Below are 42069 nucleotides of genomic sequence, written 5' to 3' on the forward strand. Positions count from 1 at the left end.
TCATCAACCATGTCGCACTTGTTCAGGAACACGATGATGTAAGGAACGCCAACCTGACGACCCAGCAGGATGTGCTCACGGGTCTGTGGCATTGGGCCATCAGTCGCAGCAACAACCAGGATCGCGCCGTCCATCTGCGCAGCACCGGTGATCATGTTTTTCACATAGTCGGCGTGGCCTGGGCAGTCAACGTGCGCATAGTGGCGAGTTGGGGTTTCATATTCAACGTGAGAAGTGTTGATGGTGATACCACGTGCTTTCTCTTCAGGCGCTTTATCGATCTCGTCGAATTTGCTTGCCTTACCACCGTAGGTTTTAGCCAGAACGGTAGTGATCGCTGCAGTCAGAGTGGTTTTACCATGGTCAACGTGACCGATGGTGCCGACGTTTACGTGCAGTTTGTTACGCTGAAATTGCTCTTTCGCCATGGCGATAATTCCTTACGTTGTGCCTTCATGAGTCATGAAGGCATCAGTTCACAATTTTTAAACCGTAGCTTATTTGCTACGAGCTTCAATAACGGCCTGAGCGACGTTGTTCGGCGCATCATCGTACTTCAGGAACTCCATGGAGTAAGAAGCACGGCCTTTGGTCAGAGAACGCAGCTGAGTTGCGTATCCGAACATTTCAGACAGCGGAACTTCAGCATGGATCTGAACGCCAGTAGCGTTAGATTCCTGTCCTTTGAGCATACCACGACGACGGCTAAGGTCACCGATAACGTCACCGGTGTTCTCTTCCGGAGTCTCTACTTCAACCTTCATGATTGGCTCAAGCAGCACAGGTTGTGCTTTCTTGAAGCCATCTTTAAAGGCCAAAGAAGCAGCCAGTTTAAACGCCAGCTCAGAGGAGTCGACATCATGGTATGAACCGAAGTGCAGACGAACACCCAGATCTACTACCGGATAACCAGCCAGTGGACCTGATTTCAGCTGCTCCTGGAGACCTTTATCAACCGCAGGGATGTATTCAGTTGGAATCACACCGCCCTTGATATCGTTGACAAATTCGTAACCTTTCGGGTTCACACCTGGCTCCAGTGGGTACATGTCGATAACAACATGACCGTACTGACCACGACCACCAGACTGCTTGGCGTGTTTACCTTCGATATCGGTAACTTTAGAGCGGATCGCTTCACGGTAAGCAACCTGTGGTTTACCCACGTTTGCTTCCACGTTGAATTCACGCTTCATACGGTCAACGATGATATCGAGGTGCAGCTCACCCATACCGGCGATGATAGTCTGGTTAGATTCTTCATCAGTCCATACGCGGAATGATGGATCTTCTTTCGCCAGGCGCCCCAGAGCCAGACCCATTTTTTCCTGGTCAGCTTTGGTTTTTGGTTCAACGGCGATTGAGATTACTGGCTCTGGGAATTCCATGCGCTCAAGAATGATGACGTTATCTGGGTCACACAGGGTGTCACCAGTGGTCACATCTTTCAGGCCGATCGCAGCTGCGATGTCGCCCGCACGAACTTCTTTGATCTCTTCGCGTTTGTTAGCGTGCATCTGAACGATACGGCCCAGACGCTCACGGTTTGACTTAACCGGGTTGTACACGGTGTCACCGGTGTTAACCACACCAGAGTAAACGCGGAAGAAGGTCAAGTTACCTACAAACGGGTCGGTAGCGATTTTGAACGCCAGAGCAGCAAACGGCTCTTTGTCGTCTGAGTGACGCTCAGCCGGCGTGTCTTTACCGTCGTCCAGCATACCGTTAATCGCGGTAACGTCAGTCGGTGCTGGCAGGTATTCAACTACCGCATCCAGCATCGCCTGAACACCTTTGTTCTTAAATGCAGAACCACAGGTAACCAGGATAATTTCGTTGTTCAGAACGCGCTTACGCAGAGAAGTTTTGATCTCTTCTTCAGTCAGCTCTTCACCGCCGAAGAATTTATCCATCAGCTCATCAGAGCCTTCAGCTGCAGCTTCAACCAGCTTCGCACGCCATTCTTCAGCCAGTTCCTGCATATCCGCTGGAATATCTTCGTAAACGAAGGTGACGCCCTGATCGGCTTCGTTCCAGTTGATTGCTTTCATTTTCACCAGGTCAACAACACCGGTGAAGCCTTCTTCTGCGCCGATAGCCAGCTGAAGTGGAACTGGGTTTGCACCCAAGCGATCCTTCATCTGACCAACAACTTTCAGGAAGTTAGCACCCATGCGGTCCATTTTGTTAACGAACGCAATGCGTGGAACTTTATATTTGTTAGCCTGGCGCCATACGGTTTCAGACTGTGGCTGAACACCACCAACCGCACAGTAAACCATTACTGCGCCATCAAGAACACGCATAGAACGCTCAACTTCGATGGTGAAGTCAACGTGTCCCGGGGTGTCGATGATGTTTACGTGGTGTGGTTCAAACTGCTTAGCCATACCAGACCAGTAACAGGTGGTCGCAGCAGAGGTAATGGTAATACCACGTTCCTGCTCCTGCTCCATCCAGTCCATGGTTGCTGCGCCGTCATGCACTTCACCGATTTTGTGGTTTACACCGGTGTAGAACAGAACACGTTCGGTAGTAGTAGTCTTACCGGCGTCGATGTGCGCACTGATACCGATGTTACGGTAGCGCTCAATGGGTGTTTTACGAGCCATTTGATTCCTCTGATTCTGAGACGTTCTAAGTTAAAAAAGCCCAGCAGGTGAGTAACTGGGACGCCCGCTGGGTTAATAACAACTACTTTGCTGTTACCAGCGGTAGTGTGCGAACGCCTTGTTGGCTTCAGCCATACGGTGAACGTCTTCACGTTTCTTAACTGCAGTACCTTTGTTTTCTGCAGCGTCAGAAAGTTCGTTCGCCAGGCGGAGAGCCATAGATTTATCACCGCGTTTACGAGCAGCTTCTACGATCCAACGCATTGCCAAGGCATTACGACGAACCGGACGGACTTCAACTGGAACCTGATAGGTAGAACCACCAACGCGACGTGACTTAACTTCGACAGTCGGACGCACGTTTTCGAGAGCAACCTCGAACGCTTCCAGGCCATCTTTACCAGCACGTTGAGCCAGGGTATCAAGTGCGGTATAGACGATTGATTCAGCAGTAGATTTTTTACCATCTACCATCAAGATATTTACAAATTTAGCCAGCAGCTCTGATCCGAACTTAGGATCCGGCAGAATTTTACGCTGACCAATGACGCGACGACGTGGCATGGAAATACTCCGTTGTTAATTCAGGATTGTCCAAAACTCTACGAGTTTAGTTTGACATTTAAGTTAAAACGTTTGGCCTTACTTAACGGAGAACCATTAAGCCTTTGGCTTCTTCACGCCGTACTTGGAGCGTGACTGCTTACGGTCTTTAACACCTGAGCAGTCCAGCGCGCCACGAACGGTGTGGTAACGCACACCTGGCAAGTCTTTAACACGACCGCCACGGATCAGGATCACTGAGTGCTCCTGGAGGTTATGACCTTCACCGCCGATATAGGAGGTAACTTCAAAACCGTTAGTCAAACGCACACGGCAAACTTTACGCAGTGCTGAGTTTGGTTTTTTAGGGGTAGTGGTGTACACACGAGTACATACGCCACGTTTCTGCGGGCAAGCTTCCAGCGCAGGCACGTTGCTCTTTGCAACTTTGCGTACGCGTGGTTTGCGAACCAGCTGGTTAACTGTTGCCATTAAATAGCTCCTGGGATTTAGCTTTTTGCTTCGTAAACACGTAATAAATCGCCTCGTATTACTACGAGGAGGCAGAATTTTAGGGCTGTGTCAAAAGGGTGTCAAGAAATAACCAGGTTTTCGCTCTTACCAGGCCACTTGTTGTTGGTGCTTCGCTGTCAATGCAACGAAACCAGTATAGTCCAAACGTGCTACTTTGGTCGAAATTTGCTCAATGAGGCCGCGCGCCGCCACATCCTCAGTTAATACCCACAGCGTAGCAGGCGATGTGCTCAGCTTATCCAGCATTTGGCTGCCGGCTAAAGCAGCAGTTACACCATCTTGTAATAAAAGCAGATCATCACCTTCCTGTAACAGCAGCAGCAGACTATCGAGGTCGCATTGCCATGGCGATTGCATCAGCGTGTAGAGCATAATCAGTTCTCAGAATCGAATAACACGATGATACGTTGCCAGCTTTTCGCGCAGTGCAGCAGCATCCAGCACTTCAGCCTTCAATACACGTTCAGCCGTCAGGCTTTGGCCGCGCGCGCGCAGAGAGTCGGCGCAGATAAAAAATTGGTCGATGTCATACAGCTCCAGCACGCCAAAAGTCGCTATATAGTTGCGCGCCAAAATCTGATCTGGTTGCTGGTCGCGATTCAGTTGCAATACGCCGTCACCAATAAAAAACAGTCCAATCTCTTCGCTCAACGCACCTGTTGCCAGCACCGCATCCAGCCCTTCCCTGCCGGCGCTGCTGCCGTGCGGTGACTGAGTAAATAAAAACGCCACGCGATTCATTAGAATTGCACCAACCGATCGCAACTGAGCGCAGCTTCTGCCAATGCGCCCAAACCGCTGAGTTCAAAACCAGGTTGCAAGTTACTGCCCGCTAATTGCAAACGTGCCGCTTCCTGCGCATCCGTTACGCCACGACGTAACGCAGCGGCAACGCAGATATTCAGTGCGGCACCGCATTCGTCACGCAGATGTTGCCACTCACGCACCATATCCACTTCATCGCTAGCTGGTGCACTCAATTGGTTAGCGTTCAACACACCTTCACGGTAGAAAAACACGCTTTCTAACTGATGCCCGGCTTGCAGCAACGCGCGCGCAAACAGCAGCGCACTGCTAGCGTGTTGTGTGCCGTAAGCAGGTCCGGTGACCAGCAAGGTGTAGCGCATTAGCGATCTTGCCCTTGAAAATCGCCGCTTTTGAACTGGCGAATATAAAGGTAAACCGTGTGCTTCGAGATGTTAAGGCGGTCAGCAACCTGGTTGATGGCGTCTTTAATATCGAAGATGCCCTTCTCATACATATTGAGCACGATCTGACGATTTTTGGCGTTGTTAGAAACGTTGCGGTCGGCGCTGACTTCTTCAATGGCGAATTCCAGCGTCTGCATAACTAGGTCTTCAACCGAGCTGGCGAAGTTTACGTTGGAATCAACCTGCTGCATTTCCGGCGGCATAAAGGTCGACATAATTTGCGAGAACGGCACGTCGAGGTTCATGTTGATGCACAGCAAGCCAATCACACGCTGCTGGCGATTGCGAATCGCGATGGTGACGGATTTCATTAGCACGCCGCTTTTCGCGCGCGTGAAATAGGCGCGAGAGACATTGCTGTCCGCGCCATGCATGTCGTGCAACATGCGCAGCGCCAAATCGGTAATCGGCGAACCCACTTTACGTCCGGTATGTTCACCATTGGCGATGCGTACGGCAGAACATTTCAAATCTTCTAACGAGTGCAGCACGATTTCGCAGTGCGAGCCAATCAGCATTGCCAGCCCATCAACGACGGCTTCGTAAGATTTGAGGATATCGAAATCAGCTTGCTCGAACGGACGTTGCTCCAGTAAATCGAAGTCAGTCAGTTCACCGGGATTGAATGGATTAGACATCGGAGACATTACCCTAAATGGCTGGAGCCTGTCTCGACAGCATTGGGGCAGACTCATGATGTGATAATTGTGCAGGCGCTAGTCTGGCAAATGTCATGGTCTTTAGCCAGACCTTTACTCTCTTCTCACAAATAAAAACGCCGCCCGCAGGCGGCGTCATTCAGCAATTGCGAATTACTGTGCTTTCTGATCGGCAGCAGCAGGTGCCTGCGCTTTCTCATCTGCTTTTGGTGCTGGTTTGATGTCGAGCAGTTCAACATCGAATACCAGAGTGGAGTTAGCCGGAATGCCCGGAACGCCATTTTTGCCGTAAGCCAGGTTCGGTGGAATCACCAACTTGATCTTACCGCCTTTCTTCACGTGCTTCAGACCTTCGGTCCAGCCTGGAATTACACCATCCAGACGGAACGACAGCGGCTCGCCACGGGTATAAGAGTTATCGAACTCAGTACCGTCAATCAGCGTACCTTTGTAGTTCACCACTACGGTATCGCTGTCTTTTGGCACGTCGCCAGAACCTTCTTTCTCTACCTGATACAGCAGGCCAGATTCAGTTTTCTTCACGCCTTTTTCTTTAGCGAATTTGTCAGCGTAAGCAGCACCCTTATCAGAGTTCTCTTTCGCGTCTTTTTCCATCTTCGCCTGAGCTGCGCCTTTCACGCGGCCTTCAAAAGCTTGCAGAGTTTGCTCGATCTCTTGATCAGAGAGTTTGCTCTTGCCGCCAAACGCGTCCTGAACACCAGCAATCAGCTGATCTTTGTCCAGTTTGATGCCCAGTTTCTCTTGTTCCTTCAGAGAGTTGTCCATGTAGCGACCCAGAGACGCGCCCAGCGCATAGGCTGATTGCTGATCTTCATTTTTGAAGGCAGCATTTTTCGGAGCCTGTGGCGCAGCTTGAGCAGCATCAGCTGGTGCAGCGGCGGTTTCTGCTGCCATTGCCAGCGGTGCATTCAGCGCGACAGCCATGGTGGTAGCTAACAATGTGACTTTAAACAGTGATTTCATCCTTTCTCCAAAACCGAAGCCTCTCACCTCGGGAATCATTGCGGACTGAGGCCCACACTATAACTTTACGTGGCAGCGGCGAACACTCCCACAATGTAATTACCCGGTCAACCTCCGACCTTTTTTGCTTCAGGAAGTTTCATCAGAGATATAGGCGTTATGTCTGTTTTCAATGCAGCATGCCGCGGAAAGGTAAAATATCAGGTGATTCTGAAGCCAAAGACCGTAGAATCACGCCCGAATCAGTTTAACGTGCAATGCCGAAAGAGAGAGAAAGATCATGCAGCAAGCAGAATGGGAACAACGCCTTGAGGCGCTTGAGAGCAAATTGGCTTTTCAGGAATACACCATCGATCAGCTCAATCAAACGGTGGTTCAGCACGAGATGGAAATGATCAAACTGCGCGAGCAAGTGCGTTTGTTGATCGATAAAGTCAAAGAGAGCGCGCCTTCAATGATTGCATCGCAATCGGAAGAAACACCGCCTCCACATTACTAATAAAAGAAAGGCCACCCGAAGGTGGCCTCACAGAGCGTGACGCGGATTAGTGGCTGCAGCCGCAACCGCCAGTGCCACAACCGCCCTGGCCGTGATCGTGACCATGGTCGTGGTCATGATCGTGATGATGACCATCAGCACCGTGCACGTGACCGTGCGCCAGCTCTTCTTCGGTCGCTGCGCGAATCGCAACAACTTCCACGTTGAAGTTCAGGTTCTGACCGGCCAGCATGTGGTTACCATCAACCACGACGTGCTCGTCTTCAACTTCGGTGATTTCGACCGGAACTGGACCCTGATCGGTTTCTGCCAGGAAGCGCATGCCAACTTGCAGTTCGTCAACGCCCATAAACACGTCTTTAGGTACGCGCTGCACGAGGTTGTCATCGTATTGACCGTAAGCGTCATTCGCCGGGATATGCACGTCAAACTTATCGCCTACATCATGATTTTCCAGCGCTTTTTCCAGACCAGAAATCAGGGAACCATGACCGTGCAGATAGTCCAACGGTGCACTCACCGGTGACTCGTCAACCAACACACCGTCTTCGGTACGAACCTGATACGCCAGGCTCACCACCAGGTCTTTTGCTACTTTCATGATATCTCCTAACCGTTGAGAACTAAGATCCCGTCCCATTGGTCAATTTTGCGTGCAATAAACCAACCAGAAAGGTTCAAAACTGAGGATGCCAATAATGTTGCGGCATACTGCTCAGCGTTAATGGCGCCGATTGTAGCGGAATTCAATCCCGCTGTAAGTTCAAGCTTAAAAAAAGCTGCGCCATTGCGCTACTCAGGATGAAAAATACCGATCACTTGCTCATTAGTGCGAACCTGATCGCGCACTTGCTTATCGGCTTCACGCATCTGGTGACCGCATTGAACACATTCCACCACTTCAACGTTGTTTTCGCGCCACAACGCCAGGGTGTCTTTCTCTTGGCACTTTGGACAAACCGCGCCAGCAATAAAGCGTTTACGCATACTGATTCCTGTCATTCATGAACAGATCTATTAAGTGTAGCCCTACTCATCATCCCAGCCGTCAAACTGGCGTTTTTCGTGCTGCATTTCGCGCTGGAAGATATCCTCCAGCTCACGACGCGCTTCACGCACACGTGAAACCTGGGCGCTGTCATCATGGCTTGGCACCAGTTCACGCAGCATGCGCATATCCAGACGACGGAAATGCTGTTGTGCACGTTGCGCCTGATGGGGATGCATGCCGAGTGAGATCAGCGTCTTGCGCCCCAACTCCAACGCACTGGAGAAGGTTTCACGCGAGAACAGCGTCACGCCAGCCTGCAACAGTTCGTGAGCTTCAACACGGCCACGCGCGCGGGCCAGAATTTCCAGCTGCGGGAAATGTTGCTGGCACAACTGCACGATGGTCATCGAATCTTCCGGATCGTTACAGGTGATCACGATGGATTGCGCATTCTCCGCGCCCGCGGCACGCAGCAGCTCCAGCTCAGTGGCATCACCATAATAAACCTTGTAGCCATATTTACGCATCAGGCTGACGGCGGAGATGTCACGCTCCAACACGGTAATACGCTTGTTATTGGCCATCAACAAACGGCCAACCACCTGACCAAAACGACCGAAACCGACCACAATCACCTGTGGCTGATCGTCCTCAACAAAATGCTTCTCAGCATTCTCGTCGGGTTCATTAAAGCGGTGCGCCAGCAAGCGGTCGATCGCGTTCATCAACAGCGGCGTGGTCATCATAGAAAGCGTCACGGTAACCAGCAGCAGCGGCATTTGATCGCCACTGAACATTTTCGCCGATGAGGCTGCCGAGAACAGTACGAAGGCAAATTCTCCGCCCTGACTCAGCACACCCGCGAACTGCTGGCGCTCTGAACTGCGCAGGCCGTAAATGCGCCCCAGCACATACAGCACCAACGTTTTCACCGCGACCAGAATGACCACACCAACCAGGATTTCAACGATGTGGGTATAAAGCACGCCGAGGTTCAACGCCATGCCCACCGAAATAAAGAACAATCCCAGCAGCAAGCCTTTAAACGGTTCAATCGCCACTTCCAGCTCATGGCGATATTCACTTTCCGCCAACAGAATACCCGCGATGAACGTACCCAGCGCCATCGACAGGCCCAGCGCGTCCATAAACAGCGCCGATCCCAGTACCAATAACAATGAGGCGGCAGTAAACACTTCGCGCACGCCAGATGCGGCAATAAAGCGCAGGATCGGACGCAGTAAGTAGCGACCACCAATCAGCATCCCGGCAAACGCCAGCACTTTCATGCCCACTTTCAGCCAGTCAACGTGGCCGCTGTCGCCGCCCGCCAGCAACGGTACTAATGCCAACGCTGGAATCACCGCCAAATCCTGGAACAGCAAGACCGAGAACCCAAGCTGGCCCGATTCGCTGCGATTCATGCCTTTATCGCGCATCAACTGCAACGCCATCGCGGTGGAGGACATCGCCAAGCCGATGCCGCCAATCACCGCCGCCTGCCAGCTAAAGTTGGTCAGCCACAGCAGGCCACCGAGTATCGCCGCCGAAACCAAGACTTGCGCGGCACCGACGCCGAAAATCGACCGCCGCAGCGCCCACAACTTAGCTGGATTCAGTTCCAGGCCGATAATGAACATCAGGAACACCACGCCGAGTTCAGAGAAGTGCAGAATCTCCTCGACATCGCTGATGAAACCTAAACCCCATGGACCGATGGCAATCCCCGCCAGCAGATAGCCCAACACCGCGCCAATGCCGAGTCGCGCCGCAATCGGCACTATCAACACCGCCGCGACCAGATAAATCACCCCGGCTGTCAGTAACGTTTCGCCTTCCATCACACACCTCCTTGCGGCAGCGGTGAAGCCAGCCAGTCGCCGTACGCACGCGCAAAATTACGCATCACTTCCGGCGTTTGTCGCCGCGCCCAGTGAATCACCATCGGCGTCATCCAGTGCATGCGACACATCTGCGCCGTCAGCTCGAACGGACGCATAATGTCACTCATCGGATAGCGATTCAGGCCGCTGTGGTGATAAGCCGTTTCCGGTTCACCGGTGGTCACCACACTGCGCCAATATTTGCCTTCCAGCGCATTGCCATCCGGGCCGCTGGCAAACCCGCGCGACAACACGCGATCCAGCCACTCTTTCAGCAATGCCGGGCAGCTGTAGGTGTAAAGCGGGTGTTGGAATACGATGATTTGGTGCTCGCGCAGCAACTGCTGCTCATAGTGAATATCAATAAAAAAATCCGGATAGTGGGCGTATAAATCGTGCACCGTGACGTGGTCCAGTTCCATAGCCGACTGCAGCAAAACCCGATTAGCAATCGAATCCTGTGATTCCGGATGGGCGTAAAGCAGCAATACTTTAGGCGGCTGCGACATCAATCCCCTCCAAAGCGTCGTCACGGCACAGGAATTCCGCTACCATGCTCGACGCAACAAATATTCTCGAATTATGTTGCCGGTAAATTAACATATTCTGACGATACGGCGCTTATGATTGTCTTTTCAGCATTACAAATTCGCCGCGGCACTAATGTGCTGCTGGACAACGCAACAGCCACCATTAACCCAGGCCAGAAAGTCGGTTTAGTGGGCAAAAACGGCTGCGGCAAATCAACGCTGTTGTCGTTACTGAAAGGTGAAATCAGCAGCGACGCAGGCAATGCGACTTTCCCCAGTAACTGGGCGCTGGCGTGGGTCAATCAAGAAACCCCGGCACTCAGCAAACCGGCGCTGGACTATGTTATCGACGGCGACCGCGAATATCGTCAGCTTGAGTCTGAATTAGCCGATGCCAATGCGCGCAACGATGGCAACGCCATTGCCTTGCTGCACGGCAGGTTGGATGCGATTCAGGCGTGGAGCATACCGGCTCGCGCCTCAAGTTTGCTGCACGGTTTGGGCTTTAGCCAGGAACAATTAATGCGGCCGGTAAGCGATTTCTCCGGCGGCTGGCGCATGCGCCTCAACCTCGCGCAAGCTTTGGTGTGCCGTTCAGATCTGCTGCTGCTGGATGAACCGACCAACCACCTTGATTTGGATGCGGTGATTTGGCTGGAACGCTGGCTGAAAAGCTACGAAGGTACGTTGGTGCTAATCTCGCACGACCGCGATTTCCTCGATCCGGTTGTGGATAAGATCATCCACATCGAACAACAAACCCTGTTCGAATACACCGGCAACTACAGCTCGTTTGAGCGTCAGCGCGGCGCCAAGCTGGCACAACAGCAAGCGCTGTTCCAGAGCCAGCAGGAAAAAGTCGCCCACCTGCAAAAGTATATTGACCGCTTCCGCGCGCAGGCGACCAAAGCCAAGCAGGCACAAAGCCGCATCAAAATGCTGGAACGTATGGAATTGATTGCGCCAGCGCACGTCGATAACCCATTTAGCTTCAGCTTCCGCGCGCCAGAAAGCTTGCCGAATCCATTACTGAAAATGGAAAAAGTTACCGCGGGTTACGGTGAGCGCATCATTCTTGACGCCATCAAACTCAATTTGGTACCGGGTTCGCGCATTGGTTTACTGGGTCGCAACGGCGCAGGTAAATCCACGCTGATCAAACTGTTGGCCGGTGAACTGGAAGCGCTGGATGGCAAAGTCGGCTTGGCAAAAGGCATCAAGCTGGGTTACTTCGCGCAGCATCAGCTGGAATATCTGCGGGCCGATGAATCGCCATTGCAGCATTTGTCGCGCATCGCGCCGAAAGTGCTTGAGCAGCAGCTGCGTGATTATCTGGGCGGCTTCGGCTTCCAAGGCGATAAAGTCAGCGAAATAACCGAGCGTTTCTCCGGTGGCGAAAAAGCGCGTCTGGTGCTGGCGCTGATCGTCTGGCAGCGCCCGAACTTACTGCTACTTGATGAACCAACCAACCACCTTGATCTCGATATGCGTCAGGCACTCACTGAAGCGCTGATTGATTTCGAAGGCGCATTGGTGGTGGTGTCGCACGATCGTCATTTGCTTCGCGCAACCACGGATGATTTGTATCTGGTGCACGATGGCAAAGTCGATGTGTTTGAAGGCGATCTGGAAGACTACCAGCAATGGTTGAGCGATCTGCAAAAGCAGCAGGCGCAACAAGATGCCGCGCCGAAGCAGGATAACGCCAACAGCGCGCAGTCGCGTAAAGACCAGAAGCGCCGCGACGCTGAACTGCGCGCGCAAACCCAGCCGCTGCGCAAAGAGATCGAGAAGCTTGAGAAGCAGATGGCGAAGTGGCAAAGCCAGCTCAGCGAAGCCGAAGCTCAACTGGCCGACAGCGCGATTTACGATCAGAGCCGCAAAGCCGATTTGAATCTCGCCTTGCAGCGTCAGGCGGAAAGTAAAGCCGCGCTGGAAGAGGTTGAAATGGCGTGGCTGGATGCGCAAGAGCAGTTGGAGCAGATGCTGGCGAGTTGATCACTGCTTTTGGTTCGTGCTCGCTGTCCCCCATCCCAGCCTTCCCCCGCAAGCGGGAGAAGGGGCAGATCGAGCAGGAATTCAACTCAGAGCTCCACCTAAACATTCCCTCTCCCGCCTGCGGGAGAGGGTTAGGGTGAGGGAAAGATTTAAAACGGCTTATCCCCCAACACCGTTGCCCGATGCATCACCCGCCGCGCCGGATAATAATCCGCATTAGCGTAATGCTGCGTCACGCGGTTATCCCAAATCGCCACATCATTCTCCTGCCAGCGCCAGCGCACCTGAAACTCAGGTTTAGCGGTGTGAGCAAACAGGAAACCGAGCAAGGCATCGCTCTCTTTTTCACTCAATCCCAGCAAGCGCGTAGTAAATCCTTCATTAACAAACAACGCCTTACGCCCGCTGACCGGATGGGTACGAATCACCGGATGTTGCACCGGCGGATTTTTAGCTACCGCTTGCTGCCAGCGCTGATGCTCTTCTGCGGTTTTACGGTATTTGTATTCCTGGAACGACTTCTTAAAATCGTGCTCCGCTTGCAACTCGTTGAGCAGATGCTTGAACGGCTCCGACAGCGCTTCATACGCCGCAATACCGCTTGACCACAAGGTATCGCCGCCGCTTTCCGGCAACAGTTTCGACGCCAAAATGGCAATTGCTGGCGGTGTCTCGATAAAGGTGACATCGGTGTGCCAGTTATCGTTATCAGGCGGATTATCCTGATGGGTATCCAGCACAATGATCTCTTCCACGCCTTCCGCATGCGGATACACCGGATGAATGTGCAGATCGCCAAAACGAATCGCCAGCGCGCGCTGCTGTTCGGGCGTAATCACCTGATTGCGCAGGAACAACACTTGATGGCGCAGCAAGCCATGATAAAGCTGTTCAAACTGCGCATCGCTCAGCGGACGGCTAAGATCAACATCGCTGACCTGCGCACCGATATTCGGGCCCAGCGCGGTAAAATTAATGCGTTCGTTCATTGTTGTTCTCCATTCCAGGGCGTCAGTCGGCGCTGCAAGGCGCGTAGACCCAGTTCTAAACCAAAAGCAATCAGGGCGATTACCGCAATCCCGGCCAGCACCACATCGGTGGCGAGAAACTCGCCGGCCGACTGCACCATAAAGCCGAGACCGCGCGTGGCAGCGATCAATTCAGCGGCAACCAGCGTGGACCAACCCACACCGAGGCCGATACGCAAGCCAGTAAGAATTTCCGGCAATGCGCCCGGCAGAATCACGTAGCGCAGCAACTGCCAACGCGATGCACCCAGCGCTTGCGCGGCACGAATCCGCACTTGCTGGGCATTCTTCACGCCCGCCAGCGTTGATAAGGCCACAGGCGCGAAAATCGCCAGATAAATCAGTAAAATCTTCGAGGTTTCACCGATGCCAAACCAGATCACCATCAGCGGCAAATAGGCCAGCGGCGGCACCGGGCGATAGAGTTCAATCAGCGGATCAAGCAAGCCGCGAATCGCCGGGCTTAAACCCATCGCGATGCCCACCGGAATGCCAATCAGCGCGGCAAAGAACAGCGCCACCAGCATACGCGCCAGGCTAGCCCCTAAATGCTGCCACAATGTCGCGTCCATAAAGCCTTGCGGGCTGGCGATCAGCAGCAGCTTTTGCAATACCAACTGCGGCGGCGGCAAAAACAGTGGCGCAATCAAACCCAGCGCCGTTACGCCCCACCACAGCAGCAGCAGAATGCCGACGCTCAACAAACTGAGCGAAAACTGTAACGAGAATGGCCAGCGTAAGCTGCGGCGGCGCGTTTGGCGTTTCTCATCAATTAACGCGCTCATACAAATGCCTCCCGCTGTGAAAATACCTGATTCAGCACATATTCACGGCGTTCGATAAACGCCGGATCGGACTTGATGCTGCGGCACGCTTCCCCAGCGGCGAAGCGCTGACCGAAATCGAGCTTCAAACGTTCCACCACGCGACCCGGTCCCGGCGACAACAGCACCAGTTCGCTGGCAAGAAATACCGCTTCTTCTATATCGTGAGTGATCAGCAGGATCTGCTTGCCGGTATCGCGCCACAGCGTCAGCAGCAAGGTTTGCATCTGCTCGCGGGTAAAGGCATCCAGCGCGCCGAACGGCTCATCTAACAGCAGCAACTGAGGATCAGCCGCCAGCGCACGCGCAATCCCCACGCGCTGACGTTGACCCCCAGAGAGCTGCCAGATAAAACGCTGCTCTGCACCTTCAAGTCCTACTTTGCGAATTAAGCGACGGGCAATGGCATGGCGCTCCGCCTTCGCCATTCCCGCCAGTTGCAGGCCGAACGCCACGTTATCAATCACGTTACGCCACGGCAGCAATCCTTCATTTTGAAACACCACGCCGCGCTCAGCGCCCGGCCCTTCCACCGCTTTGCCATCCAGCGTGATGCTGCCGGATTCCAGCGGCAGAAAGCCGGCGATCAAATTCAACAGCGTGGTTTTGCCGCAGCCGGAGGGACCCAGCACCACCAGCAGGTCGCGTTGATCCAGTTGCAGATTGATATCCTGCAACGCGGGTTGTCCGGCGTAACGTGCATTGAGATTGGTGATGTTGAGCATATCGCCTCCGATTATTTGGCTAAGGGTGCAACGAAGCGAGTGGTGACAAAGCTGCTGTAATCGTCAGCCGCTGAAGGCACTTTGCCCTGCTCTTTCAGGAAGCTGGCGGTATCGACAATCGCCTTGTTCACCGGCTTGCCGAGCTGCTCAACTTGCTGCTGTGCGGTTAAGTAGGTGTTGCCTTTCACCAGCACCGGCACGTCTGATTCCGGCACCCCGCTTAAGCGCGCCAGCTTGCTCAAATTGTCGGGCTGCTTCAGCCACTGTTCTGGATTGGCGATATACGCTTGCTGCGCTTCAATCGCGCTGCGTGCAAAAGCAGTCACGATGTCAGGATGCTGTTGAGCAAAGTCCTTACGCACCACCCACACATCCAGCGTCGGCGCGCCCCATTTGCCCACCTGCGATGAATCCGTCAGCACGTTGCCCTCTTTTTCCAGCTCATTTACCGCCGGTGACCAAACGTAGGCACCATCAATATCGCCACGCTTCCATGCCGCGATAATCGCTGGCGGCTGCAAGTTCACCAACGTGACCTGCGAAGGTTTAATGCCCCAATGCTTGAGCGCGGCGAGGAAGCTGTAATGCGTGGTGGAGATGAAAGGCACGGCGATGCGTTTGCCAATCAGATCTTTGGGATTGGTAATGGATTTTTTCACCACCAGCGCTTCGGAATTGCCCAACTGAGAAGCCAGCAGGAAGGCTTCAATCGGCAGTTGTTGGGTGGCGGCTACCGCCAGCGGGCTGGAGCCGATATTGCCAATCTGCACATCGCCCGATGCTAAGGCGCGCAGCACGCTGGCGCCGCTATCGAACTTGCGCCAATCCACCGTCGCACCGCTGTCTTTGGCAAAGGTATTGTCAGCCTGTGCAACTTTGGCGGGTTCCGCCGAGGTTTGATACGCCACGGTGACATTGACCGCCTGCGCCTGGAAGGCCATCAAGGCGAATGCTGCCGCGACCGCTGTTATTGTTTTTTTCATTGCCATCATCTTTCACCCCAATGTGTTTTAGTGAGGGCAGTTTCTCCAGCCGCAGTAATTTCACCAAGGAATTAAAAATTATCCCTAATGACGATCCGTTCTTAGATCAACATCGGGCAAGCCTATGCAAAATGCGCAAATGCAAAGAACGCTTAAAATGACAAATATGTCATACGCTCACATTGCAGCTGTGCTATTGATAGACAACCTGTTTATCCCCCCTTATTAGCGGTCCTAAATCCATGTCGATTGAGAAAGTCGCGCATTTGGCTGGCGTGTCAAAAGCCACGGTTTCACGGGTTTTGAATCAAAATCCCGGCGTACGTCCCGACACGCGCGCCAAAGTGCTGGCAGCGATCGACATTTGCGACTATCAACCCAACTTACTGGCGCGCCAGCTGCGCACTTCGCAAAGTCACATGCTGCTGGTGCTGATCCCCGATATTACCAATCCGTTCTGCTCACGCGTGGTTCAGGGCATTGAAGCCGAGGCCGAAGCGCAGGGTTATCACATTCTGCTGTGCAATTCCGGATCGCAGTTGCGGCGCGAAGCAGCCTACATCGCGCTGCTGACTGGAAAAGTGGTCGATGGGGTGATCACCATGGATGCTGCCGCCTGTTTGCAGGAATTAAAGGAGCTGATTGGCGATGCGCCTTGGGTGCAATGTGCGGAGTACGATCCTGCTATCGCGGCATCCAGCGTGGCGATTGATAATAAAGAAGCGGCGTTTGAAACGATTCGTTATCTGGCGGAAAAAGGTCGCCGTCGCATCGCACTGGTTAACTGCGATATGCGCTATCTCTATTCCCATCAACGCGAAGATGGTTATCGCGCCGCGCTTGAACAGTTGGAATTGAATTATGGCAGCGTGGCGTACGCGGAAAATGTCACCTGCGAAGCGGGCAGCGCAGCGTTGCGCGAATTGCTGATGCAGCCAGAACGGCCAGATGCGGTGTTTGCGGTTTCGGATGTGTTGGCGGTTGGCGTGATTCACGCGGCGTTAGAAGCCGGGTTGCGTGTACCAGAAGATTTGGCGGTGGTGGGATTCGATGGCATCAACTTTACCAGCAGCCTCAATCCACCGCTCACCACCATTGAACAACCGATGAACCGCATGGGCGCGCGCAGCGTACAACTGTTGCTGCAACGCATCCGTCAGCCACTTTCACCGGTGGTGCATGAAGTGTTGCCGTGGAAGCGCGTCGAACGCGCCTCCAGCTAACTTAGTGCCAAATCAACAACACGCAAGCGGCAGTCAGCAAGCCCATCGCCAGATTGAAGATCTTCCACGCACGTGGGCTACGCAGTAATCGGCCAATCAGCGAGCCGAAGCCCATCCAGATTACGCCTGATACCACATTGACCAGCGCCATGCCGATACTGATCGCTACCACCGAATGCAGATAACGTTCGCCCGCCAGACTGAAACTGGCAACCGCACCCAGCGCCATCAACCAGGCTTTAGGGTTAATCAGTTGCAGCAATCCACCTTGCCAGAACGGCATCTGCTTGACCGTGACATCATCGGTTTCAAGCTTTTCATACTCGGCGGTGGCGATTTTCCACGCCAGCCACAGCAGATAAAGGCTACCGGCAATCTTCAGTACCAAGTGCAGTGAAGGATAAAGCAGGATCAACCCGCCGATGCCAAATGCCACCATCAGCAACATGACTTGCATGCCAATCATGATACCAATGAGCAGCGGAATGGTGCGCAGGAAGCCAAAATTAGCACCAGAGGCGGTAAGTAACATATTATTGGGACCTGGCGTGATGGCAGCGACCCAAAGAAAACCTAACATTGACAAAAAAAGACTCAGTTCCATGTATATTCGGGTGCTCCTCACCCAGTAAAGCGAACAACCCATCGAAGCTATCAGCGACTTATGCATCAGACAAGCCTTTACCCAAGCTATTTTAATCGCCCGAATGGCGAGCGCTTTAAACCACTGCGCGGATTCAGTAACGCGCACTTGCAAACGCTGCTGCCGCGTATTCTGCGGCGGCGCGTCACTTTACGTCCGCATTGGCAGCGTCTTGACCTGCCCGATGGGGATTTTGTCGACTTAGCGTGGAGTGAAGATCCGGCGCAAGCGCGTCATAAGCCGCGCATGGTGCTGTTTCATGGTCTGGAAGGCAGCTTCCGCAGTCCGTACGCGCACGGTTTGATGCAAGCGTGTCAGGCGCGTGGCTGGCTGGCGGTAATGATGCACTTTCGCGGCTGCGGCGGTGAACCGAATCGCCTCAATCGCATTTATCACTCCGGCGAAACCGAAGACGCCACCTACTTCCTCAGTTGGCTGCAACGCGAATGGGGCACGGTGCCAACCGCGGCCGTCGGCGTGTCACTCGGCGGCAATATGCTGGCGTGTTTGTTGGGGCAACAAGGCAACGATGCACTGCTGGATGCGGCGATGGTCATCTCCGCTCCACTGGCGTTAGAACCGTGTAGCGGCAAGTTGGATGTCGGCTTCTCGCGCTTCTATCAATACTATTTGCTCACGCAGTTGAAAAAGAACGCCACGCGCAAGTTGCAGGCTTGGCCCGGCACCTTACCGGTCGATCTCGATCAACTGCGCGCGTTCCGTCGTTTGCGTGAATTTGATGATGCGGTTACCGCGCGCGCGCACGGTTTCGTCGATGCCAACGACTATTATCAACGTGCCAGCGCCATGCCGTTTTTAACCGGCGTACGTAAACCGCTGCTGCTCATCCATGCGCAGGACGATCCCTTTATGACCGACGCCGTGATTCCGCAGCCGCATCAATTGTCAGCCTCAACGCAATACCAGCTGACCCAGCAAGGTGGCCACGTCGGCTTTGTTGGCGGCACGTTGTTGAAACCGCAAATGTGGCTGGAACAACGCGTGCCGGATTGGCTCTCTACCTATTTGGATGTGTAATTGTGATTATTCCCTGGCAGCAGCTTGCAGCGGAAACGCTGGAAAACCTGATTGAAACTTTCGTGCTGCGTGAAGGCACCGATTACGGCGAACAGGAACGCAGCCTGTCACAGAAAGTCGCCGATGTGCGCCGCCAACTTGAGCGCGGCGAGGTGGTGCTGGTATGGTCGGAGCTGCACGAATCCATCAATATCATGCCGAAGAGTGAATTTCGCGGCTAATGCACCGCGCGGCAATTCGTGGTAACAATGCTCATCGCCGGACTTCACAGGGAGCTCTGTTATGTCAGCCAGGCATCCAATTATTGCGGTTACCGGTTCCAGCGGTGCCGGAACCACCACCACCAGCCTTGCCTTTCGTAAGATTTTCCAGCAGTTAAATCTGCATGCCGCGGAAGTGGAAGGCGACAGTTTCCATCGCTACACGCGTCCAGAAATGGATATGGCGATCCGTAAAGCGCGCGATCTCGGGCGCCACATCAGTTATTTCGGCCCGGAAGCCAATGACTTTGGTTTGCTGGAGCAGACGTTCAAACATTACGGTCAAACTGGACTGGGCGAATCGCGTAAGTATTTGCACACCTACGATGAAGCCGTACCGTGGAATCAGGTGCCGGGCACCTTTACGCCGTGGCAACCGCTGCCGGAAAACACCGATGTGCTGTTTTATGAAGGTTTGCACGGCGGCGTGGTGACGCAGCCACACAACGTGGCAGAACATGTGGATCTGCTGGTTGGCGTGGTGCCAATTGTTAACCTGGAGTGGATTCAAAAGCTGGTGCGCGATACCAGCGAACGCGGTCATTCGCGGGAAGCGGTGATGGATTCGGTGGTACGTTCGATGGAGGATTACATCAACTTCATCACGCCGCAATTCTCGCGTACTCACATCAACTTTCAGCGTGTGCCAACGGTGGATACTTCAAACCCGTTTGCCGCACGCGAAATTCCGTCGCTCGACGAAAGCTTTGTGGTGATTCACTTCCGTGGATTGGAAGGGATCGCATTCCCTTATCTGCTGGCGATGATTCAGGGATCGTTTATCTCCCACATCAACACTTTGGTGGTGCCGGGCGGAAAAATGGGTTTGGCGATGGAGTTGATTATGTTGCCGCTGGTGCAGCGCCTGATTGAAGGCAAGCGAATTGAGTAAGCGCAGTGATTATCTAGCGGCGCAATTTATGGCGTTATGTTGACCTTTTAAAATCAACTGAACGCGATAAATCGCGCCGCTACAATCGAGCTAAAGCTCAACGACTTCGTAGCTGTGGGTGATCTCAACCCCTTTACCCAGCATGATCGCCACCGAGCAATATTTTTCCGCTGACAGATCGACCGCACGCGCCACCGCTTTATCACTCAACGCTTTGCCGCTGACAATAAAATGCAGGTTAATGTGCGTAAAAATACGTGGCGCTTCTTCACGACGTTCAGAGGTGAGTTTCACTTCGCAATCGGCGACATCGCTACGCCCTTTTTGCAGAATCGACACCACGTCAATCGCGCTACAGCCGCCGGCTGCCATCAACACCATCTCCATTGGACTTGGCGCTTTATCACCGGAATTACCGTCCATTAATACCTGATGGCCGGATGAGGATTCTCCGAGAAAGGTAAGCCCTTCCACCCATTTCACTCGTGCCTGCATTATTCTTTCTCCTGAAGCGGCGGTTTTGCCGTCAGAGTACGCTTTCACATGACAAACGGCAATCCAGAGAAATCCCCCTTCTGCTGAAGCGAGACAACACAAGACAGCTCGCAAAAGCTGTGCTACAAACAGTGCTGAAAATATTTTCGTCCTAACCGACGAAGGCGGGAAGAATCAAAAGCGTAGCTTAAGAGTCACCCCGGAATAAATTTTCCTTCATTAGGAAACGCTCGACGATTAAACCGCCTGACAGGGAAAAATGCCCCCTGTATTTTTGGGCACGATTACAACAGAGGATAATAGCGAATGGTTCTCGGCAAACCGCAAACAGACCCTACACTCGAATGGTTCCTGTCCCATTGCCATATTCACAAATATCCGTCAAAAAGCACGCTCATCCATCAGGGTGAGAAAGCGGAAACGCTGTACTACATCGTGAAAGGTTCCGTAGCGGTACTGATTAAAGATGAAGAAGGCAAAGAGATGATTCTCTCCTACCTTAATCAGGGAGATTTCATCGGCGAACTCGGTCTTTTCGAGGAAGGCCAGGAACGCAGTGCCTGGGTACGTGCGAAGTCTGCCTGCGAAGTGGCTGAAATTTCATACAAAAAATTCCGTCAGCTGATTCAGGTAAACCCGGATATTTTAATGCGACTGTCGTCGCAAATGGCGCGTCGTCTGCAAGTGACATCTGAAAAAGTGGGCAACCTTGCCTTCCTCGATGTGACCGGACGTATCGCGCAAACGCTGCTTAATCTGGCTAAACAGCCAGATGCGATGACTCACCCAGACGGAATGCAGATTAAAATCACTCGTCAGGAGATTGGTCAGATCGTGGGCTGCTCACGCGAAACCGTGGGTCGTATCCTGAAAATGCTGGAAGATCAGAATCTGATCTCCGCACACGGTAAAACCATCGTCGTTTACGGCACCCGCTAATTCCTTCTCACCCACGGCGTGATGGCAACATCGCGCCGTTTCTATTTGCGATGAGCTGATGTGGCGTCGAATCATCTATCATCCTGAAGTTAACTACGCGCTGCGACAAACGCTGGTGCTGTGCCTGCCTGTGGCTCTCGGTTGGCTGTTTGGCGATCTGCAAAAAGGGCTATTGTTCTCTTTAGTCCCGGCCTGCTGCAACATGGCGGGTTTGGATACGCCGCACAAACGCTTCTTCAAACGCTTGATTGTGGGTGGTTCGCTCTTTGCCACCGGCAGTTTCCTGATTCAGTACCTCACCGATTATCACGTGCCGTTGCCGCTGATTTTATTGGTGTTGCCGCTGCTGATTGGCGTCACCGGTGAAATCAGCCCGCTGCATGGCCGCTTACTGCCAGCCACCTTGATTGCCGCCATCTTTTCGCTAAGCCTGGTAGGACGCATGCCGATTTGGGTGCCGCCGCTGCTCTATATTGGCGGCACATTGTGGTACGGCTTGTTCAACTGGTTCTGGTTTTGGCTGTGGAAAGAGCAACCGATGCGCGAATCGCTCAGTTTGCTGTATCGCGAGCTGGCGGATTATTGCGATGCCAAATACACCTTGCTGACGCAGTTAACCGATCCGGAAAAAGCGCTGCCGCCGCTGCTGGCACGTCAACAAAAGGCGGTTGATCTGATTACCGTCTGTTATCAGCAGATGCACATGCTGTCGGCCAGTCGCGATAACAGTCATAAACGTCTGACGCGCGCCTTCCAGGTGGCGCTGGATTTGCAGGAACACATCTCAGTCAGCCTGCATCAGCCGGAAGAAGTGCAGAAGCTGGTTGAGCAGAGTCACGCCGAAGCGGTGATTCGTTGGAACGCCAAAATCATCTCGGCGCGGCTGCGGGTGCTCGCCGATGCCATTCTTTATCACCAGTTGCCGGATCGCTTTCACATGGAGAAGCAGCTGGGTGCGCTGGAGAAAATCGCCCGCCAGCATCCGGATAATCCGGTCGGCAACTTCTGTCTGTACCACTTCAGCCGCATCGCTCGCGTGCTGCGTACCCAAAAGCCGCTCTACACGCGTGACTTAATGGCCGATCGCCAACGCCGCTTGCCGCTGCTGCCAGCGCTGCGCAGCTATCTTTCCTTCAAATCATCGGCGTTACGTACCGCCGGTCGTTTTGCCGTGATGTTGATGTTTGGCAGCGCGCTGGCGCTGTTCTTCAACATCCCCAAACCATACTGGATTCTGATGACCATTATGTTCGTCAGCCAGAATGGCTACAGCGCCACGCGCGTGCGCATTCAGCACCGTGCGCTGGGCACCTTTGCCGGTTTGTTGATCGCCGCAGCTTCTTTGCGGCTGGAAGTGCCGGAATCGCTCACGCTGCTGTTTATGCTGGTGATTACGCTGGCGAGCTATTTGGTGACGCGCAAATATTACGGCTGGTCGATGATTGGCTTTACCGTCACTGCGGTGTATTCGCTGCAATTGCTGTCTCTGAATGGCGCGCAGTTCTTGTTGCCGCGCATGATGGATACCTTGATGGGATGCCTGATTGCCTTCGCCGGGATGATTTGGCTGTGGCCGCAATGGCAAAGCGGCTTGCTGCGTAACAATGCGCACGATGCGTTGGAGGCTTATCAGGACGCGCTGCGCTTGCTGCTCGGCCCGGAGCAATCGCCGGAGAAGTTAGCGTATCAACGCATGCGCGTCAATCAAGCGCACAACGCGCTGTTTAACTCGCTCAATCAAGCCTCTAGCGAACCCGGCTTCAATCTGCAATATCTGAAAGATATGCGCATGTGGGTAACGCACAGCCAATTTATCGTTGAGCATATCAATGCGATGACCATTCTGGCGCGTGAACACACTATGCTGACGTCCAAGTTGGCGGAACGTTATCTGCAATCCTGTGAAATCGCGCTGCAACGCTGTCAGCAACGGCTGGCGTATGACGGGCCGGGCAATGACAGCAATATTCTGGAAGCGCCGGAGAATTTGAATGAAGGGCCGGTGACGATTGTCGAACAGCATGTGAAGCGGATTTTGCAGCACCTCAATGTGATGCACACCATCTCTTCTTTGGCGTGGAGCCAGCGACCGCATCATGGCCGCTGGCTTAAGGTGCTGCGTCCGAAAGCGGATTAAGCGGCTAACACTTTCTCAATCGCGGTGGCGAAACGCGTCATGCCTTCGGCGATATCGGTGGGTTCAATCACCAGCGATGGCACAAAACGAATCACGTCGGTGCCCGCAGTCAAAATCATCAGCCCTTCTGCCGCTGAAGCGTTGAGAATGTCACGCGCTTTGCTGGCGAACTGCGGCTTCAGCGCGGCGCCAATCAGCAGACCTTTACCGCGGATCTCGCTGAAGATGTCGAACTTGCTGTCGATGGCTTGCAGCGCTTCAACGAACTGCTGGCGACGCGCATCCACACCTTCCAGCACTTCCGGCGTATTGATAATGTCGAGTGCGGTTTCCGCAATCGCACACGCCAGCGGGTTGCCGCCGTAAGTGGTGCCATGCACGCCCGGCGCCATCACCGAGGCAATTTCGTTGGTGGTCAACATCGCGCTCACTGGGAAACCGCCGCCCAGCGCTTTCGCGGTGGTGATGATGTCGGGTTTGATGCCGTAATGTTCATAGGCAAACAGCTTGCCGCTACGTCCCATGCCGCTCTGCACTTCATCCAACACCAGCAGCGCATTATGTTCATCACACAGCGCGCGCAAACCTTGCATAAATTCCGCCGTAGCGGGCATCACGCCGCCTTCGCCCTGAATCGGCTCGACCACGATGGCGCAGGTATGATCGTCAATCACGGCTTTTACCGCATCGAGATCGTTAAACGGCACATGCACGATATCTGCCGGTTTCGGTCCAAAGCCATCGGAATACTTTGGCTGCCCGCCAACCGACACGGTGAACAGCGTGCGGCCGTGGAAGGCGTTATGGAAAGCGATGATTTTGCTTTTGAACGGGCTGTGTTTTTTGCAGGCGTAATAACGTGCCAGCTTAAAGGCGGCTTCGTTGGCTTCTGCGCCAGAGTTACCGAAAAACACCCGGTCGGCAAACGTGGCCGCAATCAACTTGCTGGCCAGACGCAGCGCCGGTTCGTTGGTGAACACGTTGCTGGTATGCCACAAGGTTTCGCCCTGGGTTTTCAGCGTTTCCACCAGCGCCGGATGACAATGGCCCAATGCAGTCACCGCGATCCCGCCAGAGAAATCGATATACTCTTTGCCCTGCTGATCCCACACTCGGCTGCCTTTGCCTTTAACCGGCACAAACTGCGCAGGTGCATAAACAGGCAAAATAACGTTATCGAACGTTTCCCGGGTTACCGCTAGTTTTTCCGCTGCCATTGACGACCTCATCGGGTTATTTGTTGAGCTGATGTGAAATTATAATCACAAAATATGCATAAAAAATCACACGAAGGCAAACATAAGTTATGCGTTCAGGAAATTCGCCAGCAGTTGATGCCCTTGCTCGCTAAGAATGCTTTCCGGATGAAACTGCACGCCTTCCAGCGGCAACGTGCGATGGCGGAAACCCATGATCTCATCAGGCTCGCCATCGCGCAGGCTCCAGGCGGTAATTTCAAACTCAGCGGGCAGCGTATCGCGCGCCACAATCAATGAATGATAGCGCGTCACGGTGAGCGGATTATTAAGGTCACGAAACACACCTTGATTGGTGTGCTGAATCAGCGAGGTTTTGCCGTGCATCACCTGGCGCGCGCGCACCACCTGCGCGCCGTACGCCTGCGCGATGGCCTGATGGCCGAGACATACGCCGAGAATCGGTAGACGTCCGGCGAAGTGGCGAATCGCCGCGAGGGAAATACCGGATTGATCCGGCGTGCACGGACCCGGCGAAATCACCAGATGCGTCAGCGGCAACGCCTCCATCTCATCCAACGTAATCGCATCATTACGCACTACGCGCACTTCCGCGCCCAATTCGCAAAAGTATTGGTAGAGATTCCAGGTGAAAGAGTCGTAGTTATCGATTAGCAGCAGCATAGTTGTTCGTAGCGTGATTCATGACAGGTAACCCATGCAAGAAAGGTCGCAAAAGAGCCATGTTATCACCTCCCATCATCATACCCGCTGGCTGGCAAAAAAGTTTCTGATTACTCTCCCACCAGGTGCTATATTTTGGAGAGTTGCCATGTCAGCTACAACGCGAGTATTCAAAACCAAATGGTTTAGTAAGCAAGCTCGTCGGCATTTAATTGCTGATGATGAATTGTGCAGAGCAATCGCAGCCATAAAACTCGGTCATGCCGATAACCTCGGCGGCGGAGTATTTAAAAAGCGTCTGCAACATAATCGCGATCGCGCCATCATTTTAGCTAAAGGTGGTAAGAATTGGATTTATGCCTTCCTGTTCGCCAAACAAGATCAGGCCAACCTGAGTGATAGCGAACTTGAAGGATTCCGTGAACTGGCAAAACATTACTCATTAATTTCAAATGAGGCGCTGAATCGGCTTATTGCCGTTCGGGAGCTCGTGGAGATGTGTCATGACCAAAACCGGTAAGTTTAAAAGCCCGGCTTTTGAGGCTATTCACAGTGCTGCATCGGGGTTATTTGCAACTGATGCTATTAGCAAGCAGAGCATGCGTGACTTTGATGAACGCTGTTTAACCGATGTCGTAGATTTGGATGCGCAGGCGATTAAAAACCTGCGCGAAAATCTCAATGTGAGTCAGCCAGTTTTTGCGCGCTATCTCAATACCAGCGTTTCAACCATTCAAAAGTGGGAAACCGGTGCGAAACGCCCCGGCGGCATCTCACTCAAACTTTTGTCTGTGGTACAGAAGCATGGGTTGGAAGTGCTGCTATAAAACTTTAGCCACGCTCACCACTTTCGCAAACTGCGCGGTGAGCGGCGCTAAATCGCCAGCAACACCCGCTGAGATAGCGGCGCGCCATGCATCGCGCTCCAGGTTTTCCCACGTCAGCAAATATCCGGCGTGCAACGCCAGTTGCTCGAAGAAGATACGCTGTGCGCGGCCATTGCCGGCGCGGAACGGGTGCAGCACGAAGATTTCACAATAGTAATGCGCGATACGCGCCACAAACTCATCCTGAGGCAGATCCGCCAACCCGCGTTCTGCTTCCAGCGCTTGCATCAGCGTGTTGCCCTCTTTCTCAATGTATTCGCAGTGACAATACGGCGTTTCATCGCGCCAGATATCCACCGTGCGCAGTTCACCGGCCCACGCGTAGAGATCCTGAAACAACGTGCGATGAATGTGGCACAAGCGCGGCAAACCAATGCTGCGCGGGCCAAGTTCTAAGGTCGCGACACGTGCAGTACTGAAAGCCAGTTCGGCTTTACGCAGTTGTGCCTCATCATGGATATCAAGGCGATTCTTCAGCACGCTGTCGTTATGCCACAGATAAGGATCGCGCACCGCCAGGCTGTTATCCGCCATATTGCCTCCTCAACGACGCGAGTCGTTCTTCGGCCTGCTCGGCTTCAATTACGGGTTCACTGGTTAGGTAGCCAGCCAATCGACAACTGGCTTGATAACTCGCCGCACGGCGCTGCTGCCACAAAGCGGCTTTCTGTTTCTCGGTGAGTTTGCTGGTCATAGCGCCTCCGGCAAGCAATGAGCCCTAAGTATAAGCAGCAATTTTTTGCTTTGCCGGAGAGCAAATGACGCGCCACGGTTAAATGGCGCGAGAAGCGATTAAGGCAGGACTTTGGCAGAGAGGATAACAATCGGTTTTGACGGCACATTTTGGTACGGACCGACATCTTTGGTCGGTACCTGAGCAATCTTGTCGATCACATCCTGGCCTTTCACAACTTTACCAAACACCGCATACCCGAAGTCACGTTGACCGTGATCGAGGAAGGCGTTATCGGCCACGTTGAGGAAGAATTGGCTGGTCGCGCTATCTTTATCTGCGGTACGCGCCATCGAGATGGTGCCGCGCAGGTTACGCAAGCCGTTGTCAGCTTCGTTTTTAATCGGCGCCACAGTTTGCTTCTGCTGCATATCCGCCGTGAAACCACCGCCCTGAATCATAAAGCCAGGAATAACGCGATGGAAAATGGTGTTGTTGTAGAAACCATTGTTGACGTAATCAGTGAAGTTTTTCACCGAAACCGGGGCTTTCTGGTTATTCAGTTCGAGTTCAATATTGCCCGCAGAGGTGGTGAGCAGCACATGTGTATCGCCTTTTGCAGCCAGCGCGGCAGACGATACGGAAGAGAGCGCTAACAGGGCAACTGCCGCTGTCAAAGTACGTTTAAGCATGAAAGATTCCTTACCATGGAGAGCTAGCTCAAAAACGAGATTGATTGTAAAGAGCATGTAATCCAAGAGCCAGCGTTTTACCGATATTTACGTGGATGTTGCAATTGTCATACTTTTGCGGTCACGCAATCATTTGCGTGACGAAAATCACACTCTTAATGAAATATTTCCTGCTTGTTACACTCGTTGTTTATTAAGATCACATCAACACTTACAATTCATGACACTTTTTTGCCATCCTCGGCGCTTAACGGGTTCAGAACATGACAAACCGCAATCGACTTGGCCTTACCTGGATTAGCTATTTCTCCTATGCGCTCACTGGCGCACTGGTCATTGTTACCGGTATGGTGCTGGATAACATCGCGCAATATTTCCAACGCCCGATTTCAGAAATGAGTAACACCTTCACCTTCCTTAATGCGGGCATTTTGGTGTCGGTGTTCCTGAACGCCTGGTTGATGGTTATTGTACCGCTTAAGCGTCAGCTGATTTTTGGCTTCGTGCTGATGATTCTTGCCGTGGCAGGTTTGATGACCAGCCACGATCTGACCATCTTCTCACTGTGCATGTTCGTGCTCGGCGTGGTCAGCGGTATCACCATGTCGATTGGTACATTCCTGATTACCCATCTGTACGATGGTCGCCAACGCGGCGCACGTCTGCTGTTCACCGACTCATTCTTTAGCATGGCTGGCACCATCTTCCCGATCATCGCCGGTATTCTGCTGGCGCGCGCGCTGCCGTGGTACTGGGTTTACGCCTGCATCGGCGTGATTTACGTGGCGATCTTTGTACTGACGCTGTTCATCGAGTTCCCGGTACTGAAAAACGAAGCCGCTAAACCTGGCGTCGAGAAAGAGAAATGGGGCATCGGCGTGCTGTTCCTGTCGATTGCCGCGCTGTGCTACATCCTTGGCCAGTTGGGCTTTATCTCTTGGGTGCCGGAATACGCCACCAAATCAATGGGCATGGATATTGCCGCCGCCGGTCAATTGGTTGGTAACTTCTGGACCGCCTATATGGTCGGCATGTGGGTGTTCAGCTTCGTACTGCGCTTCTTCGATCTGCAACGCATCCTGATGGTACTGGCGGCGTTGGCAACCGGTTTGATGTACTGGTTCGTCACCACCCAAGACGCCAGCATGCTGCACTGGATCATCATGACATTGGGCTTCAGTTCTAGCGCCATTTACACCACCATCATCACGTTGGGTTCGCTGCAAACCAAGGTCTCTTCACCGAAGCTGGTGAACTTCATCCTGACCTGCGGCACCGTTGGCACCATGTTGACCTTTGTGGTTACCGGCCCAATTGTGGCATCCGGTGGCGCGCATGCGGCGCTCTCAACCGCGAATGGTTTGTATGCGGTGGTGTTCGTCATGTGTGTGTTGTTGGGCTTTGTCACCAAGCATCGCCAGCATGGTCACGTAACGCATTAATTTTTATGGGCGGCTCAAACGGGCCGCCCTGCTTTCACCGCTTGAACGTCACCGCTTCTTTTTCCACTAAATAAATCTCGCTGCTGGCCGGCTGTGTCGCCGCCACTAACACGCCCTTTCGGATGGAATAACGCACCGGCACCTGGCGCCGTACTGCATCAAATCCACTTTCTGCTGGCAGAATAATCAAACTGGCATCATTGCCCGGTTCAATACCGTAACTGTTCAGATGCATCGTTTTGGCGCTGTTATGAGTAATCAACTGCAAGCCATTATCAATCTGTTCGTAGCCCATTAGCTGGCAAACATGCAGTCCCATATGCAGCACCTGCAACATGCTGGCGGTGCCAAGCGGGTACCACGGATCGAACACATCATCGTGGCCGAAGCAGACATTGATATCCGCCTCCAGCAACTCTTTCACCCGCGTAATGCCACGCCGTTTCGGATAGCTATCAAAGCGCCCTTGCAGATGAATATTCACCAATGGATTGGCAACAAAGTTAATTTTCGAGAGCTTCAACAGACGGAACAACCGCGAGGTGTAGGCATTGTTGTAGGAGTGCATCGCCGTGGTATGGCTGGCGGTAACGCGTTCGCCGTTGCCATCACGATGCGCCAGCGCCGCCACAGTTTCCACGAAGCGGGATTGTTCATCGTCAATCTCATCACAGTGCACATCCACCAGCCGATCATAGCGATTCGCCAACGCGAAGGTTTTATGCAGCGATTCCACGCCATATTCGCGCGTAAACTCGAAATGCGGAATCGCACCCACCACATCTGCGCCCATGCGCATCGCCTCTTCTAGCAACGCTTCGCCATTGGGATACGAGAGAATGCCTTCCTGCGGAAACGCCACAATCTGGATGTCGATCCACGGCGCCATCTCCGCTTTCACTTCCAGCATGGCTTTCAGCGCGGTCAACGTCGGATCGGAGACATCCACATGGGTGCGCACATGCTGAATGCCATTGGCGATTTGCCATTTCAGAGTTTGTTTCGCGCGCCGCTTCACATCATCGTGACTTAGCAGCGCCTTACGTTCGGCCCAACGTTCAATACCTTCAAACAGCGTACCCGATTGATTCCACGCAGGCTCACCAGCAGTTTGCGTGGTGTCGAGGTGAATATGCGGCTCGATGAACGGCGCGCTGGCTAAACCGCCTTGTGCATCCAACGCATCCGCTTGCGCCGCCGCTTGAGAAGGCTGCGGATGAATCTGCGCAATCTTGCCGTTATCGATTTCGATCTGCCACAAACCTTGCTGGCCCGCTAAACGCAGATTGTTGATCCACTTTAGTGACGGATTTGCCATGCCCTTCTCCTGAAAATACAAAATCTAAAACTAGCACGAAATATGATTCCACCAAGCGCACGCTTCGTAGCGGCGCAATTTATTGCGCAATGCCAGGATGGGCAAATTGCCAACATTGAAACGCGCGATAAATCGCGCCGCAACGAATCGCAGATTTATTTGAACACTGAACAATTACCAACCAAATAAGCCACTTAACTAATTCGTTCAAAATCAGTTACATACCTCAAAATAGGTATATAAGGGCGCGCTTGATGTACATCAATAAGCGCCAAATGCGCCGCGTTAAGGTAAGCGCAGATACCGCAATTTTTGAGGCAAGCATGAGCAAGCACAGTGTCGTTATTATTGGCAACGGCATGGTCGGCCATCGCTTTATAGAAGAACTTATCGACAAAGCTGAAGCTGAGCAGTTCGCGATAACCGTTTTCTGTGAAGAACCCCGAGTCGCCTATGACCGCGTCCACCTTTCCGCCTATTTTTCCCATCACACCGCTGAAGAACTCTCGCTGGTACGCGTTGGTTATTATGAAAAGCATCAGGTCAATCTGCTGCTCGGCGAACGTGCTATCACCATCAACCGCGATGAAAAACTGATTCACTCGAATACCGGTCGCGCGGTGCATTACGACACGTTGATTTTCGCCACCGGTTCTTATCCGTGGATTCCGCCGATCAGCGGCGCGGAAGGCAGCGACTGTTTTGTCTATCGCACCATCGAAGATCTCAATGCGATTGAAGCCTGTTCACGCCGCACCCAACGCGGCGCGGTAATTGGTGGTGGATTGCTGGGCCTCGAAGCCGCAGGCGCATTGAAAAACCTCGGCATCGAAACCCACGTGATTGAATTCGCGCCGGTGTTGATGGCAGAACAGCTCGATCCGCAAGGCGGCGAACAGCTGCGCCGTAAGATTGAACAAATGGGCGTGCGGGTGCATACCGGCAAAAACACCCAGCAAATTGTCCATCATGCCAAAGGCGGTAAAACGCTGGAGTTCGCCGATGGCAGCGCGCTGGATGTCGATTTCATCGTGTTTTCCACCGGCATCCGGCCGCAAGACAAACTGGCCAAACAGTGCGGTTTGTCGCTGGGCGAGCGCGGCGGGATTGCCATTAATGAACGCTGCCAAACCAGCGATCCCGCGATTTTTGCTGTGGGCGAATGTGCGGCATGGCAGAACCGAATTTATGGTTTAGTCGCGCCGGGTTACAAGATGGCGCAGGTTGCCAGCGATATCTTAGTGGGTCGCGACAATGCCTTTGCCGGTGCGGATATGAGCGCCAAGCTCAAACTGCTGGGTGTGGATGTCGGCGGTATTGGCGACGCACACGGTCGCACGCCGGGCGCGCGTAGCTTCGTCTGGCTCGATGAACAGAAAAATATCTACAAACGTCTGATCGTCAGCGAAGACAACCGCACGCTATTGGGCGCGGTGCTCGTTGGCGACACCAGCGATTACGGCAACCTGCTGCAACTGGCGCTGAACAACATTACGCTGCCGGAAAATCCAGAATTGCTGATTCTGCCGGCGGGCAGCGGCGAGAAACCGGTGATGGGCGTCGATTCATTACCGGACAGCGCGCAAATCTGCTCATGCTTCGATGTCAGCAAGGGCGACATCGTCAAAGCGGTGCAAGGCGGCTGCCACACCGTTGCGGCGTTGAAAGCTGAAACCCGCGCGGGCACCGGCTGCGGCGGCTGTATTCCGTTGATTACCCAAGTGCTGAATGGTGAACTGAGCCGCCAGGGCATCGAAGTAAACAACCATCTTTGCGAGCATTTCCCCTATTCGCGTCAGGAGCTGTATCACCTGATCCGCGTTGAAGAGATCAAATCCTTCGCTGCATTGCTGGCGAAATACGGCCAAGGCTACGGTTGCGAAGTGTGTAAACCTACGGTCGGTTCGCTGCTGGCTTCTTGCTGGAACGAATATGTGCTCGAGCCAAAACTCACGCCGTTGCAGGACAGCAACGATTTGTTCCTTGGCAATATCCAGAAAGACGGTACTTACTCGGTAATTCCACGCTCGGCTGGCGGCGAAATCACGCCAGAAGGCTTAATGGCGATTGGTGCCGTAGCACGTCAGTACAATCTCTACACAAAGATCACCGGCTCGCAGCGCATTGGCCTGTTTGGCGCGCAGCGTGACGATCTACCAGCAATCTGGACGCAACTGATTGATGCAGGTTTCGAAACCGGCCAAGCGTACGCCAAAGCGCTGCGCATGGCGAAAACCTGTGTCGGCAGCGTGTGGTGCCGCTTTGGTGTGGGCGACAGCCTCGGCTTCGGCATTGAGCTGGAAAACCGCTACAAAGGCATTCGAACCCCGCACAAGATGAAGTTTGGCGTCTCTGGCTGCACCCGCGAATGTGCCGAGGCACAGGGCAAAGATGTCGGCATCATCGCCACCGAAAAAGGCTGGAATCTGTATGTATGCGGCAACGGCGGCATGAAACCACGCCATGCCGATTTGCTGGCTGCTGATCTCGATCGCGACACACTGCTGCACTACCTTGATCGCTTCATGATGTTCTATATCCGCACCGGCGATCGCTTACAGCGCACCTCGCTGTGGCTGGAAAGCATGGAAGGCGGCATCGATTACCTGCGCAGCGTGATCGTTGACGACAAGCTGGGCCTCAATGCGCAGCTCGAAAGCGAATTTACCCGTTTGCGTGGCGAAGTGGCGTGTGAATGGGCTGCTACCGTGCAAGATCCGCAGCAACAACCGCACTTCAACACCTTCATTAATAGCGATCAGCGCGATCCGCTGGTGCAGCACATCAACCAACGCGATCAGCATCGCCCGGCACGTCCCGACGAACGCATTGCCGTAACGCTGATTGAGGAGATCGACGCATGAGCCAGTGGCAATCGGTGTGTGAACTTCAACAAATCCTGCCGGCAACCGGCGTTTGTGCGCTGATTAACGGCCAGCAGATTGCCATCTTTCGTCCTTACGAAGATGAGCAACTTTACGCCTTAAGCAATATCGATCCTTTCGCCGAGGCCAGCGTGTTATCGCGCGGCCTGATTGCCGAGCACCAGAAAACGCTGTGGGTGGCGAGTCCATTGAAAAAGCAGCGCTTTCGTTTGAGCGATGGCGTGTGTCTGGAAGATCCGGCGCGCTCGGTGGCGAGCTATCCGGTGCGCGTCAGCAATGGCCACGTCGAAATTTGCGCCTGAACGAATTCCTTTACTTTATGAGACGTCACTATGTTTTCTGACACCCTGAATAAATGCGCAGCCAACGCGGCGCGCATCGTGCGAACGGCACAACACAGCCCGCTGGCCTTTTGGATCAGCTCGGCAATGGCAGGCGCGTACGTCGGCCTGGCAATCATCCTGATCTTCACGCTCGGCAATCTGGCCGATCCGGCTTATCGCCCGCTGTTAATGGGCGCCACCTTTGGCATCGCGTTAACGTTGGTGATCATCGCCGGTTCCGAGTTGTTCACTGGCCACACTATGTTCCTGACCATTGGCGTGAAAGCGGGCACCATCAAGCAAGGCCAAATGTGGTGCGTGTTGCCACAAACCTGGTTGGGTAACCTGCTCGGCTCGGTGTTGGTGGCGCTGATTTACTATTATGCCGCAGGCCCGCTGCTGCCGAATGCCGGATCGCTGATTCACAGCGCAGCGTTGGCGAAAACCACGCAACCGGCAATGGCGCTGTTCTTCAAAGGCGCACTGTGCAACTGGCTGGTTTGTCTGGCGATTTGGATGGCAGTGCGCACTGAAGGCACGGCGAAATTCATCGCCATCTGGTGGTGCTTGCTGGCATTTATCGCCTCCGGCTACGAACACTCAATTGCCAACATGACAGTCTTTGCGCTGTCGTGGTTTGGTCAGCATAATGCCGACTTCACGTTAAGCGGCATCGGCCACAACTTGCTATGGGTGACGCTGGGCAATATGTTCTCCGGCATGGTGCTGATGGGCCTCGGTTACTGGTACGCCACGCCGCAGGCGCAGCGCCCGCAGTCTGAAGCGCAACCCGCTGCGCTCAAATCGGTATAAACAAGTTTCAGCCCGCCGCGTGCGGGCTTTTTTTAGGATCAGCTATGGACTACTTTCCGCTGTTTTGCCGCCTGCAAGGCAAACGCTGTTTACTGGTTGGCGCAGGCGATGTAGCCGAACGCAAAGCGCGTTTGCTGCTGGATGCCGGTGCCGATTTGCACGTTGGCGCCTTTGATTTCTCCCCAGCGTTTCAGCAGTGGGCACAACAGGGAAAGCTGACCTTATTAACCGGCGCGTTTGATGCGCGCTGGCTGGATAAATGCTGGCTGGTGATTGCGGCGACTAATGATGATGCGGCCAATCAGCAGGTTGGCGCTGCCGCGGAACAGCGTCGCATCTTCTGTAATCTGGTCGATGCGCCGCAGGAAGCCAGCGCGATTATGCCGTCGATTGTTGATCGATCGCCGTTGATGATTGCCGTCTCTTCAGGCGGTCGTGCACCAGTATTGGCACGTTTGCTGCGCGAAAAACTGGAAGCGATGCTGCCACAACATCTTGGCGAGCTGGCGGCGCTGGCGGGATCGTTGCGCAGCCGGGTGAAGCAGACGTTTGCCAGCATGCCGCAGCGTCGCGCCTTCTGGGAACGCTTTTTTGTCAGCGATCGCCTGGCGCAAACGTTGGCCAATGGCGATCACGCGCGTGCCTCTGATTTGGTGGCTAGTTTGTTTGATGTGCCGCCTGCGCAACAAGGTGAAGTGGTGTTGGTCGGTGCTGGGCCAGGCGATGCCGGTTTGCTGACGTTGAAAGGCTTGCAGCATATTCAGCAGGCCGATGTGGTGGTTTACGACCGCTTGGTATCAGAACCGATTCTCAATCTGGTACGCCGCGATGCCGAGCGCATCTTCGTCGGCAAACAGGCGGGCAATCATTGCGTGCCGCAGTCGCAAATCAATCAAGTGTTACTCGAGCAGGCACAAAGCGGCAAACGCGTGGTGCGTCTGAAAGGCGGCGATCCGTTTATCTTTGGACGGGGCGGCGAAGAACTTGAGTTGCTGGCACAACATAACATTCCGTTTAGCGTGGTGCCGGGCATTACCGCGGCATCGGGCTGCGCCGCTTACAGCGGCATTCCCCTCACACATCGTGACCACGCGCAAAGCGTGCGCTTCGTCACCGGCCATTTGCAACAGCATGGCGAAATCGAATGGCGCAAATTGGCCGCCGAGCAGCAAACACTGGTGTTTTATATGGGGTTAGCGCAAGCACCGGAAATCCAGCAGCAACTGTTGCAGCACGGCATGGATGCAGCGATGCCAGTGGCGATAGTGCAAAACGGCACCACGCCGCAACAGCGCGTAGCAACCGCGACGCTGGCAGAACTGGCAACGCTGGCACAACAGTTTGAAAGCCCTGCACTGATTATTGTTGGCCGTGTGGTGGCGCTGCGTGAACAGCTGCGCTGGTTCTAAGCGGCAAAAAACTGTACAGCGTTGCGCTTTGTCGCCAAACTGAGCGCTATTTTTCTCATTGATATGGAGTTTCCATGCGCGTTGCTTCACTGGTTTGTGCTTTGTTATTGCCACTGAGTGCAGTGGCCTCCGCCGCACCGGTTACCTGGTCAAACGTGGTCGGTGAATGGCAAGTTGTGGCGGTGACGCCAAAGAAGGAAGTTGGGCAGCTTTACATCAAGAATGATCCGCAGTTTATGGGTGCGCGCGTGGCGTTTAAACCGAATGCCATCACCTGGACGCGGGGTACCGACGAACGCAGCATTAATCCTTCCGTCGATAATTGCCAGGGCAAACCGCGTCTCAGCGCTGCCAATGGAACGGGGCAAGATCGCGACTTCACCTTCCGCTACGGTTTTAACGTGAGTTGCGGCAATCAGGCGTGGGGACCGGCGCCGGGCGCAGTGTTAAGCGTGCTAGCCGATGGCAATGCCCGCCTGTTCTGGGATGGCGCGGAGTTGGCGCTACGTCGCATCAAATAAAAAACGGCGGGTCAAATGGCCCGCCGTTTTCACAATCTCGCACAGCGCCTGAAAATTAAGGCAGTGCGACGAAGCCGACCGCTTCGTAGGCTTTCTTCAGCGTTTCCTGCGCATGTGCACGCGCTTTGCTTGCGCCATCGCGCATCACTTGATTGAGGAAGGCTTCATCATTACGGAAACGATGATAACGCTCCTGCAACTCAGTCAGCATGCCGGAAACCGCATCAGCCACTTCGCCTTTGAGATGACCATACATTTTGCCTTCGAAATGCTGCTCCAGCTCAGGAATGCTTTTGCCAGTCACACCGGCCAGAATATCCAGCAGGTTGGAAACGCCCGCTTTCTCTTTGATGTCGTAGCGAATCACTGGCGGCTCTTCGGAGTCAGTTACCGCACGCTTGATCTTCTTCACCACCGCTTTGGTGTCTTCCAGCAGACCAATCACGTTGTTGCGATTGTCGTCGGATTTGGACATCTTTTTGGTCGGCTCAAGCAGCGACATCACGCGAGCACCCGATTTCGGGATGAACGGCTCTGGCACTTTGAACACATCGCCGTACAACGCATTGAAGCGCTGCGCGATATCGCGGCTCAGTTCCAGATGTTGCTTCTGATCTTCACCCACTGGCACCTGATTGGTTTGATACAGCAGGATATCTGCCGCCATCAGCACCGGATAATCGAACAGGCCCGCAGTGATGTTTTCTGAGTAACGCGCAGATTTATCTTTGAACTGCGTCATGCGGCTCAGTTCGCCAAATTGGGTATAGCAGTTCAGCACCCAGCTCAACTGCGCATGCTCTGGCACGTGTGACTGAACGAAGATGGTGCTTTTGGCTGGATCGATGCCGCAGGCAAGATACAGCGCTAAAGTATCCAGCGTGGCTTTGCGCAACGCAGCCGGATCCTGACGTACGGTGATGGCGTGCAGATCGACGATGCAGTAAATGCAGTGGAAATCATCCTGCATCTGCACCCACTGACGCAGCGCACCCATATAGTTGCCAATGGTCAGTTCACCGGAAGGCTGGGCGCCGCTGAAAACGATGGGTTTGCTCATGTTATATCCTGATAATTACAGCCCGATCGCGGGCAAAAGTTCGTCAAAAGAGTCGAGAGTTAAATCGGGTTGGCTGGTCGCAATCGGCTCGCCATAGTTGTAGCCGAAGGTCATGCCAATGTTCGGTACGCCCGCCGCCTGGGCCGCGAGAATATCATTGCGAGAATCGCCGACAAAGAGTAACTGGCTCGGCAAAACACCAAAATGACCAAGCACAAGGAAGATTGCCGCGGGATGTGGCTTTTTCACCACCACATCGTCGCCGCCAATAATCTGCGTGAAGTAGTCGGCAATGCCGAGTGACTTGAGCAGCGGTGCAACGAACGGCGTCGGTTTGTTCGTGACGATTGCCATCGGCAGCCCTTTGGCATGCAGCGCCGCTAACGTCTCTACCACCTGTGGAAACAGCGTGCTGCCGGCTTCCACCGTTTCGGCGTAATACTTGTCGAACAGCGCACGCGCATCGCGTTGCTCTTCGGCGTGCGGTTCGCGGCCTAGCGCCCAGGTCAGCGCGCGGGTCATCATCACGTCCGCGCCGTTGCCAATCCAGGTTGAGGCTAACGCCACGCCCGGCGGCGGCAATTGCAAATCGGCCAGCGCATGATCGATGGCTTGCGCCAAACCTGGCGCGCTATCAACCAGCGTGCCGTCGAGATCAAATGCCAGTGCGCGAATATCAGTGAAATGAGCCATTAACTTTCTCCAGTTCGCCACGCATCTCGTCGATCACTTTTTTGTAATCCGGATGACCAAAGATGGCTGAACCGGCAACAAACATATCAGCACCGGCAGCGGCGATCTGGCCGATGTTATCAATCTTGACGCCGCCATCCACTTCCAGGCGAATGTTGTAACCGCTCTCGTCAATCAAGCGGCGTGCCTGGCGCAATTTATCCAGCGTGCCGGGAATAAAGGATTGGCCGCCAAAGCCTGGATTCACCGACATCAACAGAATGATGTCCAGCTTATCCATCACATAATCGAGGTAATCAAGCGGCGTAGCTGGGTTGAACACCAAGCCGGCTTTGCAGCCGTGTTCTTTAATCAGCTGCAAAGTGCGATCAACATGCTCGCTGGCTTCGGGATGGAAGGTAATAAAGGTGGCTCCGGCTTTGGCAAACTCAGGAATCAAGGCATCAACCGGCTTTACCATCAGATGCACATCAATTGGCGCGGTGATGCCGTAATCGCGCAGCGCTTTCAGCACCATCGGACCCATAGTCAGATTGGGAACATAGTGGTTATCCATCACATCGAAATGGACCACATCACCACCTGCCGCCAGCGCTTTCGCCGTATCTTCACCTAAACGTGCAAAGTCAGCGGCAAGGATTGAAGGGGCCAGTAAAAATTGTTTCATCCGATTCTCCCAATTTTTTGCGCCAGCCGTAGCTGGCGTAATACGTCGTTGGTCGCGGACGAAACAGACTAGCGGAAAAGCGCCAGCAGTTCGTCGACCTGTGTGCGACCACTTATGCTTCGGCTGATGGAACGCCGGGCTTTGACTACGTGTAAATCCGCATTCTGATACCACTCACGCGTCAACAGCGTATCGTGGTTAGAAATCAGCACCGGTATGGAATTTTGCTGCGCCAACTTATTCGCCAATTCGGCCAGATGCTGCTGCTCGTGCAGACTGAAACTGTTGGTGTGATAGGCGGTGAAATTCGCCGTTGCCGAAAGCGGCGCGTACGGCGGATCGCAATACACCACTGAGCCTTTTGGCGCGCTGTTCAGAGTAACATCGTACGATTCACAGACAAAGGTCGCTTTTTGCGCCCGCTCAGCAAACCATAACAGCTCCGCTTCCGGGAAATAGGGCTTGCGATAACGGCCAAAAGGCACGTTGAACTCGCCGCGCAAATTGTAACGGCAAAGCCCGTTGTAACCGTGACGATTGAGATACAAGAACAACACCGCGCGCTGATATTCATCTTTACTGGCGTTAAAGGCGAGGCGCTGGGCGTAATAGGTTTCCGCCGTGTTGCCTTCAGCATTAAACAGCTGACGAGCGTCCTCAATGAACGCCGCAGTGCGCGTTTTGACGATGTTGTAGAGATTGATGAGATCACCGTTGATGTCCGCCAGGTGATAGCGATCATAATCGGTGTTGAGGAATACGGAACCGGCACCAACAAAGGGTTCAATTAGACAATCACCTTGTGGCAAGTAACGACGGATGTCGTCAAGGAGCGGGTATTTCCCTCCGGCCCATTTCAGGAAAGCGCGATTTTTTTTCATGCTGTCGTGGTTATTACATCTTAATTTTGGGCTGTGGTGGAACCGACAGCAGCTCTGCGCTTTAAACGGGGCCGCATCTGCGCAGCCCCACATCAATTACTGACTTTCTTTCTTCACCTGGCTAAGCGGTTTCACCCATGGATTCGCCGCACGCACTTCAGCAGGCAGCGAAGCCACCGCGCGTTTCGCATCCGCTGGTGTGGCATAAGCGCCGCTCACCAACACATACCAAGGCTCGCCGTTGCGCGTGGTTTTATACACGTGATAACCGCTCAGATTCTGTTTTTTCGCCCATGCATTCAGGCTCTCTTCTTTTGAAGCGCCGCTCAACTGCAAGGTGTAGTTTCCACCGGAAGGCAACGATTTGCTGGCACCGCTCGCCGAAGTCGCTGGACGAGATGCGGTGCTGTGCGTGTTGCTCTCTTTCACCGGAGCCGGTTTAGTGGCTGCAGGTGTTTTATGTGTGTTGGCAGCCGAGTGCGTTTCGCGTGCACCACTATTGCTGGTACGCGTTGGTGTTTCCGAACGCATCGCTGGCGGCGTGATCGCTTTACCATTGCCGCTCACCGTGGCTGGCGCGGTTGGCAATGAGCTGTTGCCCTGCGCACCTTGCGCGGCAGCATCAACAGAACCTTGCTGGTTGCTCAACGCACTGTTGAGATCGCCAGGCAGCGTTACGCGCTGTTGGTTCGCTGGAGTATCAACCGGAGCGGCTTGCGTTGGCGTTGAAGAAACCGATGGCATCTGGATGGACTGCGGATCGTTGCTCGCTGGTGCAGTCGTTCCCGCACTGTTTTGCGCGGTGCTGCCTTCAGCAGAAGGAGTGGCGTTTTGCTGACCGCTCATGGTGGTCGAACCCGATAGATCGATGTTCTTCTCATTACCACCCGCAGCGCCAGTATTCGCGGTATTGGTTGTCGGTTTTTTCTCGTCCGGGCCGGTCAATGCCGAACCAATGCCCAGCACCACTAACAGCAAAACCAAAATCCCGATGCCCATCATCATGTGCTGACGAGAAACCGGTACTTTTACTTTCGGCGCAGAAGACGATTTGCGTGGCCGCGTGGGACGGCGATCACTGGCGTCAGGTTTTAACTCGTCTTCCGGTTTGAACTCATCCATTTGGCCTCCTCCGTAAAACGACGCGCTTCCCACACGCCGCATCACCACTCACTCTTCTAATAATCAGGATTTCTGACAATCGTTAATTGCTGCCAGCACCATATCATGAGCCACACCAGCACGCACTTCAGAGCGTCCAATAGCGAGAGGCAGCACCAAACGCAATTCGCCTGCCAGTACTTTTTTGTCGCGCATCATATGAGGCAAATACGCTTCCGCCGCCATGCTTGCAGGACCGTGCACCGGTAAACCTGCGCGCAGCAACAGCGCGATAATGCGATCGGTATCCGCCGAGGTGAACTGCCCTAAACGTTCAGCGGTACGCGCCGCCATCACCATGCCAGCCGACACAGCTTCGCCGTGCAACCAGTTGCCGTAGCCCATGTGTGCTTCAATCGCATGACCAAAAGTATGGCCCAGATTAAGCAGCGCGCGTACGCCCGTTTCACGCTCATCCGCCGCAACCACTTCAGCTTTCAGCTCGCAGCAGCGACGGATGCAATAAGCCATGGCCTTTTCATCCAGCGCCAGCAGAGCATCAAGATTCTGCTCCAGCCACTGGAAGAATTCGCCATCAAGAATAATGCCGTATTTGATCACTTCCGCCAGGCCCGACGCAAGTTCGCGCGGCGGCAGAGTGGACAGGCAATGGGTATCAACCACAACCGAGGCCGGTTGGTAAAACGCCCCAATCATGTTTTTGCCGAGCGGATGGTTTACTGCGGTTTTTCCGCCAACGGAGGAGTCAACCTGAGACAGCAAGGTGGTCGGCACCTGAATAAAGCGCACACCACGTTGATAGCTGGCAGCGGCAAATCCGGTGAGATCACCAATCACTCCACCACCGAGTGCAATCAACGTGGTATCACGCCCGTGCGGCTTTTTCAGCAGCGCAGTGAATACCTCGTCCATCACCGCCAGCGTTTTGTACTGCTCACCATCCGGCAGAATCACCTGATCGACCTTAACACCCGCGTTGCTCAGCAACGTTGCAAGGGGTTCAAGGTAGAGAGGTGCCAGCGTCTGGTTTGTCACCAGCATGGCGTTGTCGCCTGCTTTGAGCGGCCAAAAAGAAGCCGGATCGTTAAACAGTCCGGCAGCGATGGTGATGGGGTAACTGCGATCCCCGAGTGAGACAGTGATCTTCTCCATGATGACCGATACCTATTGCT

Annotated in this window: 47 protein-coding genes; 16 read left to right on the forward strand and 31 right to left on the reverse strand. The window is 53.8% G+C overall.

The window, feature by feature from the left end; translation table 11 throughout:
- The 9 genes from ABDW13_RS17340 to fkpA form a co-directional block, all read right to left on the reverse strand.
- Positions 1–428 (reverse strand): GTP-binding protein (locus ABDW13_RS17340; protein ID WP_343553813.1); only part of this gene is annotated, 428 nt, incomplete at its 3' end.
- Between the two features lie 69 nt (positions 429–497).
- Positions 498–2612: an elongation factor G gene (gene fusA / locus ABDW13_RS17345; RefSeq protein WP_343553814.1), complete on the reverse strand. Its 2115-nt coding sequence runs from the start codon at positions 2610–2612 to the stop codon at positions 498–500.
- A 93-nt stretch (positions 2613–2705) separates the two neighbouring features.
- Positions 2706–3176, reverse strand: a complete 471-nt coding sequence (gene rpsG / locus ABDW13_RS17350; protein WP_007886246.1) for a 30S ribosomal protein S7 — start codon at positions 3174–3176, stop codon at positions 2706–2708.
- A 96-nt stretch (positions 3177–3272) separates the two neighbouring features.
- The gene (gene rpsL / locus ABDW13_RS17355; protein WP_006120575.1) at positions 3273–3647 is read right to left on the reverse strand and encodes a 30S ribosomal protein S12; all 375 of its coding nucleotides are present in this window, start codon (positions 3645–3647) and stop codon (positions 3273–3275) included.
- 126 nt (positions 3648–3773) lie between these two features.
- Positions 3774–4061 carry a sulfurtransferase complex subunit TusB gene (gene tusB, locus ABDW13_RS17360; RefSeq protein WP_343553815.1) on the reverse strand — a complete coding sequence of 96 codons (288 nt, stop codon included), beginning with the start codon at positions 4059–4061 and terminating at the stop codon, positions 3774–3776.
- A gap of 9 nt (positions 4062–4070) precedes the next feature.
- Positions 4071–4430 carry a sulfurtransferase complex subunit TusC gene (tusC, locus tag ABDW13_RS17365; protein WP_343553816.1) on the reverse strand — a complete coding sequence of 120 codons (360 nt, stop codon included), beginning with the start codon at positions 4428–4430 and terminating at the stop codon, positions 4071–4073.
- Positions 4430–4816 carry a sulfurtransferase complex subunit TusD gene (tusD, locus tag ABDW13_RS17370; protein WP_343553817.1) on the reverse strand — a complete coding sequence of 129 codons (387 nt, stop codon included), beginning with the start codon at positions 4814–4816 and terminating at the stop codon, positions 4430–4432. The genes tusC and tusD overlap by 1 nt, the downstream gene beginning before the upstream one ends.
- Positions 4816–5538: a transcriptional regulator gene (locus ABDW13_RS17375; RefSeq protein ID WP_097095823.1), complete on the reverse strand. Its 723-nt coding sequence runs from the start codon at positions 5536–5538 to the stop codon at positions 4816–4818. Before ABDW13_RS17375 ends, tusD begins: the two co-directional genes overlap by 1 nt.
- A 174-nt stretch (positions 5539–5712) precedes the next feature.
- Positions 5713–6543, reverse strand: coding sequence for an FKBP-type peptidyl-prolyl cis-trans isomerase (fkpA, locus tag ABDW13_RS17380; RefSeq protein WP_343553818.1), 831 nt, complete (start codon positions 6541–6543; stop codon positions 5713–5715).
- A gap of 280 nt (positions 6544–6823) precedes the next feature.
- Between fkpA and ABDW13_RS17385 the strand changes: the two genes are divergently transcribed.
- Positions 6824–7042 (forward strand): protein SlyX, encoded by a 219-nt coding sequence (locus tag ABDW13_RS17385; RefSeq protein ID WP_343553819.1) that lies wholly within the window; start codon positions 6824–6826, stop codon positions 7040–7042.
- Between the two features lie 46 nt (positions 7043–7088).
- Here the strand turns inward: ABDW13_RS17385 and slyD are convergent, their stop codons facing one another.
- From slyD to kefG, 4 genes are all read right to left on the reverse strand, one after another.
- Entirely contained in the window at positions 7089–7643 is a 555-nt protein-coding gene (gene slyD / locus ABDW13_RS17390; protein WP_049851962.1) for a peptidylprolyl isomerase, read from the reverse strand.
- 191 nt (positions 7644–7834) lie between these two features.
- Entirely contained in the window at positions 7835–8035 is a 201-nt protein-coding gene (locus ABDW13_RS17395; protein ID WP_343553852.1) for a YheV family putative zinc ribbon protein, read from the reverse strand.
- Positions 8036–8071: 36 nt separating this feature from the next.
- Entirely contained in the window at positions 8072–9874 is a 1803-nt protein-coding gene (gene kefB, locus ABDW13_RS17400) for a glutathione-regulated potassium-efflux system protein KefB (RefSeq protein WP_343553820.1), read from the reverse strand.
- The gene (kefG, locus tag ABDW13_RS17405) at positions 9874–10425 is read right to left on the reverse strand and encodes a glutathione-regulated potassium-efflux system ancillary protein KefG (protein WP_343553821.1); all 552 of its coding nucleotides are present in this window, start codon (positions 10423–10425) and stop codon (positions 9874–9876) included. The genes kefB and kefG overlap by 1 nt, the downstream gene beginning before the upstream one ends.
- Before the next feature lie 114 nt (positions 10426–10539).
- Here kefG and ABDW13_RS17410 point away from each other — a divergent pair, with 114 nt between their 5' ends.
- Positions 10540–12444: an ABC transporter ATP-binding protein gene (locus ABDW13_RS17410; RefSeq protein WP_343553822.1), complete on the forward strand. Its 1905-nt coding sequence runs from the start codon at positions 10540–10542 to the stop codon at positions 12442–12444.
- Positions 12445–12593: 149 nt separating this feature from the next.
- On the opposite strand, the gene tauD is transcribed toward ABDW13_RS17410, so the two are convergent.
- Genes tauD through tauA form a run of 4 tightly spaced genes read right to left on the reverse strand, consistent with a single transcriptional unit; the run spans position 12594 to position 16010 of the window.
- On the reverse strand, positions 12594–13433 hold the full coding sequence (tauD, locus tag ABDW13_RS17415; protein ID WP_343553823.1) for a taurine dioxygenase: 840 nt from the start codon (positions 13431–13433) through the stop codon (positions 12594–12596).
- Positions 13430–14257: a taurine ABC transporter permease TauC gene (gene tauC, locus ABDW13_RS17420; protein WP_343553824.1), complete on the reverse strand. Its 828-nt coding sequence runs from the start codon at positions 14255–14257 to the stop codon at positions 13430–13432. Before tauC ends, tauD begins: the two co-directional genes overlap by 4 nt.
- The gene (tauB, locus tag ABDW13_RS17425) at positions 14254–15021 is read right to left on the reverse strand and encodes a taurine ABC transporter ATP-binding subunit (RefSeq protein ID WP_343553825.1); all 768 of its coding nucleotides are present in this window, start codon (positions 15019–15021) and stop codon (positions 14254–14256) included. The genes tauC and tauB overlap by 4 nt, the downstream gene beginning before the upstream one ends.
- Before the next feature lie 11 nt (positions 15022–15032).
- Positions 15033–16010, reverse strand: a complete 978-nt coding sequence (gene tauA / locus ABDW13_RS17430) for a taurine ABC transporter substrate-binding protein (RefSeq protein WP_343553826.1) — start codon at positions 16008–16010, stop codon at positions 15033–15035.
- A 236-nt stretch (positions 16011–16246) separates the two neighbouring features.
- Between tauA and ABDW13_RS17435 the strand changes: the two genes are divergently transcribed.
- Positions 16247–17227, forward strand: a complete 981-nt coding sequence (locus tag ABDW13_RS17435) for a LacI family DNA-binding transcriptional regulator (RefSeq protein WP_343553827.1) — start codon at positions 16247–16249, stop codon at positions 17225–17227.
- A 1-nt stretch (position 17228) separates the two neighbouring features.
- Here the strand turns inward: ABDW13_RS17435 and ABDW13_RS17440 are convergent, their stop codons facing one another.
- The gene (locus ABDW13_RS17440) at positions 17229–17831 is read right to left on the reverse strand and encodes a LysE family translocator (RefSeq protein ID WP_343553828.1); all 603 of its coding nucleotides are present in this window, start codon (positions 17829–17831) and stop codon (positions 17229–17231) included.
- Between the two features lie 60 nt (positions 17832–17891).
- Here ABDW13_RS17440 and ABDW13_RS17445 point away from each other — a divergent pair, with 60 nt between their 5' ends.
- From ABDW13_RS17445 to ABDW13_RS17455, 3 genes are all read left to right on the forward strand, one after another.
- Entirely contained in the window at positions 17892–18908 is a 1017-nt protein-coding gene (locus tag ABDW13_RS17445) for a hydrolase (protein ID WP_343553829.1), read from the forward strand.
- A gap of 2 nt (positions 18909–18910) precedes the next feature.
- Entirely contained in the window at positions 18911–19129 is a 219-nt protein-coding gene (locus ABDW13_RS17450) for a YheU family protein (protein WP_343553830.1), read from the forward strand.
- A 61-nt stretch (positions 19130–19190) separates the two neighbouring features.
- A complete protein-coding gene (locus tag ABDW13_RS17455) occupies positions 19191–20060 on the forward strand; it encodes a phosphoribulokinase (protein ID WP_343553831.1) in 870 nt (289 codons plus the stop codon).
- Positions 20061–20150: 90 nt separating this feature from the next.
- Here the strand turns inward: ABDW13_RS17455 and ABDW13_RS17460 are convergent, their stop codons facing one another.
- Complete coding sequence (locus tag ABDW13_RS17460; RefSeq protein WP_176972679.1) at positions 20151–20555, reverse strand: OsmC family protein; 405 nt, start codon at positions 20553–20555, stop codon at positions 20151–20153.
- Positions 20556–20861: 306 nt separating this feature from the next.
- On the opposite strand from ABDW13_RS17460, the gene crp reads away from it, so the two are divergent.
- Positions 20862–21494 (forward strand): cAMP-activated global transcriptional regulator CRP, encoded by a 633-nt coding sequence (crp, locus tag ABDW13_RS17465; protein ID WP_003852956.1) that lies wholly within the window; start codon positions 20862–20864, stop codon positions 21492–21494.
- Between the two features lie 58 nt (positions 21495–21552).
- Positions 21553–23631, forward strand: a complete 2079-nt coding sequence (locus ABDW13_RS17470; RefSeq protein ID WP_343553832.1) for a YccS/YhfK family putative transporter — start codon at positions 21553–21555, stop codon at positions 23629–23631.
- On the opposite strand, the gene ABDW13_RS17475 is transcribed toward ABDW13_RS17470, so the two are convergent.
- Entirely contained in the window at positions 23628–24848 is a 1221-nt protein-coding gene (locus tag ABDW13_RS17475) for an aspartate aminotransferase family protein (RefSeq protein WP_343553833.1), read from the reverse strand. The two genes, ABDW13_RS17470 and ABDW13_RS17475, sit on opposite strands and share 4 nt — an antisense overlap.
- Before the next feature lie 87 nt (positions 24849–24935).
- Positions 24936–25511, reverse strand: a complete 576-nt coding sequence (locus ABDW13_RS17480; protein ID WP_343553834.1) for an aminodeoxychorismate synthase component II — start codon at positions 25509–25511, stop codon at positions 24936–24938.
- A gap of 148 nt (positions 25512–25659) precedes the next feature.
- Here ABDW13_RS17480 and ABDW13_RS17485 point away from each other — a divergent pair, with 148 nt between their 5' ends.
- Together ABDW13_RS17485 and ABDW13_RS17490 are read left to right on the forward strand one after the other, a co-directional pair.
- On the forward strand, positions 25660–26031 hold the full coding sequence (locus ABDW13_RS17485; RefSeq protein ID WP_343553835.1) for a type II toxin-antitoxin system RelE/ParE family toxin: 372 nt from the start codon (positions 25660–25662) through the stop codon (positions 26029–26031).
- Positions 26015–26338, forward strand: coding sequence for a DNA-binding transcriptional regulator (locus ABDW13_RS17490; protein ID WP_343553836.1), 324 nt, complete (start codon positions 26015–26017; stop codon positions 26336–26338). The genes ABDW13_RS17485 and ABDW13_RS17490 overlap by 17 nt, the downstream gene beginning before the upstream one ends.
- On the opposite strand, the gene ABDW13_RS17495 is transcribed toward ABDW13_RS17490, so the two are convergent.
- The 3 genes from ABDW13_RS17495 to ppiA form a co-directional block, all read right to left on the reverse strand.
- On the reverse strand, positions 26333–26932 hold the full coding sequence (locus ABDW13_RS17495; RefSeq protein WP_343553837.1) for a putative adenosine monophosphate-protein transferase Fic: 600 nt from the start codon (positions 26930–26932) through the stop codon (positions 26333–26335). The two genes, ABDW13_RS17490 and ABDW13_RS17495, sit on opposite strands and share 6 nt — an antisense overlap.
- Positions 26922–27092: a YhfG family protein gene (locus ABDW13_RS17500; RefSeq protein ID WP_343553838.1), complete on the reverse strand. Its 171-nt coding sequence runs from the start codon at positions 27090–27092 to the stop codon at positions 26922–26924. The genes ABDW13_RS17495 and ABDW13_RS17500 overlap by 11 nt, the downstream gene beginning before the upstream one ends.
- Positions 27093–27190: 98 nt before the next feature.
- Positions 27191–27763 (reverse strand): peptidylprolyl isomerase A, encoded by a 573-nt coding sequence (gene ppiA, locus ABDW13_RS17505; protein WP_343553839.1) that lies wholly within the window; start codon positions 27761–27763, stop codon positions 27191–27193.
- 263 nt (positions 27764–28026) lie between these two features.
- Between ppiA and tsgA the strand changes: the two genes are divergently transcribed.
- On the forward strand, positions 28027–29205 hold the full coding sequence (gene tsgA, locus ABDW13_RS17510) for an MFS transporter TsgA (RefSeq protein ID WP_343553840.1): 1179 nt from the start codon (positions 28027–28029) through the stop codon (positions 29203–29205).
- A gap of 34 nt (positions 29206–29239) precedes the next feature.
- Here the strand turns inward: tsgA and ABDW13_RS17515 are convergent, their stop codons facing one another.
- On the reverse strand, positions 29240–30523 hold the full coding sequence (locus ABDW13_RS17515; RefSeq protein ID WP_343553841.1) for a cytosine deaminase: 1284 nt from the start codon (positions 30521–30523) through the stop codon (positions 29240–29242).
- 323 nt (positions 30524–30846) lie between these two features.
- Between ABDW13_RS17515 and nirB the strand changes: the two genes are divergently transcribed.
- The 5 genes from nirB (at position 30847) to ABDW13_RS17540 (ending at position 36474) form a co-directional block, all read left to right on the forward strand.
- Positions 30847–33387, forward strand: coding sequence for a nitrite reductase large subunit NirB (nirB, locus tag ABDW13_RS17520; RefSeq protein WP_343553842.1), 2541 nt, complete (start codon positions 30847–30849; stop codon positions 33385–33387).
- Positions 33384–33710 (forward strand): nitrite reductase small subunit NirD, encoded by a 327-nt coding sequence (gene nirD / locus ABDW13_RS17525; protein ID WP_343553843.1) that lies wholly within the window; start codon positions 33384–33386, stop codon positions 33708–33710. The genes nirB and nirD overlap by 4 nt, the downstream gene beginning before the upstream one ends.
- A gap of 30 nt (positions 33711–33740) precedes the next feature.
- Positions 33741–34544, forward strand: coding sequence for a nitrite transporter NirC (nirC, locus tag ABDW13_RS17530; RefSeq protein WP_343553844.1), 804 nt, complete (start codon positions 33741–33743; stop codon positions 34542–34544).
- A 44-nt stretch (positions 34545–34588) separates the two neighbouring features.
- Positions 34589–35953 (forward strand): siroheme synthase CysG, encoded by a 1365-nt coding sequence (gene cysG / locus ABDW13_RS17535; RefSeq protein ID WP_343553845.1) that lies wholly within the window; start codon positions 34589–34591, stop codon positions 35951–35953.
- 74 nt (positions 35954–36027) lie between these two features.
- A complete protein-coding gene (locus ABDW13_RS17540; protein ID WP_343553846.1) occupies positions 36028–36474 on the forward strand; it encodes a hypothetical protein in 447 nt (148 codons plus the stop codon).
- A 55-nt stretch (positions 36475–36529) separates the two neighbouring features.
- On the opposite strand, the gene trpS is transcribed toward ABDW13_RS17540, so the two are convergent.
- The 6 genes from trpS to aroB form a co-directional block, all read right to left on the reverse strand.
- Entirely contained in the window at positions 36530–37534 is a 1005-nt protein-coding gene (trpS, locus tag ABDW13_RS17545; RefSeq protein ID WP_343553847.1) for a tryptophan--tRNA ligase, read from the reverse strand.
- Between the two features lie 15 nt (positions 37535–37549).
- The gene (locus ABDW13_RS17550; protein ID WP_343553848.1) at positions 37550–38227 is read right to left on the reverse strand and encodes a phosphoglycolate phosphatase; all 678 of its coding nucleotides are present in this window, start codon (positions 38225–38227) and stop codon (positions 37550–37552) included.
- The gene (gene rpe / locus ABDW13_RS17555) at positions 38211–38894 is read right to left on the reverse strand and encodes a ribulose-phosphate 3-epimerase (protein ID WP_008107883.1); all 684 of its coding nucleotides are present in this window, start codon (positions 38892–38894) and stop codon (positions 38211–38213) included. Before rpe ends, ABDW13_RS17550 begins: the two co-directional genes overlap by 17 nt.
- Before the next feature lie 68 nt (positions 38895–38962).
- Positions 38963–39775 (reverse strand): adenine-specific DNA-methyltransferase, encoded by an 813-nt coding sequence (dam, locus tag ABDW13_RS17560; protein ID WP_343553849.1) that lies wholly within the window; start codon positions 39773–39775, stop codon positions 38963–38965.
- 96 nt (positions 39776–39871) lie between these two features.
- The gene (locus ABDW13_RS17565; RefSeq protein WP_343553850.1) at positions 39872–40897 is read right to left on the reverse strand and encodes an SPOR domain-containing protein; all 1026 of its coding nucleotides are present in this window, start codon (positions 40895–40897) and stop codon (positions 39872–39874) included.
- Positions 40898–40960: 63 nt separating this feature from the next.
- Positions 40961–42049 (reverse strand): 3-dehydroquinate synthase, encoded by a 1089-nt coding sequence (aroB, locus tag ABDW13_RS17570; protein ID WP_343553851.1) that lies wholly within the window; start codon positions 42047–42049, stop codon positions 40961–40963.
- Positions 42050–42069: the final 20 nt, after the last annotated feature.

It is taken from the genome of Pantoea sp. (assembly GCF_039594315.1).
In the GTDB taxonomy this organism is placed as follows: domain Bacteria; phylum Pseudomonadota; class Gammaproteobacteria; order Enterobacterales; family Enterobacteriaceae; genus Pantoea.

What these genes read in the sequence shown, in the direction of transcription:
- fusA (WP_343553814.1), bottom strand. Translation starts at nt 2,612, where the DNA reads ATGGCTCGTAAAACACCCATTGAGCGCTACCGTAACATCGGTATCAGT.
- rpsG (WP_007886246.1), bottom strand. Translation starts at nt 3,176, where the DNA reads ATGCCACGTCGTCGCGTCATTGGTCAGCGTAAAATTCTGCCGGATCCT.
- rpsL (WP_006120575.1), bottom strand. Translation starts at nt 3,647, where the DNA reads ATGGCAACAGTTAACCAGCTGGTTCGCAAACCACGCGTACGCAAAGTT.
- tusB (WP_343553815.1), bottom strand. Translation starts at nt 4,061, where the DNA reads ATGCTCTACACGCTGATGCAATCGCCATGGCAATGCGACCTCGATAGT.
- tusC (WP_343553816.1), bottom strand. Translation starts at nt 4,430, where the DNA reads ATGAATCGCGTGGCGTTTTTATTTACTCAGTCACCGCACGGCAGCAGC.
- tusD (WP_343553817.1), bottom strand. Translation starts at nt 4,816, where the DNA reads ATGCGCTACACCTTGCTGGTCACCGGACCTGCTTACGGCACACAACAC.
- ABDW13_RS17375 (WP_097095823.1), bottom strand. Translation starts at nt 5,538, where the DNA reads ATGTCTAATCCATTCAATCCCGGTGAACTGACTGACTTCGATTTACTG.
- fkpA (WP_343553818.1), bottom strand. Translation starts at nt 6,543, where the DNA reads ATGAAATCACTGTTTAAAGTCACATTGTTAGCTACCACCATGGCTGTC.
- ABDW13_RS17385 (WP_343553819.1), top strand. Translation starts at nt 6,824, where the DNA reads ATGCAGCAAGCAGAATGGGAACAACGCCTTGAGGCGCTTGAGAGCAAA.
- slyD (WP_049851962.1), bottom strand. Translation starts at nt 7,643, where the DNA reads ATGAAAGTAGCAAAAGACCTGGTGGTGAGCCTGGCGTATCAGGTTCGT.
- kefB (WP_343553820.1), bottom strand. Translation starts at nt 9,874, where the DNA reads ATGGAAGGCGAAACGTTACTGACAGCCGGGGTGATTTATCTGGTCGCG.
- kefG (WP_343553821.1), bottom strand. Translation starts at nt 10,425, where the DNA reads ATGTCGCAGCCGCCTAAAGTATTGCTGCTTTACGCCCATCCGGAATCA.
- ABDW13_RS17410 (WP_343553822.1), top strand. Translation starts at nt 10,540, where the DNA reads ATGATTGTCTTTTCAGCATTACAAATTCGCCGCGGCACTAATGTGCTG.
- tauD (WP_343553823.1), bottom strand. Translation starts at nt 13,433, where the DNA reads ATGAACGAACGCATTAATTTTACCGCGCTGGGCCCGAATATCGGTGCG.
- tauC (WP_343553824.1), bottom strand. Translation starts at nt 14,257, where the DNA reads ATGAGCGCGTTAATTGATGAGAAACGCCAAACGCGCCGCCGCAGCTTA.
- tauB (WP_343553825.1), bottom strand. Translation starts at nt 15,021, where the DNA reads ATGCTCAACATCACCAATCTCAATGCACGTTACGCCGGACAACCCGCG.
- tauA (WP_343553826.1), bottom strand. Translation starts at nt 16,010, where the DNA reads ATGGCAATGAAAAAAACAATAACAGCGGTCGCGGCAGCATTCGCCTTG.
- ABDW13_RS17435 (WP_343553827.1), top strand. Translation starts at nt 16,247, where the DNA reads ATGTCGATTGAGAAAGTCGCGCATTTGGCTGGCGTGTCAAAAGCCACG.
- ABDW13_RS17440 (WP_343553828.1), bottom strand. Translation starts at nt 17,831, where the DNA reads ATGGAACTGAGTCTTTTTTTGTCAATGTTAGGTTTTCTTTGGGTCGCT.
- ABDW13_RS17445 (WP_343553829.1), top strand. Translation starts at nt 17,892, where the DNA reads ATGCATCAGACAAGCCTTTACCCAAGCTATTTTAATCGCCCGAATGGC.
- ABDW13_RS17455 (WP_343553831.1), top strand. Translation starts at nt 19,191, where the DNA reads ATGTCAGCCAGGCATCCAATTATTGCGGTTACCGGTTCCAGCGGTGCC.
- ABDW13_RS17460 (WP_176972679.1), bottom strand. Translation starts at nt 20,555, where the DNA reads ATGCAGGCACGAGTGAAATGGGTGGAAGGGCTTACCTTTCTCGGAGAA.
- crp (WP_003852956.1), top strand. Translation starts at nt 20,862, where the DNA reads ATGGTTCTCGGCAAACCGCAAACAGACCCTACACTCGAATGGTTCCTG.
- ABDW13_RS17470 (WP_343553832.1), top strand. Translation starts at nt 21,553, where the DNA reads ATGTGGCGTCGAATCATCTATCATCCTGAAGTTAACTACGCGCTGCGA.
- ABDW13_RS17475 (WP_343553833.1), bottom strand. Translation starts at nt 24,848, where the DNA reads ATGGCAGCGGAAAAACTAGCGGTAACCCGGGAAACGTTCGATAACGTT.
- ABDW13_RS17480 (WP_343553834.1), bottom strand. Translation starts at nt 25,511, where the DNA reads ATGCTGCTGCTAATCGATAACTACGACTCTTTCACCTGGAATCTCTAC.
- ABDW13_RS17485 (WP_343553835.1), top strand. Translation starts at nt 25,660, where the DNA reads ATGTCAGCTACAACGCGAGTATTCAAAACCAAATGGTTTAGTAAGCAA.
- ABDW13_RS17490 (WP_343553836.1), top strand. Translation starts at nt 26,015, where the DNA reads ATGACCAAAACCGGTAAGTTTAAAAGCCCGGCTTTTGAGGCTATTCAC.
- ABDW13_RS17495 (WP_343553837.1), bottom strand. Translation starts at nt 26,932, where the DNA reads ATGGCGGATAACAGCCTGGCGGTGCGCGATCCTTATCTGTGGCATAAC.
- ABDW13_RS17500 (WP_343553838.1), bottom strand. Translation starts at nt 27,092, where the DNA reads ATGACCAGCAAACTCACCGAGAAACAGAAAGCCGCTTTGTGGCAGCAG.
- ppiA (WP_343553839.1), bottom strand. Translation starts at nt 27,763, where the DNA reads ATGCTTAAACGTACTTTGACAGCGGCAGTTGCCCTGTTAGCGCTCTCT.
- tsgA (WP_343553840.1), top strand. Translation starts at nt 28,027, where the DNA reads ATGACAAACCGCAATCGACTTGGCCTTACCTGGATTAGCTATTTCTCC.
- ABDW13_RS17515 (WP_343553841.1), bottom strand. Translation starts at nt 30,523, where the DNA reads ATGGCAAATCCGTCACTAAAGTGGATCAACAATCTGCGTTTAGCGGGC.
- nirB (WP_343553842.1), top strand. Translation starts at nt 30,847, where the DNA reads ATGAGCAAGCACAGTGTCGTTATTATTGGCAACGGCATGGTCGGCCAT.
- nirD (WP_343553843.1), top strand. Translation starts at nt 33,384, where the DNA reads ATGAGCCAGTGGCAATCGGTGTGTGAACTTCAACAAATCCTGCCGGCA.
- nirC (WP_343553844.1), top strand. Translation starts at nt 33,741, where the DNA reads ATGTTTTCTGACACCCTGAATAAATGCGCAGCCAACGCGGCGCGCATC.
- cysG (WP_343553845.1), top strand. Translation starts at nt 34,589, where the DNA reads ATGGACTACTTTCCGCTGTTTTGCCGCCTGCAAGGCAAACGCTGTTTA.
- ABDW13_RS17540 (WP_343553846.1), top strand. Translation starts at nt 36,028, where the DNA reads ATGCGCGTTGCTTCACTGGTTTGTGCTTTGTTATTGCCACTGAGTGCA.
- trpS (WP_343553847.1), bottom strand. Translation starts at nt 37,534, where the DNA reads ATGAGCAAACCCATCGTTTTCAGCGGCGCCCAGCCTTCCGGTGAACTG.
- ABDW13_RS17550 (WP_343553848.1), bottom strand. Translation starts at nt 38,227, where the DNA reads ATGGCTCATTTCACTGATATTCGCGCACTGGCATTTGATCTCGACGGC.
- rpe (WP_008107883.1), bottom strand. Translation starts at nt 38,894, where the DNA reads ATGAAACAATTTTTACTGGCCCCTTCAATCCTTGCCGCTGACTTTGCA.
- dam (WP_343553849.1), bottom strand. Translation starts at nt 39,775, where the DNA reads ATGAAAAAAAATCGCGCTTTCCTGAAATGGGCCGGAGGGAAATACCCG.
- ABDW13_RS17565 (WP_343553850.1), bottom strand. Translation starts at nt 40,897, where the DNA reads ATGGATGAGTTCAAACCGGAAGACGAGTTAAAACCTGACGCCAGTGAT.
- aroB (WP_343553851.1), bottom strand. Translation starts at nt 42,049, where the DNA reads ATGGAGAAGATCACTGTCTCACTCGGGGATCGCAGTTACCCCATCACC.